We start from the raw sequence: 54145 nt of genomic DNA on the forward strand, positions 1-54145 counted from the left end.
TGTATAAGAGACAGCCCCTTCCGCGTGCATACGCCCGAGGGCAGCGTGCGCGCCCTGGGCACCCGCTTCTCGGTGCGCCGGCTGGGCGAAGCCACCCGCAGCGCGGTGTTCGAGGAGGCGGTGGAGATCCGCCCGGCGGACGGCCCCGCCCTCATCCTCGGCGCCGGCCAGCAGACCACCTTCAAGCGCGACGGCATCGCCTCCCCGCAAGGCGTGGACGCCGCCGCCGCGGCCTGGGAGCAAGGCATGCTGGTCGCCCGCGACATGCGGCTGGCGGATGTGGTCGCCGAACTCGACCGCTATCGCCTCGGCCTGCTGCGCTGTGATCCGGCGATCGCCGGGCTGCGCATCTCCGGCGTGATCTCGCTGCGCGACACCGACGCCGGCCTAGACGCGCTGGCGCACACCCTGCCGCTGCGCATCCAGCGCCACTCCCGCTACTGGGTCGACATCCAGGCCCTGTAAGCCCTGCGCCGGCGCCTCGTCCCGCCGGCGCGGAACATTTGCCGCACAGGTGATCACTTCTGCGCGCTCGCGCGGTATGGCAGGGAAGGCGCCGTGCGCGCCCCCCGCCAGCCAGACGAAGGACGACACCCGAAATGATCCGCCGCCATCCGCTAGACGGTCCCAAGCCGACTCCCTGCCTGCTCGCCGCCCTGCTGCGCGCGGCCTTCGCCGGCAGCCTCGCCCTTGCCGCCGCCCTGCCGGCCGCGGCGCAGTCCGCCAGCGAAACGGCCAGCGTGCGCAACCATGCCATCGGCCCCGGCGCGCTGGGCGACGTGCTGTCGAGCTATGCCGCGGCGGCCGGCGTGCAACTGGTGTTCGACCCCGCCCTGCTGGCCGGCCAGCACAGTAGCGGCCTGCAAGGCAGCCACGGCGTGCGCGAGGGCTTCGAACTGCTGCTGCGCGGCAGCGGCTTCCGCGCGGTGGAAAAGAGCCCCGGCGTGTATGCGCTGGAACCGCGCCCCCAGGGCTCAACGACCGCGCTGCCGGCGGTCACCGTCACCGAGTCGGTGCTGGGCAACCCGGCCATCACCGAGGGCAGCGGCTCCTACACCGCCAGCGGCCCGGCCACCAGCGCCACCGCTCTGGGCCTGAGCCTGCGTGAAACGCCACAGTCCGTCAGCGTGCTGACCCGCCAGCAGATGGACGACCAGGGCCTGATGACGCTGGACGACGCGGTCAAGAACGTCACCGGCCTGGTGATGCAGAAGGGCTACTACGTCGGCGAATCCGGCAACTTCAGCGCCCGCGGCTTCCCCATCGACAGCCTGATGCTGGACGGCCTGCCCACCAGCCTGGGCGCCAACGGCACCTTCAACGCCGACAACGAAGACCTCGCCATCTACGACCGGGTGGAAGTGGTGCGCGGCGCCACCGGCCTGCTCAGCGGCAGCGGCAACCCCTCGGCTTCGATCAACATGGTGCGCAAGCGCCCCACCGCCGAAGCCCAGGGCGCCTTCAGCGCCAGCGTCGGCAGCTGGGACAAATACCGGGTACAGGTGGACGGCAGCAAGGCCCTCAACCAGGCCGGCACCCTGCGCGGCCGCGCGGTGATCACCGCGCAGGACTCCCGCAGCTTCGCAGACAGCGTGCATGATCGTAACCAGCAGTTCTACGGCATCCTCGAAGCCGACCTCACCCCCGCCACCCTGCTGACCGCCGGCGTGCATTACCGCCGGGTAGACAACGACGGCCTCTACTCACGCCTGCCGACCAACACCGACGGCAGCTTCCTCGACCTCAACCGCTCCACCAACCTCGGCAACGACTTCGACAAGTGGGAGCAGACCACCACCACCGTGTTCGCCGAACTGGAGCACCGCTTCGACAACGACTGGAAAGCCAGGCTGGCCGCCACCCGGCGCTGGCAGGAAGTGGACATGATGTTCTCCGGCTTCGCCCGCACCGCCGGCGTGCTGCGCCAGAACACCCAGGCCTACGAGCTGGACAACCGCCAGGACAGCGTGGACGCCCGCCTCAGCGGCGAATACGCCTTGTTCGGCCGCAAGCACGAACTCGTCATCGGCGCCGGCTGGCGGCGGCTGGAGAACCACGGCACCGGCGGCTGGGCAAGCTACAGCTGGACTTCCAGCGCGCCGGCCATAGACCCGGCGAACTGGAGCAACTCCGCCGTGCCCGAGCCCAGCATAGACAGCAGCCTGTGGGCCCAGCAGGTCACCACCCGGCAAAGCGGCCTCTATGCCGCCACCCGCATCAACGTCAGCGACAGCCTCAAGCTCATCGCCGGCTCGCGCCTGAGCTGGTACGAGAGCGAAAACCTGCGCAACGACACCCGCTACCAGGTGATGCGCGAAGTCACCCCCTACGGCGGCGTGGTCTACGACCTGGACGACAAGCACTCCGTCTATGCCAGCTACACCCGCATCTTCCAGCCGCAGAGCGCCTACAACGCCAGCGGCAGCCTGCTGGACCCGATCACCGGCAGCAACTACGAGGCCGGCATCAAGGGCGAGTATTACGGCGGCCGCCTGAACGCCAGCCTGGCCGTGTTCCAGATCGATCAGGAAAACCGCGCCATCTCCGATACCAGCGGCCCCTCGCCCTGCCCCGGCACCACCTCCATCTATTGCTCGCGCGCCTCCGGCAAGGTGGAAAGCAAGGGCGTGGAACTGGAAGTGAGCGGCGAACCGCTGCCCGGCTGGCAGCTGGTGGCGGGCTACACCTATGTGCATGCGGAATACGTGAAGGATGCCGACCCGGCCAACGAAGGCCGCCGCTTCGACACCGCCTACCCCACCCACCAGTTCAAGCTCTCCACCGACTACCGCCTGCCCGGCGAGCTGGACCGCTGGCGCGTCGGCGGCTCGGTGTATGCGCAGAGCGCGATCTACGAAGCCGACACCAGCTACCGCATCGAACAGAAGCGCTACGCCCTGGTCGGCCTGCACGCCGGCTATCGCCTCGACGCCCGCACCAGCCTGCGGCTGAACGTGAACAACCTGTTCGACCGCAAATACTACGAAGGCGTGGGCTGGACCACCGGCGGCAACCAGTACGGCGCGCCGCGCAACTTCATGCTGACGGTGAATTACCAGCTGTAAAGAGGCGGCTTTCCAACGCTCACCGCCGGCCATAGGCTCACTGGACTGCGGGCGACTGGACGCGCGGCTTTCCCCCTCTCCGCTCCCGAGGACGCAGGCGAATAAGCACAGCATCGCTTCGCCCGCCGGAGCGCCCTGGGCCAGCAGGCCGCAGGGCCGGGGCGTGAAGCGAGGGTTGGGGGAGAGAAGGGAGCACGGCGCTCGTTCAACCGCAAGCGCCCTCAAAGGCGCTCCCCCCTCTCCTCACCTTACCCGGCTCCACACCCCAGCCCTGCGGCCACCGCGCCACCACACGCTCCGCCGGGCCAAACAGCGTTTCGCTTCTTCCCCCTGTGCCCCGCGACTGAAGAAGGCACATACCCACTGCGGCAGTGGCTGCTCTTGCAACAAGGAAAGCCCGCAAGCCCACAGCCATCACCCCGCCTTGCGCGGCATGAAACGCCGCTTCACCCACAGGCCGACGTCGTCCACATAGGTAAACACCGCCGGCACCACCAACAGGCTGAGCACGGTGGAGGTGATGAGGCCGCCGATCACCGCGATCGCCATCGGCGAACGGAAGCTAGCGTCGGCGGCGCCGGAGCCGAGGGCGATGGGCATCATGCCGGCGCCCATCGCCAGGGTGGTCATGACGATGGGGCGGGCGCGCTTGCGGCAGGCGTCCAGCAGCGCGTCAAAGCGCGACAGGCCGTGGTCGCGGCGGGCGACGATGGCGTATTCCACCAGCAGGATGGAGTTCTTGGTGGCGATGCCCATGAGCATGATCAGGCCGATCAGCGAGGGCATGGAGAAGCTCTTCTGCGCCAGCAACAGGCCAACGAAGGCGCCGCCCAGCGATAGCGGCAGCGCCGCCAGGATGGTCACCGGGTGCAGGAAGTCCTTGAACAGCAGCACCAGCACCACGTAGATGCACAGCACACCGGTGAGCATCGCCAGGCCGAAGCTGGCGAAGAGCTCGCCCATCACCTCGGCGTCGCCCACCTCCACCACCCGCACGCCCGGCGGCAGGTTGCGCACCGAGGGCAGCTGCGCCACCGCGGCGGTGACGTCGCCCAGCGGCGCGCCGGAGAGCTCGATCTCGAAGTTGATGTTGCGCGAGCGGTCGTAGCGGTCGATCACCGCCGGGCCGCCGGCCACCTCCAGCGTCGCCACCTCGCCCAGCAGCACCGGCCCGCGCGCGCCCGGCACCGCCAGCCGCTCCAGCACCGCGAGGTCCTTGCGCGCGGCGTCGTCTAGCCGCACCAGGATGGGCACCTGGCGCTGGGCGAGGTTGAGCTTGGCCAGCGACACGTCGTAGTCGCCTAGCGTCGCCACCCGCAGCGTTTCGCCGATGGCGTTGCTGGTGACGCCGAGGTCGGCCGCGCGGGCGAAGTCCGGCCGTACCGCGATCTCCGGCCGGATCAGGCTGGCGGTGGAGGCGATGCTGCCAAGGCCGGGGATGGTGCGCAGGTCGCGCTCCACCGCCAGCGCGGCGCTCTGCAGCGCGCGTGGGTCCTCACCGGCCAGCACCAGGATGTACTTCTCGCCGGAGCCGCCGAGGCCGACCTTGCTGCGCACGCCCGGCAGGCTTTCCAGCTCGCCGCGGATGTCATTCTCTATGCCCTGCTTGCGCGGCCGCTCGCCGCGCGGGGTGAGCTGCACGGTGAGGGTGGCCTTGCGCACCTCGGCCGTGCCCTGCGGGGCGAAGGGATCGCCACCGGCGCTGCCGGCACCTATGGTGGTGTAGATGCTCTGCACCTGCGGCAGCGCCGCCACCAACTGGCGGGCGCGCTCGGCCACCGCCTCGGTCTGCCTCAGCGTGCTGCCCGGCGGCAGCTCCAGGTAGATCTGCGTCTGGGAGTTGTCGTCCGGCGGGATGAAGCCGGTGGGCAGCAGTGGCACCAGCATCAGCGAGCCGATGAAGAACAGCGCCGCGCCGATCAGCGTCAGTCCGCGGTGCTTCAGGCAGCTGCGCGCCCAGCCTTCGTAGCGCACCAGCCAGCGCGGCTGGGGATGGTCGGCGGTGGGCCTGAGCAGGTAGGCGGCCATCATCGGCGTCAGCACGCGAGCCACCACCAGTGAGGCGAACACCGCCAGCGCGGCGGTCCAACCGAACTGCTTGAAGAACTTGCCGGCGACGCCGCTCATGAAGGCGGTGGGCAGGAACACCGCGATCAGGGTGAAGGTGGTGGCGATCACCGCCAGGCCGATCTCGTCCGCCGCCTCCATCGCCGCCTGGTAGGGCGATTTGCCCATGCGCAGGTGGCGCACGATGTTCTCGACTTCGACGATGGCGTCGTCCACCAGGATGCCGACCACCAGCGACAGCGCCAGCAGGGTGATGACGTTCACCGAGAAGCCGAACAGGTACATGCCGATGAAGGCGGGAATCACCGACAGCGGCAGCGCCACCGCCGACACCAGGGTGGCGCGCCAGTCGCGCAGGAACAGCCACACCACCACCACCGCCAGCAGCGCGCCCTCGTACAGCAGGTGCATGGAGCCGTCGTATTCCTCCTGCACCGGGGCGACGAAGTTGAAGGCTTCGGTGATCTGGATGTCCGGCCGCGCGGCACGCAATTCCTGCAGCGCCGCCTGCACCGCGGCGCCCACTTCCACCTCGCTCTCGCCGCGGCTGCGGGAAACCTCGAAGCCGACCACCGGCTTGCCGTCCAGCAGCGCCAGCGCGCGGCGCTCGGCCACCGTGTCCTCCACCGTGGCGACGTCAGCCAGGCGGACATGGCGGCCATCGGACAGCGCCAGCTCCAGCCGCGACAGCTCCTCGGCGCCACTCACCGTGCCCAGGGTGCGCATCGGCTGCTCGCCGTCGCCCAGGTCGGCGCGGCCGCCGGCGCTCTCGGTCTGCACCTGGCGCAGCTGGCGCGACACGTCCGCCGCGGTGGCGCCCAGCGCCTGCAGGCGCAGCGCGTCCAGGGTGACGCGGAACTCGCGGGTGACGCCGCCGACGCGGTTCACCGCACCCACGCCGCGCACCGCCAGCAGGCGGCGGGAGACGTCGTTGTCCACATACCAGGACAGCGCCTCGTCATCCATGCGCGGCGAGCTGATGGTGAAGGCCAGCACCGGCTGGGCGGCCAGGTCCACCTTGTTGACGATGGGGTCGCGCAGGTCGCCCGGCAGGTCGGCGCGCACCCGCGCCACCGCCGAACGCACGTCGTCCACCGCTTCCTGCACCGGCTTCTCCAGCCGGAACTCGACGGTGATGACGACGCCGCCGTCCTGCACCTTGGTGTAGATGTGCTTCAGCCCCTGCAGGGTGGCGATGGCGTCCTCGATCTTGCGCGCGACGTCGTTCTCCAGCTGGCCGGGGGTAGCGCCCGGCAGCGAGGCGGTGACGGTGACCGTCGGCAGCTCGATGTCGGGGAAGTTCTGCACCTTCATGCCGTTGAAGGACAGCAGGCCGGCGAAGGTGAGCAGCACGAACAGCATCACCGCCGGAATCGGATTGCGTATGGACCAGGCCGAAACGTTCATGGACGCGGCCTCAGCGTGCGGCGGGCGCGGCGGCGGGCGCCGGCGCCTCCGCCACCCGCACCAGGTCGCCGTCATTGAGGAAGCCAGCGCCGGCCACCGCCACCCGGGCCTCCGCCGGCAGCCCTTCCAGCACCTCCACCCGCTCGCCCACGCGGCGGCCGGTGCGCACCTTGAGCTGGCTCACCCGGCCGTCGCCGCCCACGCGGAAGACGTAGCTGAAGGCCTCGCGCACCACCACCGCCTGCTGCGGCAGCGTCATGCCCTCGCTGGCGCCGAGCTGGAATTCGCCGCGGGCGAACATGCCGGCGCGGGCGCCGCCGGGGCGCGGGATGTCCACATAGATGAGGCCGGAGCGGGACTGGGTATCCACCGTCGGCGCCACCATGCGCACCGTGCCGGCCACCTGCTCGCCGCTGGGCAGGGTCAGCGTCACCCCGGTGCCGGTGGCGACCTTGCCCAGCTCGGCAGAGGTCAGCGCCGCGCGCCACTCCAGCCGGCCGCGGCGGACCATGCGGAACAGCTCGGTGCCCATGGCGTTCACCGCGCCCACGGTGGCGCTGCGGGCGGAGATGACGCCGTCGTCCGGCGCCAGCACCCTGGTGCGCTTCAGCCGCAGCGCCTGGGCCTCCGCCGCCGCCCTGGCCGAGGCCAGCCGGGCCTGGGCGGTGCGCTCTGCGGTGAGGTACTGGGTGATGAGCTGGCGGCTCAGCGCGCCGCTCTCCTGCAAGTCGCGGGCGCGCTGGGCGTTGGCCGCCGCCTCAGCCACCGCCGCCTCGGCTTCGGCCACCGCCGCCTGCGCCTGGGCGAGGTCGATGCGCACTGTTTCCTCGTCGAACACCGCCAGCACCTGGCCGGCCTTGACCACGTCGCCGACGTTGACCCGCACTTCGGTGAGCCGCAGGTCGGCCACGCCGGCGCCTATGCTGGCCTCCTGCCAGGCGGCGATGTCGCCATTGGCGGTCAGGCGCAGCGGCAGCGAGTCGCGCCGGGGCACATCCACCGTCACCGTGAGCGCCGGCCGCTGTGCCGCCGCGTCGGCCTTGTCGGCGGCGCTCGCGGCGGAGGACGGCATCAGGAAGTAGGCCGCCGAGAGGGACACGAAGATGGCGGCGGGGAGCGCGAGGACAGCGAGGCGGGGCAGGTGGCGGTTCATGGGCGGCAGGCGGAGGTCATGCTCCACCGCCTTGCGGCGCGGCGGAGCGGTTCGGGGGGCTGGTGAGGGTCCAGGCCGGCGTCGCGGAACACCGGCAAAACGGCCGCCAGCCTATCACCGCAGCCATGCTGTTCGCACCACATTGGTGAGCAAATGACAGGAAAAGGCGTAACGATGGCGTTCGCCCGCCGCGAGAGCCGCCCTCCTCCGGCGTCGCCGCCGCCTTTTCGCCGCGCACCATCGACCGGCAGGCGAGCCTCGCCGTGGCCTCTTCAGCCTCGCTCCGGACTGGCCCGGCGCCTGGCAAGCCCCGCCCCTGGCCTGGCGGAGGACGCAGCCCGAGTGGCGGCCGGGCGGCCTGCGCCGGCCCTCCGGCTCAGCCCAGATACGGCGCGCTCGCCGGCGCCGGTACCACCTTGCCGAGCAGCGCCTCCAGCTGCTCGCCGAAATCCAGCAGGGTTTCGTCGGCGTAGCGCTGGGCGACGACCTGCACACCGAAGGGCAGGCCCTGCGCGGTGCAGCCCAACGGCAGGGCGAGCGCCGGCTGCTGGGTGAGGTTGAAGGGGTAGGTGTAGGGCGTGAGCGCAAACCAGTTGCCGGTTTCCTGCTCGATGCGCGCCGCCTGCGGATGCACCGCCGGCGCCAGGCAACCCAGCGGTGGCGCCGGCGTGGCGGTGGCCGGCGTCAGCAGGAAATCATGTTCGGCGAACACCCCGGCAAGGCGGTTGGCCGCCAGCCGCAGCCGGCTGCGGGCGCGGGCGAGCGCCTCCGCATCCAGCGCGCCGCCGAGGCGGCAGGTGCGCTGCAGCCGCGGGTCCAGCAGCGCCTGGCGCTCGGCCGGCCAGTCGACGAAGGTCTCGTGCAGCCGCGACGCCCACAGGTTCCAGCCCTCCTCCGCCGTATCCAGCCAGTCCAGCGGCACCTCGACCAGTTCGTGCCCCTGCGCCGCCAGCGTCTCCACCAGGCCGGCGAAGGCGTGGGCGATGTCCTCGTCCAGCATCGCCTGCCCGCCCAGGCGCGCCGCCCAGGCCAGGCGCAGCGGCCGCCGCGGCAGGCCACCGGGCTGGCGCGGGTAGAGCGAAGCGGGGTCGCGCGCATCCGGCCGGGCCAGCACCTGCATCGCCAGCCGGCAATCGGCCACGCTGCGGCTCAGCGGGCCGAGGTGGGCGAACTCGGCGAAAGCGCTCTGCGGCGGATTGGGAATGGCGGAAAACGTCGGCTTCAGCCCGACCAGCCCGCAGTAGGACGCCGGAATGCGCACCGAACCGCCGGCATCGCTGCCCAGCGCCAGCGGCCCCCAGCCCATCGCCACCTGGGCGGCGGCGCCGCAGCTGGAGCCGCCGGCGGTGTGCGCCGGCGCATGAGGGTTGCGGGTGACGCCGCCATGCGGGCTCTCGGACATCACCGCCCAGCCGAACTCGGTGGTGGTGGTCTTGCCGAACAGCACCGCGCCGCCGGCACGCAGCAGCGCCACCGCAGGCGCGTCCGCCGCCGGCAGCGGCTCGTCGGCAGTGGCCAGCGAGCCGCGCCGGGTGGGCCAGCCGGCGACGTTGCTCATGTCCTTGATGGACACCGGCACGCCGTCCAGCGGCCCCAGCGGCCGGCCCGCCTGCCAGCGCGCGGCGGAAGCGGCCGCAGCCGCCAACGCGCCTTCCCGGTCCAGCAGGGTGAAGGCGTTGATGGCCTGGCGGTCGTCGGCGATGGCGGCGAACAGGCTCTCCACCACCGCCACCGGCGACAAGCCGCCGGCGGCGTAGGCGGCCGTCATCTCAGCCGCGCTCCAGGCGTGGAGCGGGAGATCCGTGCGGCTCATGGCTCAGCGCGCCGGCGCGAAGGTTTCGAACTCGACGTTGCCCAGCCCGCCTTCGGCGCCGGCCACCGTCCCCACCTTCTCCAGCCGGCGGATGTAGTGGTTCTGCACCACGTCGCCGGTGGTGGCGTCTATCGTCAGCGGACCGCGCGGGCTCTCGAAGCTGACGCCCTTCAGCGCCGCCATCAGGCTCTCGCCGTCGGCCTTGCCGCCGGTCTTGCGCAGCGCGGCGTAGATGGCGGCCATGCCGTCGTAGGCGGCCACGCCCATGATGGTAGGCGGCTCATGCTTCTCGCCCAGTTCGACGAAGTCCCTGGCGAAACGCTGGTTGAGCTCGGAGCCGTGCAGCGCCGAATAGGGATAAACGCTGACCACGCCCAAGCCATTGTCGCCTATGGCCTTGAGGCTGTTCTCCATGACGATGTCGCCGGTGCCGATGAGCTTGATGCCGGCCTGGTCCAGCCCGCGGGCGCGGAACTCCTTCATGAAGGCCGGCGAGACATCGCCGGCATTGACGAAGCTGAACAGCACGTCCGGCTTCAGGTCCTTCACCTTCTGCAGGTAGGGCGCGAACTCCACCGTGGTCATCGGCACCCGCACATTGCCGATGACCTCGCCGCCGGCCTTCTTGTAGGCGCTCATGAAGGCGGCCTCCACGTCCAGCCCGGGGGCGTAGTCCGCCACCAGCACGTAGGCGCGCTTGTAGCCCTGCTTCACCGCCCATTCGGCGATGGGCGGCACCATGTCCGGATAGGTGAAGGACACCCGCGCCATGTAGGGCGACAGCTTGGTGAGCCCGCCGGCGGCGGCGTTCATGACCACCATAGGCACCTTGGCCTCGGTGGCGACCGGCGCCACCGCCGCCGCATTCGGCGTGAAGCCGAAGCCTGCCAGCACCTGCACCTTGTCGCGCACGACCAGCTCCTGCGCCAGTCGCTTGGCCAGCTCCGGCTTCGGCCCGCCGACGTCGCGATACACCACCTCGATGCGCTTGCCGGCCACGGTGTCGCCATGCTGCTTCTGGTAGGCGCGGATGCCGGTCTGCATCTGGCGGCCGAACTCGGCGAAGCTGCCGGACATCTCGCCGACGAAACCGATCTTGATCACTTCTTCGGCCGCCGCGGCGGACGCCACGGCGAAGACACCGGCAGCCAACAGACCACCGGCCAGCTTTCTGGAAAACGCGTGCATGGAAGCTCCTGCTTGTTGGGGAAGGGAGAAGCCGGCAACCGGCCTCCCGGCCCGCTCCTGCTCCGACAGCGCAGAGACCGCAAGCAGGCCGGGCCCGGCCGCGTTTCTCTGGCGGAAGCGACGGCAGGGCCCGGGCAGTGTAGGTAAACCTTGGCCCGAACATAAAGCGCCCAGGGGAAGGTTTGCATTTTCCGGATAGTGGGAAGGCTGGCTTGCAACAGGCGCCGGGAAAACCGACGTCGGCCAGAGCGATCTCATGGCGCTCTCCCTTCGTGGGAGACGGGCCGGGGAGAAAGGGTGCGGCGGTTGGGCTCGCGCTGAGACGCCCCTTCGGGGGCGCTCGCTCTCCCGGGAGCAAACCAGCGCTGCGGCGCGATGGCCTGCTTGCCAGCAGCCCACCGCCGCAGGAAGCGCCTCAGGCGGCGCGATTTCTCCCGCTGCGCGGCCATACCGCGCCCAGCAGTGCCAGCACCGCCAGGCCCAGCGCAGCCGCGTCACCCCAGCGGGCGTAGGGCGTCAGGCCCTGGTAGCCGCGGACTTCGGCATGTAGCGCGCCCGATTCGAAGGCGGGCAGCCGGGCGCTCACCTCACCATCCGGTTGCACCACCGCGGTCATGCCGGTGTTGGTGGAGCGCAGCATGGGCCGGCCGGTTTCCAGGGCGCGGGCGCGGGCGATCTGCAGGTGCTGCGGCAGCGCAAGCGAGTTGCCGTACCAGGCGAGGTTGGAGATGTTCAGCAGCAGAGTGGCCTCCGGCAGGCTGTCGAGCAGCTCTGCACCGAAGAGGTCTTCGTAGCAGATGTTCACCGCCACCTTCTGCCCGCCCAGGGCCAGCGGCGGCTGATGGGGCGCGCCGCGGGTCTGGTCGGACATCGGAATGTCCGCCAGCTGGTAGAACCAGCCGAACAGCGGCGGCGAGTACTCGCCGAAGGGCACCAGATGGCGCTTGGCGTAGTGCTGCGATGGCGCGCTGCCGAGGCTGACGGCGGCGTTGTAGATGTTGTCATCGGCGTCGCGGGTGAACAGGCCCAGCACCAGGTCGCCGCCGCCTGCCCGGGCATAGTCGGCGAGCAGATCCAGGTAGCCGCGGGGCAGCATGTCCGACAGCAGCGGCAGCGTGGTTTCCGGCAGCACCACCAGCTGCGCCGGGTTGTCCGCCACCATGCGGGCGTTGACCTGCAGCCAGTCCTGCAGCCGCGCCGGCGCCCACTTCAGGTCCTGCTCGATGTTGGTCTGCAGCAGCGCGACCTTCAGCGGTTCGCCCACCGGCTGGGTCCAGCCGATCTGGCGCAGGCCGGCGCCGGCGACGAAGAGCAGCGCCACCACGGCCGCCACACCGACGGCCTGCCGCCGCCGACGCCAGTCCGCCGCCACCGCCAGCGCGGCGACGAAAGCCACCAGAGCGCCAACGCCATACACGCCCAGCACCGGCAGGAAACCGGCCAGCGGCGACGGCGGCACCTGGGTGTAGCCCACCGCCAGCCAGGGGAAGCCGGTGAACAGCACGCCGCGCAGGTATTCGCCCAGCGTCCACAGGCCGGCGAACAGCGTCGCGCGGCGCCACGCGGCACCGCGCTGCAAGCGAACCTGCAAGGCACCGATCAGGCCAGGAAACAGCGCGAGGTAGGCGCAGAACAGGCCGATGGCGAGCGCTGCCAGCGGCGCTGGCATGCCGCCATAGCGGTGCAGCGCAATGAACAGCCAGGACACGCCGGCAGCAAAGGCGCCGAAGCCCCAGGCGAAACCAAGCAGGAAGCCGCTGCGCGCGCGCGGCGCGCCCGCCAGCAAGGCCGCCAGCACGGCGAGGGAGAAGAAGGCCAGCGGCATGGCGCCGAAGGGCGCGTAGGCGAACACGCTGGCGCCGCCCGCGAGCAGCGCGATCAGGAAGCGCATCGCGGGTCAGCTGCCGTCGGCGGCGGAGATCGCGGGGATGCGGTCCACCAGCAGGGTGTGGATGCGGCGGCTGTCGGCGCGCAGCACCTGGATGCGCAGGTCGCCCAGCACCACGCTCTCGCCGCGCTTGGGCAGGTGGCCCAGCTGGCGGATCACCAGGCCGCCTATGGTGTCGGCATCGTCATCGCTGAAGTCGGTGGCGAAGGCGGCATTGAACGCGTCCACCTCGGTGGTGGCCTTGACGCGGTAATGGCCGTACTGGTCGAGGCGGATGGCGTCGCCCACTTCGTCGAAGTCGTACTCGTCCTCGATGTCGCCGACGATCTGCTCCAGCACGTCCTCGATGGTGACCAGGCCGGCGACACCGCCGTACTCGTCCACCACGATGGCCATATGGTTGCGGCTGACGCGGAACTCGCGCAGCAGCACGTTGAGGCGCTTGGATTCGGGCACGAACACCGCCGGCCGCAGCATGCCGCGCAGGTCGAACTCACGGCCGGCGAAGAAGCGCAGCAGATCCTTGGCGAGCAGGATGCCGATGACGTCGTCCTTGTTCTCGCCCACCGCCGGGAAGCGGGAGTGGGCGGTGTCGATGACGAAGTCGGCGATCTTGTCCATCGGGTCTTCGACCCGGATTACATCCATCTGGGCGCGAGGCACCATCACGTCGCGCACCTGCAGGTCCGACATCTCCATCGCGCCCTCGATGATGGAGAGCGCGTCGGCATCGAGCAGGTTGCGCTCGAAGGCGGAGTGCAGCAGCGCAAGCAACTCCTCGCGATCTTCCGGCTCGCGCGAGAGCAGTGCAGAAAAACGTTCTATCAGTGACGGTTGCGGCTTGCCTGAGGGACTGTCCATTAGGGGTGTTGAGGGTAAGGAGTAAGGAGTGAAGCGCATGCAAGTTACATGCTGCCCCACTCCTGACGCCTCACCCGAGGCGTGCGCCGTCAGGCGCGCTCGGCGGCGTAAGGGTCGGCGTAACCCAGGCGCTTCAGGATCTCGCGCTCCAGGTCTTCCATCGTTTCGGCTTCGCGGTCGTTCTCGTGGTCATGGCCCTGCAGGTGCAGCATGCCGTGTACCACCAGGTGGGCGAAGTGGGCATCCACCGTCTTGCCCTGGGCGGCGGCCTCGCGCAGCACCACCGGCACGCACAGCACCAGGTCGCCGAACAGGGGCACGCCGGCCTCGTCCTCTTCACCATAGACGAAGGTGAGGACGTTGGTGGCGTAGTCCTTGCCGCGGAAATCGCGGTTCAGCGTGCGCCCTTCGTCCTCGCCGACCAAGCGGATGGTGACTTCGGCGTCGCGCAGCAGCGCGGCCTGCGCCCAGCGGCGGAACAGGTGCTTCTTCGGCGCAGCGGCCTTGTCGAGGCCGTCCAGCGCTTTCTGAACCGTCAGCGCCAGGGCCGGCGGCGTGGCCTGTTCCGGCAGGGAGAAGGACTCCACCGGCAGCAGGTCGCGGTGCACATCCACCCGCAGCGTCAGCACATTGCAGGCGCTGGCCTGCACGCTGACGACAGGCACCTCCGCCTCGTCGGCGGTCTCGGCCTCGATCTCCAGTTCGCCCCAACCCTGCGGCGGGAAGCCCAGCAGCAGGCGGCGGCCGTCGCCAATCTCGATCTCCAGCCGTTCGGCCTTGATCCGGCTGCGCTTGCCGTCGGCGCCGATGGCGACGATCTTCGGACTCAGCGCCTGTTGTTGCTTAGGCATCTCCACCCTCCTTCTTCTTTCTTTCTTCGTCGGCCCGGGCGTTGCGCGCGGCCTGCAGGTCATAGGCTTCGACGATGCGCGCCACCAGCGGATGGCGCACCACGTCTTCTTTCTGGAATTCGGTGAAGGCGAGGCCGCGGACGCCGGTCAGCACATCCTTGGCTTCGCGCAGGCCGCTGCGCACGCCGCGCGGCAGGTCCACCTGAGTGAGGTCGCCGGTCACCACCGCGCGGGCGCCGAAGCCGATGCGGGTGAGGAACATCTTCATCTGTTCCGGCGTGGTGTTCTGCGCCTCGTCCAGGATGATGAAGGCGTTGTTCAGCGTGCGCCCACGCATGAAGGCGAGCGGCGCGATCTCGATGCTGCCGCGCTCGAACAGCTTGCCCACGCGGTCGAAACCCATCAGGTCGTAGAGCGCGTCGTACAGCGGCCGCAGGTAGGGATCCACCTTCTGTGCCAGGTCGCCCGGCAGGAAGCCCAGCCGCTCGCCCGCCTCCACCGCCGGACGGGTGAGGATGATGCGCTCGACCAGATCGCGCTCGAAGGCGTCCACCGCGCTCGCCACCGCCAGGTAGGTCTTGCCGGTACCGGCGGGGCCGATGCCGAAGGTGATGTCGTGATCCTGGATGTTGCGCAGGTATTCGACCTGGCGCGGCGTGCGCCCGTGCAGCTCGCTGCGGCGGGTGAGCAGCGCCGGCGCCGCCGGCAGCAGCGGCTCGGTACGGTTGGCGATTTCCACCAGGCCGAGCTGGATGTCATCCACCGACAGGTGATTGCCGGCGCGGCCATAGAACTGGCGCAGCGCCTGCGCCGCCAGCTGGCTGCGCGCGGTGTCGCCATGCACCGCGAAGCGCTCGCCGCGGCGGGCGATGGTGACGTCGAAGGCGCTCTCGATCTGACGCAGGTTTTCGTCCAGCGCGCCGCACAGATTGGCCAGGCGGACGTTGTCCACCGGCTCCAGCACGACTTCCAGTTCAGCCGACATCACGACTCCCGAACGACGATCTCGCCGCGCAGGCTGTGCGGCAGCGCGGCGGTGATGCGAACGTCTACGAACTGGTTGATCAACCGCGCCCGGTTGGGCGAGGGCGCGACGAAGTTCACCACCCGGTTGTTGCCGGTGCGGCCGGCCAGCTCATCCGGGTTCTTCTTGGACGGCCCTTCCACCAGGATGCGCTGCACCGTGCCGACCATGGCCTGGCTGATGGCGCTGGCCTGCTCGTCGATGCGCTTCTGCAGCCGCGCCAGCCAGGCCAGCTTGGTTTCCTGCGGTACCGGGTCTTCCAGCTCGGCCGCCGGCGTGCCGGGGCGGGCGCTGTAGACGAAGCTGAAGGAAGAATCGAAGCCGATCTCCTCGATCAGCTTCATCGTCTTCTCGAAGTCTTCCTCGGTTTCGCCGGGGAAGCCGACGATGAAGTCGGAGGACAGCGACAAGTCCGGCCGCGCCGCGCGCAGCTTCTTCACCACCGACTTGAACTCGATCGCGGTGTAGCCGCGCTTCATCGCCGCCAGGATGCGGTCGGAGCCGGACTGCACCGGCAGATGCAGGTGAGAGACCAGCTTGGGCAGGCGGGCGTAAGCCTCGAACATGCGCGGCGTCATCTCGCGCGGATGGGAGGTGGTGTAACGCACCCGCTCGATGCCGGGGATCTCGCACACGCACTCGAGCAGGAAGGCGAAATCGCCGGTTTCCTCGTCGTCGCGGCTCATGGCACCACGCCAGGCGTTCACGTTCTGGCCGAGCAGGGTCACTTCCTTCACGCCCTGGCCGGCGAGGCCGGCGATTTCCGCCAGCACGTCGCCCAGCGGACGGGAAACTTCCTCGCCGCGGGTGTAAGGCACCACGCAGAAGGTGCAGTACTTGGAGCAGCCTTCCATGATGGAGACGAAGGCGCTGGCCCCCTCGACCCGCGCCGGCGGCAGGGCGTCGAACTTCTCGATTTCGGGGAAGGAGATATCCACCTGCGAGCGGCCGCTGCGCCGCCGCGCCTCGATCAGCGCCGGCAGGCGATGCAGGGTCTGCGGCCCGAACACCACGTCCACGTATGGCGCGCGGGCGACGATGGCCTCGCCTTCCTGGCTGGCCACGCAACCGCCGACGCCGATGATCAGCTCCGGCTTCTGCTGCTTCAGCAGCCGGGCGCGGCCAAGGTCGTGGAACACCCGCTCCTGCGCCTTCTCGCGCACCGAGCAGGTGTTGAAGAGGATCACGTCCGCCTCTTCCACGTTGTCCGTCTTGGTGAGGCCTTCGGCCACGCCGAGCACGTCTGCCATCTTGTCGGAGTCGTACTCGTTCATCTGGCACCCGAAGGTGCGGATGTACAGCTTCTTCATGGAATTCGCTTGATCACTGCTTGGGGTCGGCCACCGCGGCCTCTTCCGGGGTGAGCAACCACACCCGGTGGACCTGGCCATTGTTGTCCATCACCGCCCGCACCTTGTACTCGCCATGGATGTGGCTGGGCAGCACGATGAAGTTGCGCGAGTCCCGGATCTGCGCGCCTGGGCTGAGGCGGTAGGCGGTGTCATCCACCGCGACGCTGTCGCCGCCGGCGAAGCTCATCTCCATCTTCTTCGCCGTCGCCGGGAAAGGGCGCAGGGCATAGGCGCAGCCAAGCTGGCCGCCGAAGACGGACAGGATCAGACCAAGGGCGAGGAAGCGGGAGGTGCGCAAGGCGAACCGGCAGGGCCGGGACTTAGGGAAAGATAGTTCGCGATCATCCCCGAAGCCCCTGGCGATGTCAATTCAAAAGCCTTATAAATCAAGCCCTCCGCTCCCGGCGGGGCCGCCATCTACCCAGAAAGTCGCATTCCGCATCGCAATAGCGATATTGACGGCCTCACGGACGCCCGCTATATTCGCGAGCTCGGTTGGTGATGTAGCTCAGACGGTTAGAGCGACGGATTCATAACCCGTAGGTCGGCGGTTCGATTCCGCCCATCACCACCATACGGATTCGGCAGAAGGGCCTGGGCAACCGGGCCCTTTTTGCTTTCCGGCCTACTCTCATTGCGACGAGCGCGGCTGCCGTCACGGCCATTCTTGCCTCCACCGCAATTATCCTTCGACGAAACCTGCGTTTTTCCGCAGCAATACCGGCGCCAGACTGCGCACTCCCCCAACCCGGAGTGCTCCCATGCCCATCGCCCTGCTGGCGCTAACCGTAAGCGCCTTCGCCATTGGCACCACCGAATTCGTCATCGTCGGCCTGATCCCCACCATCGCTGCCGATCTCGCCGTCAGTCTGCCCTCCGCCGGCCTGCTCGTCAGCCTCTATGCACTGGGCGTCGCCATCGGCGCACCGCTGCTTACCGCCCTCACCGGCCATATGCCGCGCAAGCATCTGCTGCTGGCGCTGATGGCCCTGTTCACCGCCGGCAACCTGCTGGCCTGGCATGCGCCGGGCTATGAATCGCTGATCGCCGCCCGGGTGCTCACCGGGCTGGCCCATGGCGTGTTCTTCTCCATCGGCTCCACCATCGCTACCAGCCTGGTGCCGAAGGAACGGGCGGCGAGCGCCATCGCGATCATGTTCACCGGGCTGACGGTGGCGCTGGTCACCGGCGTTCCGCTGGGCACCCTCGTCGGCCAGCACTTCGGCTGGCGCGCCACCTTCCTCGCGGTTTCCGCGCTCGGGGTCGTGGCGTTCTTCGCCAGCCTGCTGTTCGTCCCGCCTCGCATTCCCCACACGCCGCCGGCCTCGCTGCTGCGTCAACTGGAGGTGCTCGCCCAGCCGCGGCTGCTGATGGTGTATGCGAAGACGGCGCTGGGCTATGGCGGCTCCTTCATCGCCTTCACCTTCCTTGCCCCCATCCTGCAGCAGGTGAGCGGCTTCAGCGCCGCTGCGGTCAGCCTGGTGCTGCTGGTCTACGGAGTGTCGGTTGCGGCCGGCAATCTGTGGGGCGGCAAACTGGCGGACCGCCACGGGCCGATACGGGCGCTGCAACTCATCTTCCTGCTGCTCGCCGCAGTGCTGCTGATGCTCACCTTTACCGCGCCGCATCCAGTGCTGGCGCTGCTCACCGTGCTGTTGTGGGGCGCGGTCGCCTTCGGCAACGTGCCGGGGCTGCAGGTGTATGTGGTGCAGCAGGCCGAGCGCCACGCGCCGCATGCGGTGGACGTGGCCTCCGGCCTGAACATCGCCGCCTTCAACCTCGGCATTGCCGGCGGCGCCTGGGCGGGCGGGCTGATCGTGGCGAATGCCGGGCTGATGCACACGCCCTGGGTCGGCGCGCTGGTAGTGCTGCTGGCCTTCGGCCTGACCACCTGGAGCGGCCGGCTGGACCGGCTGGCCGCCTGCGCGACCTGAGACCATCGCGCATGAGGGAAAGACTTGGCGACGCGAGGTGCTTGCGGGCAAGAAAAGGAATGGTAATAATTCTCATTAAATACGCCCCTGCGGCAGCCCCGCTCCGCCAGTCCGGAACCCTAGCGTTTGCCCGTCGCCACTTCCCCCCTCTCCTGCAGCGCCAGCAGCCCGGCCCCCAAAGGCAGCCGCTTGCTGGCGGCCATCGTCCGCCACTACGACGATCTGGTTAACCATGTCCGTCAGCACATCGGTCGCCGCGGCGGCGACCGGGCCGAAGCCCAGGATGTGGTGCACGATGTCTGCGTGGAGTTGATCGAACGGCCGCCCGAGGGCGAGATCCGGGTACCGCTGGCTTTTCTGCGGGAGATTGCCTCCCGCCGCGCCATCGACCGCTATCGCAGCGAAGCCGCCCAACGGCAGTGGCTGGAGCATGCGGCGGAACTGCCGGAGTGTGCCGACCCCTCGCCCTTCGGCCGCGACCCGGCGCTGCTCTTCGCCGGCCGCGAGCGCCTGGCCTGTCTGGCCAGCGCCATCGAGGCGCTGCCGCCGCGCTGCCGCGACGTCTTCGTGATGCACAAGATCCACCAGCTGGAACAGGCCGAAGTAGCCGATCAGCTCGGCATTTCGCTGAAGACGGTGGAGAAGCACCTGCGCCTGGGCATGACAGCCTGCCGCCTTGCCCTGGACGATACAATCGCGGCCTCCTCCACGCCGCCACGTCCCGCGCCCTCGCCCCGCAATGCCCACGCACCGAGCTGACTCCCGCCCACCCTCCGGCGATACGCAAGCCCCCGCCACAGCCCTGGACGAGTTGCTGAGCGATGAGCGGGAAGCGCTGAAGCAGCTCTTTCCGCTGCCCGGCGGCGCCTCACAGGCGCGGAAGAAGCCCAGGCGGAAGGAGCAAGTAGCAGCGGCCATCGGCGGCAGCCTGCTGCTGGCGGTGCTGGCCGTACTCGACCCGCCCTACGCCGAGGAGCGCTTCCAGACCGCCGTCGGCGAGCAACGCACAGTAACGCTGGCGGACGGCAGCCGGATCACGCTGGACACCGCCAGCGCGCTGCGCGTGTCCTGGCATCTGCGCAGCCGCCGCAGCGTGCTGGAGCAAGGCCGCGCCTCCTTCGCCATCGCCCCCATGGTCATCCGCCCCTTCGAGGTGGATGCAGGCCGCTTCAGCGTGCAGGTGGTTGGCACCATTTTCGACGTGGTGCGCAGCCCGGAGCAATCCAGCGTCACCCTGAGCGAGGGCGCCGTCCAGGTGACATCCATCGACGGCGGTACAAGCCGGCTGGCACCTGGCCAGCGCCTGTCCGCCCGCAACGGAAGCGCCGCACAGACGGGCCAGGTGGATCTGGAACGTGAAAGCGCCTGGCGGGAAGGCCGGCTGGTGTTCGACCACACCCCGCTCGGCGAAGCCCTGGCCGAGATCGCCCGCTACCGCAGCCAGCCGGTGCGGCTGCATGGCGAGCACCTAGCTGCCCTGGAGGTTTCCGGCGTGTTCGACACCGCCAATACTGATCAGGCGCTCTCCCTGCTGCCGCGCATCCTGCCCGTGCGGGTAAGCCCGCAGGCCGACGGCAGCGTGGATATCAGCCCGCGCTGAATTTTTTTGCCGGGAGAGGTAGGGTTGGGCGCAACGGCGCTCGACATGGTCCTTGAAGTCCTCACTTTCAAGGAAAACCCGTGGCTCGCTCCTCCTCTCTCCTGCCCCGCGCCGCCCTGCGCCTGTCCACGCTGGCCGCAGGCGTGCTGCTCGCCTGCGCCGCCCACGCGCAAACCGCCTCCGTCCGTTTCGACCAGGCAGCCGAGCCGCTGGACCGCGCCCTGAACGAAGCCGCCCGCCGCGCCGGCGTGCAGGTCTTCTTCGCCTCCAACATCACCGCCGGTCGCCGCGCACCGGCGCTGCGCGGCGACTACACCCCACGCGAAGCGCTGGAACGCCTGCTCGCCGGCAGCGGCCTGCGCCTGCAGGCCCGGGATGAGCGCACCTTCACCGTTGAAAGCGCGCCCAGCGCCAGCAACGGCGCTACCGAACTCGCCACCGTCACGGTGAACGCCAGCGCCGACGCCTCCGCCGCCGGCTTGCCACCCAATTTCGCCGGCAACCAAGTCGCGCGCGGCGGCCGCATCGGCCTGCTGGGCAACCGCGACATCATGGAAACGCCCTTCAACACCACCGCCTACACCGCCGAGCTGATCCAGGACCAGCAGGCGAGAAGCGTTGGCGACGTGCTGCTCAACGATCCCTCGGTCCGCGCAGCCCGGGGCTTCGGCAACTTCCAGGAGCTGTACGTGATCCGCGGCTTCCCCGTTTACTCCGATGACATGATGTACAACGGTCTCTATGGCGTGCTGCCGCGCCAGTACGTGGCCACCGAATTCGTCGAGCGGGTGGAAGTCTTCCGTGGCGCCAACACCTTCCTCAACGGCGCGGCCCCCGGTAACAGCGGCGTCGGCGGCGCGATCAATCTGCTGCCCAAGCGCGCGCCCAACGACCCGCTGACCCAGGTCACCGTCGGTGTCGAAAGCGGCGGCCAGGCTTACGTCTCGACTGACATCGCCCGCCGCTTCGGCCCGGAAAACCGGCTGGGCGTGCGCCTCAACGCCGCCAAGCGCGACGGCGACACAGGCGTGCACAAGGAAAGCCGGGAACTGGATATGTTCTCCATCGGTATCGACTACCGCGGCAACGACTTCCGCCTCTCCGCAGACGTCGGCCACCAGTACCAGCGCCTGGATGATCCCCGCCCCAGCGTCACGCCCAACGGCGGCATTCCCCGCGTGCCTGATGCCGAGGACAACTACGCCCAGCCCTGGACCTACTCTGAAGAACGCCAGACCTTCGGCACCTTCCGCGCCGAGTTCGACCTATCGAGCAGTGTGACTGCCTGGCTGGCCGCCGGCATGCGTGAAGGCCGGGAAGAAAACTCGCTGGCGAACCCCCGGGCCACCGCCAACGGCAATACTACGGCGTCCCGTTTCGATAACGTCCGTAAAGAGATCGCCCACACGGGTGAGTTCGGCATGCGGGGCACCGCAAGAACCGGCGAGGTCTCACACACCTGGGCAGCCTCGGCCTCCCATTTCAGCCTGGATCTCAGCAATGCCTTCGCCTCCGGAGGCTCCTTGCCCAGTGATCTTTACCATCCGGTCGACTCCCCCAAGCCAATCGTCCCCATCACCATGGATATGTCGTCGCCCCGCACCACCGACCGGACCATCACCAGCGGCGTCTCCATTGCCGACACCCTGGGCTTTCTGAACGACTCACTGCTTCTAACTCTGGGCGTCCGCCATCAGACCATCCAGACCAAGGCCTACAGCTCCGCCACTGGAGCCCGCACGAGCACTTTCGAAAAGAGCAAGGTTCTGCCCATGGTCGGCGCGGTGTACAAGCTGAATCCGCAGTTTTCCGCCTATGCAAACTACATCGAAGGCCTGCAGAAAGGACCTCAGGCCGGCACCTCCAGCGCGACACCCGGCCGCCAGCTTCCGCCCTACCGCTCGAAACAAGGTGAAGTGGGTCTGAAGTACGACGGCGGCAAGCTGGGTGGCGCCATATCGCTATTCCAGACGGCTCGCCCCTTCGGCGCAGATAAAGACGGCGAGTTCAAGGAGGCAGGCGAGCAGCTCAACCGAGGCCTGGAACTCACCGCTTATGGCGAGCCGGTCAGCGGCGTGCGGGTGCTCGGCGGTGCCACCTTCATTTACTCGGAGCAGACCAAGACCGACAAGGGTCAGTACGACGGCAAACACGCGGTCGGCGTGCCTGCTACCCAATTGAACCTGGGAGCCGAGTGGGACATTCCTGGTATATCCGGCTTGTCGCTCAACGCCCGCGTCATCCATACCTCGTCCCAGTACGCCAGCGCGGACAACACGCTGAAGATCCCGTCCTGGACACGTTACGACCTCGGCGCCCGCTACCTGACCACCCTGGGCGGCCAGGTGGTCACCTTGCGCGCCCGCGTGGACAACGTCACCAACAAGGCGTACTGGGCCTCCACCGGCGGCTATCCCGGCGCCAACTACCTGGTGCAGGGCGCGCCGCGCACCTTCGTGCTCAGCGCCACTGTCGACTTCTGATGACGGCCGCTGCGATGCGGCGGTGGGGCTGGATCCACAAGTGGTCCAGCCTCATCTGCACGCTTTTCATGTTGTTACTCTGTGTGACCGGCCTGCCGCTGATCTTCTCGCATGAGATCGATCACCTGGCCGGCGACGGCATCCACGCGCCGGAAATGCCGGCTGGCACGCCGCGGGCAAGCCTGGACGCGGTGGCGCAGGCTGCCGTCGCCCACTACCCCGGCCTGGTGCCGCTCTACTTCTTCGCCGAGGAGGACGACCCGAACCAGTGGTACGTCAAGCTCGACACCCGGGTGGATACCGACGAGAGCGCCTCCCGCCTGGTGCTGGTCGATGCCCGTACCGCCGAAGTGCTGGGCGAGCCGCAGTTCGACTCGGGCTTCATGAGCGTGATGTACCGGCTGCATGTGGACATGTACGCCGGCCTGCCGGGCAAGCTCTTCCTCGGCGCCATGGGGCTGCTACTGGTGATCGCCATCGTCTCCGGCGTGGTGCTGTACGCGCCCTTCATGCGCAAGCTGGACTTCGGCACGGTACGGCGCCAGCGCGCCACCCGCACCCGCTGGCTGGACCTGCACAACCTGCTGGGCATCGTCACCGTGGTGTGGGCGCTGGTGGTGGGCTTCACCGGCGTGGTGAACACCTGGGCGGAACTCATCTTCAAAGCCTGGCAGGCCGAGCAAGTGGCTGCGCTGCAAGCGGGTGCGACCCACACCGTGCTGGCGGCGGATGCCGCCGGCGGAGCGGCCGCCGACGGCAGCGTGCAGCGGGCGATGGAGCGTGCATTGCTGGCCGCGCCGGGCATGAAGGTCGGCATGATCGCCTTCCCCGGCACCCTGCGCAGCACGCCCACCCACCACGCGGTACTGCTGAGCGGCGACACTCCGCTCACCGCCCGGCTGACCCAGGCGCTGCTGGTGGATGCTGACAACGGCGAGGTGCTGGAAGCCAGCGGCCGACCCTGGTACGTCACCGTGCTGCAACTCTCCGAGCCGCTGCACTTCGGCGACTATGGCGCGCTGCCACTGAAGGTGCTGTGGGCGGTGCTGGACCTCATCACCATCGTCGTGCTCGGCAGCGGCTTCTACCTGTGGTGGCGCCGCGGCGGCCAGGAGGCGAAGCCATGATGCGCATCTGGGCATGGCCTTCGGTGCTAGCTTTGCTGACGGCCGGCGGGTTGGTTGCGGGGCTGGTGTCGGACGGACTGGGCGACGTCGCCGCCTGGATCGGACTGGGCATTCCGGTCGCCACCGGCCTCTGGTACTCGCTGCGGCGAGGCGACTGAACCGGCGGCGGCTCCCGGCCGGGCTGCCTGAGCCCCAGGCAAGCGGGGCCGGCCAGCCGAACGCCTTCCCTCACCGCTTCCTGCGCCCAGCCGCGAACATCCCGCCGCACAAAAAAAGAGCCCCGCACTGGGCGGGGCGACTCTCTGTTGTGGTTGGGGCTACGCTGGCTTTTCGTGGGCCCGTCTTCAGGCCCGGTGGTCAGAAGCTCAGGCCTCGACCGAAGTGCGGATCAGATGATCGAAGGCGCTCAACGAAGCCTTCGCGCCCTCGCCCATGGCGATGATGATCTGCTTGTACGGCACCGTGGTGCAATCGCCAGCGGCGAACACGCCCGGCACCGAAGTCTGGCCCTTGGCATCGACCACGATCTCGCCGAACTTCGACAGCTCCACCGTGCCCTTCAGGAAATCGGTGTTGGGCAGCAGGCCGATCTGGACGAAGATGCCTTCCAGGTCGATGCGCTTGCTCTCGCCCGACACGCGGTCTTTATAGACCAGGCCGTTCACTTTGTCGGAGCCGGTCACTTCCGTGGTCTGCGCGTTGGTCAGCACGGTGACGTTGGGCAGGCTGAAGAGCTTCTTCTGCAGCACCGCGTCCGCCCGCAGCTTGTCGGCGAACTCGAGCAGGGTCACATGGGCAACCACGCCGGCAAGGTCGATCGCGGCCTCGACGCCGGAGTTGCCGCCGCCCACCACTGCCACGCGCTTGCCCTTGAACAGCGGGCCATCGCAGTGCGGGCAGTAAGCCACGCCCTTGCCGCGGTATTCCTTCTCGCCGGGCACGTTCATCTCGCGCCAGCGCGCACCGGTCGCCAGGATCACCGTCTTCGCCTTCAGCGCGGCGCCGTTCTCCAGCTTCACCTCGGCCAGGTCACCCGGCACGATGGCGGCGACACGCTGCAGGTTCATCACGTCCACTTCGTACTGCTTCACATGCTCTTCCAGGCTGGCGACCAGCTTGGGGCCTTCGGTGTAGTTCACCGAGATGAAGTTCTCGATGCCCAGCGTATCCATCACCTGGCCGCCGAAGCGCTCGGCGACGATGCCGGTGCGGATGCCCTTGCGCGCGGCGTAGATTGCCGCCGCCGCGCCGGCCGGGCCACCGCCGACGACGAGCACATCGAAGGCTTCCTTGGCAGCCATCTTTTCCGCCGCGCGCTTGCTCGCGCCGGTGTCGATCTTGGCGAGGATCTCGCCCAGCTCCATGCGGCCCTGGCCGAAGTGCTCGCCATTAAGGAACACGGTGGGCACCGCCATGATCTGGCGCTGCTCGACCTCGCCCTGGAACAGCGCGCCATCGATCATGGTGTGGCGGATGTTGGGATTGATCACCGCCATGAGGTTCAGCGCCTGCACCACTTCCGGGCAGTTGTGGCAGGACAGCGAGATGTAGGTCTCGAACTCGAACCTGCCTTCGAGGTTGCGGATCTGCTCGATGACGTCGGCCTCGGCCTTGGGCGGGTGGCCACCCACCTGCAGCAGGGCCAGGATCAGCGAGGTGAATTCATGGCCCATGGGCAGGCCGGCGAAGCGCACGCCGAGGTCGCCGCCCTTGCGGTTCAGGGAGAACGAGGGCTTGCGCTGGTCGTCGTCGCGGGACTCGGTCACCGTGATCTTGTCGGAAAGCTCGGCGAGGTCCTTCAACAGGCCCTGCATTTCACGAGACTTGTCGCCAGCGTCCAGCGACGCAACGATCTCGATCGGCTGCGTGACCTTCTCCAGGTAGGCTTTCAGTTGGGTCTTGATGTTGGCGTCCAGCATGATGATTCCATCCGTGATGAATGCAGTACCCGCGGTAGCGGCGTACATAAAGCACAGCCGGCTCGGGGCCGGCTGTTGATTCTGCTTCCCGGGCGGGTAGCCCGGGAGGGCAGCAGCGGCTTAGATCTTGCCGACGAGGTCCAGCGAGGGAGCCAGGGTGGCTTCGCCTTCCTTCCACTTGGCGGGGCAGACTTCGCCCGGGTGAGAAGCCACGTACTGGGCAGCCTTCACCTTGCGCAGCAGTTCCTGGGCGTCGCGGCCGATGCCTTCGGCGGTCACTTCGACAGCCTGGACGATGCCGCTCGGATCGACGATGAAGGTGCCACGGTTGGCCAGGCCCTGGTTCTCGCGCAGCACTTCGAAGTTCTTGGACAGGGTCCACAGCGGGTCGCCGATCAGCGGGTACTGGATCTTGCGGATCGTGTCGGAGGTGTCGTGCCAGGCCTTGTGGGTGAAGTGGGTGTCGGTGGACACGCCGTAGATCTCCACGCCCAGCTTCTGGAATTCAGCGTAGTTGTCAGCCAGGTCGCCCAGCTCGGTCGGGCACACGAAGGTGAAGTCGGCCGGGTAGAAGAAGAACACGGCCCACTTGCCCTTCACATCAGCGTCGGACAGGTCGACGAACTTGCCATTGTGGTAGGCGGTCGCGCTGAAAGGCTTGATTTCGGTGTTGATCAAGGACATCTCGAATCTCCGTTATGTTGATGGAACGACGTGTTGCAGACTTCATGGGATGCAGTTTATGCCCGCGCCACGAATTGCTCTAATTGATTATCAGGATCGTCCTGATTGTTTCCGGTTATCGGCCGGCTCCGGCGAACAGGCCGTGTGACCTATTAGCGTAGTAGACGTTTCAGCAGCAAGCGTGTCCGCGGCGGGGCGCTCGGGGGCGGACATTCCATCCCCGCCCCCGCCTCAGTCGCCGGCCAGATGCCGCCGTACCGAAACTGCCGCGCCCAGCCAGCCCAGCAGCGCTGCGAAAGCCAGGATGGCCACTGCCTCGTGCGGCCCCGGCCCGGCCAGCGCGAACACCGCGCCATAGGTTTCGGCCAGCGCCGTCACCGGCCCCGCCAGCGCCCGCACGCCTAGCCACACCGTACCCAACGCCACCAGGCCGCCAAGCGCGCCCTGGAGAATGCCGAACCAGTAGAAGGGACGGCGGATGAAGGGGTCGGTGGCACCCAGCAGGCGGCTCACCTCGATCTCCGCCCGCTGCGTCAGGATCTGCAGGCGGATGGTGTTGAAGGTGACGATGACCAGCGCGAAGCCCAGCAGCCCGGCCAGCATCAGCACCGCCGATCGGCCCAGCCCCAATAACGCGTGCAGGCGCTTAACCCAGGCGGAGTCCAACTGCACATGCGCCACCTTGGGCCAGCCACGCATCTCGGTCGCCAGCCGCTCGAACACCGCCGGATCTTCGCTGCGCGGCGCGACGATGAAGGCATCCGGCAGCGGATTGGCGGTGAGGCCGCCGAGCACGTCGCCCAGGCCGCTGCGCTCCAGCTGATGCAGGGCGTCGTCACGGGAAACGAAGCGGAAACTGCCTAGCTCCGCATTGCCCTTGAGGCGGCGCTCGACCGCCGCCACGTCGGCCTGACCGGCATCGTTGGCGAGGAAGAGGCTGATCTCCGGCGTGCCGGACACGCCGCGCGCCAGCGTCGCCACATTGTCCAGCAGCAGATAGCCGCCCGCCGGCAGCGACAGCGCAATGCCGACCACCATCGCCGACAGCAGGGTGCCCAGCGGCTGCCCTGCCAGGCGGCGGAAGGCATCGGCGATGGCGCGGGCGTGCAGGTAGAGCCAGTTGCTCACGGCGCGGCCTCCCGCGGCCCGGCAGGCGCGGCGCTGATCGGGAACGGGATGGCGACCATCACGCCCCCTCCGTCAGCAGGCCCTTGGCCAGCACCAGCCGGCGCGGCTTGTTGGCCGCGAACAGATTGGCATCGTGGGTGGAAACCAGCACGGTGACGCCGGCGCTGTTGAAGGACTTGAACAAGGCGGCGATCTCGTCGGCGTAGGCCGGGTCCAGGTGGGCGGTGGGCTCGTCGGCAATCAATATAGAGGGGCGGTTGACGATGGCGCGGGCGATCGCCACCCGCTGCTGCTCGCCGCCGGACAGGCCCAGCGGCATCTCGCGGCCACGCCCGCCGAGGCCGACGCGCTCCAGCGCCGCTGCCACCCGCTTGGCCGCGTCACCAGGCGGATGGCCGGTGATCACCAGCGGCAGCATCACGTTCTCGAACACGCTGCGGTCGGTCAGCAGCTTGCTCTCCTGCAGCATCAGGCCGAGGTTGCGGCGCAGGTAGGGCACCGCGCGGCGCGGCAGGCGGGAGACATCCTGGCCGTTGATCAGCACCGTGCCGGCGGTGGGCCGCTCGATGGCGGGAATCAGCTTCAGCAGCGTGCTCTTGCCGGCGCCGGAGTGGCCGGAGAGCACCACCAGCTCGCCATGGCGGACCTCGAAGCTAACGCCGGCCAGCGCGGTGTAGCCGCCGGGGTATCGCTTGGCGACGTTATCGAAGACGATCATGCGCGGCCGCCAGCTCCCGGCAAAGGTTCGAACAGCGCATCCACGAACTCGCGCGCATGGAAGGGCTGCAGGTCGTCTATGCCTTCGCCCACGCCGATGAAGCGCAAGGGCTTCGGGCACTGGCGGGCGATGGCGGCCAACACCCCGCCCTTGGCGGTGCCATCCAGCTTGGTCACCACCAGGCCGGTGACGCCGATGGCGGCGTCGAAGGCCTTCACCTGCGCCAGCGCGTTCTGGCCGATGTTGGCGTCCAGCACCAGCAGCACCTCATGCGGGCCGTCCGGCGCCGCCTTGGCGATCACCCGGCGGACCTTGGCGATCTCTTCCATCAGGTGGAGCTGGGTCGGCAGGCGCCCGGCAGTATCGGCCAGCACCACGTCGATGCCGCGGGCGCGGGCGGCGTTGATGGCATCGAAAATCACCGCCGCCGCATCGCCGCTTTCCTGCGCGATCACGGTGACCTTGTTGCGCTCGCCCCAGGTCATCAGCTGCTCGCGGGCAGCGGCACGGAAGGTGTCGCCGGCGGCCAGCAGCACGCTCTTGCCCTGGGCCTGGAAATACTTGGCCAGCTTGCCGATGGAGGTGGTTTTGCCGGAGCCGTTCACGCCGGCGATCATGATGATGAAAGGCGTGTGCGGGCTGACGTCCAGTGGCTGCTCCAGCGGCGCGATGATGCCGTGCAGCGCGTCGGCCAGCGCTTCCTGCAACTGGTCGGCGGTTTCCAGGCGGTCGCGCTTCCAGCGGGTGCGCAACTCGTCGAGCAGGAACTCGGTGGCCTCGACACCGCAGTCGGCCATCAGCAGCGTACTCTCCAGCTCTTCGAGCAGGTCTTCGTCGATCTTGCGCCGGCCGAACAGGCTGGCGAGGCCGCCGCCCAGTTGCTGCCGGGTGCGGGCCAGGCCGGCCTTGAGGCGCTCGCCCCAGGACGGACGCGCGGCGGTTTCGAGGATGGGAACCGGAGCCGGCTCCACTGCCGCGGGCGGCTGCGGCTCCACCGCCGGCGGCAGTGTGCCGGCATCGACGGCATCTGCGGGGCGCTCGGCCGGGTCGGCCTGCTGCTCGTCCGCAGCCGGCGTCTTGCCGGACTTCTTGAAGAAACCAAACATGGGCGCTCGGGTCTGAGGGGGTCGTTCGGCGGAAGCCGGATGGCATGGCCGCCAGCCGGCCCGACAGGATCAAATAAGGCTAAGATGCGCTCCCCGCCTAGCCGGCGGATTGACCGCCGCACGGCGCGAAGCGGCGGAAATTCTACCAGATGCAGGACACGCCCATGGTTCGCCCCCCACTCTCCCTCCCCCTGCTCACAGCAGGCCTGGCCGCAGCCTTGCTGCTCGCCGGCCCGGCCCGCGCCAATCCCTTCGAGACGCAGCTGCCCAACGGCATGAAGGTAATCGTCAAGGAAGACCGCCGCGCGCCCTCGGTGGTGCACATGGTCTGGTACCGCAGCGGCGCGATGGATGAGGAGGACGGCATATCCGGCGTCGCCCATGTGCTGGAACACATGATGTTCAAGGGCACCAGGAAGGTGGGCCCGGGCGAATTCAACAAGCGGGTCGCCGCCGTCGGCGGCCAGGACAACGCCTTCACCGGCAAGGACTACACCGCCTACTTCCAGCAGGTTCCGCCCGCCCACCTGGGTGCGATGATGGCGCTGGAGGCCGACCGCATGCGCAACCTGGTGCTGACCGAAGACGAGTTCAAGCGCGAGATCGAGGTGGTGAAGGAGGAGCGCCGCCTGCGCACCGACGACCAGCCGCGCGCCCTGGTCTACGAGCAGCTGATGGCCACCTCCTTCCAGGCCCATCCCTACCGCCGCCCGGTGATCGGCTGGATGACCGACCTGCAGAGCATGACCGTGGCCGACGCCCGCACCTGGTACCAACGTTGGTACGCGCCCAACAACGCCTACCTGGTCGTGGTCGGCGACGTGGATCACGAAGCGGTGTTCCGCGACGCGCGCAAGCACTACGGCACCATCCCCGCCCGCCCGCTGCCGGAGCGGCGCATCTCCGGCGAGCCAGAGCAGCGCGGCCCGCGCGCCACCACGGTCAAGGCGCCGGCCGAACTGCCCTACTTCAGCCTCGCCTGGCATGTGCCCTCGCTGCAGGACCCGGTGAAGGATCGCGAGCCCTACGCGCTGGAAGTGCTCGCCGCCATCCTCGACGGCTACGATGGCGCCCGCCTCAACCGCCGCCTGGTGCGCGACCAGCGTGTCGCCGTCTCCGCCGGCGCCAGCTACGACGGCGGCGGCCGTGGCCCCTCGCTGTTCCGGCTGGACGGCACCCCCGCCCCCGGCAGGACCGAGGCCGAACTGGAAGCCGCGCTGCGGGCAGAACTGCAGCGCATACGCGACGAGGGCGTCAGCGAGGAAGAACTGGCGAGGGTCAAGACCCAGGCCGTCGCCGCCCAGGTTTACAAGCGCGACTCGCTGATGGGACAGGCGGTGGAGATCGGCTACCTGGAATCCTCAGGCCTCTCCTGGCGCGACGAGGAAACCCTGCTGGACGGCCTGCGCCGCGTCACTGCCGACGAGGTGCGCGAAGTCGCCCTCCGCTACTTCGACGATGCCGATCTCACCATCGCCCGGCTGCAACCCCAGCCGGCAGACGCTCCTCGCCCCCGCAGCCCTTTCACGCCCCGGCACTGACATGAAGATCCTTCTCGTTTTCCGCCTCCATGCCGCCCGGGCGCTGGCCGCCGCGCTAGCCACCGCCACGCTGGCCGCCGCGCTGCCGGCCGCGGCTTCGCCCGCCATCCAGCACTGGACCGCGCCGACCGGCGCCCGCGTCTATTTCGTCGAAAGCCATGCACTGCCGCTGATCGACATCCAGATCGACTTTGCCGGCGGCAGCGCCGTCGACCCGGCGGACAAGGCCGGCACCGCCTCGCTGACTCGCGGCCTGCTGGACGCCGGCGCCGGCGAGTTGGACGAACAGGCCATCTCCGACCGCAGCGCCGATCTCGGCATCGCCATCGGCGGCGGCGTGGAGGCCGACCGCAGCAGCCTCAGCCTGCGCACCCTCTCCTCCGCGCGGGAACGTGACGCCGGCGTCGCCCTGGCCGCCGAACTGCTCGCCCGCCCGCGCTTCCCGGCGGAGGTGCTGGAACGCGAGCGGGCCCGCGGCATCGCCGGCCTGAAGGAAGCACTGACGCGGCCCGGCCCCATCGCCGCCAAACAGTTCGCCCAGTCCATCTACGGCAGCCACCCGTACGGCCTCAGCACCAGCCTCGAGTCGCTGGCCGCCATCAGCCGGGCGGATCTGCTCGCCTACCACGGCCGCCACTACGTCGCCCGCAACGCCTCCATCGCCATCGTCGGCGATGTAGACCGCCAGACCGCCGAGCGCATCGCCGTCAGCCTCACCGAAGCGCTGCCCGCCGGCGAACCAGCACCGCCACTGGCCCCGCCGAGCCAGCCGGAGGCCGGCGTGCTGCGCATCCCGAATCCGTCCGCCCAGGCGCACGTGCTGATCGGCCAGCCGGTGCTGTCGCGGGAAGACCCGGACTACTACCCGCTGCTGGTCGGCAACTACGTGCTGGGCGGCGGCGGCTTCGTCTCCCGCCTGACCAGGGAAGTGCGCGAGAAACGCGGCTATGCCTACAGCGTCTCCAGCCACTTCATGCCGCAGCAGGTTGCCGGCCCCTTCCAGATCGGCCTGCAGACCCGTGGCAGCCAGGTGGACGACGCCCTGCAGGTGGTCGACCAGACCCTGGCCGATTTCATCGCCGACGGCCCCACCGCCGCCGAGCTGCGCGCTGCCAAGGACAACATCATCAACGGTTTCGGCCTGCGGCTGGACTCCAACCGCAAGATCCTGGGCTATGTGGCGGTGATCGGCTTCTACCGCCTGCCGCTGGACTGGCTGGACAGCTATCCGCGCCATGTGGCGGAGGTGAGCGCGGAACAGATCCGCGATGCCTACCGCCGTCGGCTGGAGCCAATGCACCGGGTGGCGGTCATCGTCGGTGGCGACGGCGACCGTCAGGCCACTCCGCCGGCGGATTCGCAAGCCACTCCGGCGGCCAGCGACACTACCCCAGGCGGCCTGCGGTGAGCCGCGTCCGCATCGTCGGTGGCGCCTGGCGCTCCCGCCTGATCGACGTCGCCCACGTTACCGGCCTGCGCCCCACACCCGACCGGGTGCGCGAGACGCTATTCAACTGGCTGGGCCAGGAACTGGAGGGCCTGCACTGCCTGGACCTCTTCGCCGGCAGCGGCATCCTCGGCTTCGAATCCGCCTCCCGCGGGGCAGCCAGCGTCGTCATGGTGGAGCGCGATCCCAAGGCGCACGCGGCACTGACGGCCAACGCCAAGGCCCTGCACGCCGGACGGGTGGAGATCGTCCGCGGCGATGCGGTAAGATTCCTCCAGTCCGCCTCGCGAAAGTTCGATGTGGTGTTCCTCGACCCCCCCTACAAGCAGGGCTGGCTCGAGCGCGTGGAGCCGCTGCTGGAGCGGGTTCTGCAACCGGACGGCTGGCTCTACGCAGAAGCGGAAGCCCCGGTGACTCGCCTGGCAGGGTGGCAAACGATCAAGCAGGGCCACGCCGGACAGGTTCACTTCCATCTCTTGCAGGGGAACCAGGAATGAAGGAAGGGGTGGCGGTCTATCCCGGTACGTTCGACCCGTTCACGCGCGGCCACGAGGACCTCGTCCGGCGCTCCGCGCTGCTGTTCGACCGGGTCATCGTGGCAGTGGCCGAAAGTGCCGGGAAGAATCCGATCTTCACGCTTGCCGAGCGAGTGGAGATCGCCAGGGAAGTGCTTACGCCCTTCCCGAATGTGCAGGTGCTCGGCTTCAATAGCTTGCTGATGGACTTCCTCCGGTCCCAGAATGCGCGCCTGATACTGCGCGGCCTGCGCGCGGTATCCGATTTCGAATACGAATTCCAGATGGCGGGAATGAACCGCAAGCTGTTTCCGGACGTCGAAACCGTATTCCTCACGCCGTCGGAGGAGCACATGTTCATCTCGGCGACCATGGTGCGGGAAATTGCCCGGCTAGGCGGCGACGTCAGCAAGTTCGTGCAGCCGGCCGTACTGGCCCGGCTGCAACAGAAAGTGAGTTCTAAGCGATAGGAAGGAAGCGACAAACATGTCTCTGATGATTACCGACGAGTGCATCAACTGCGACGTCTGCGAACCGGAGTGCCCCAACGGGGCCATCTCCCAAGGCGACGAGATCTACCAGATCGATGCCAACAAGTGCACCGAATGCGTAGGCCACTTCGATGAGCCACAGTGCCAGCAGGTGTGCCCGGTCGACTGTATTCCCCTGAACCCGGACCACGTCGAGTCCAAGGAACAGCTGATGGAGAAGTACGTCAAGCTGACCGGCGTTCAGGCCTGAGTCCGGACGAGCGCTTCACCGGAAAGACAACGGGGCGAGCCAATGGCTCGCCCCGTTGTCTTTTGCCCCCGCCCCTGGCCTCAGGCAGTCTGTCAGGCAGCCTGTATGACCTCGCCCGCCTGCGCCGCCACCGTGGGACAGGCCAACCCCAGCGCCCGGCGTATGGCTTCGTCCAGGCCGGCCAGTTCGCTCACCAACCCGAGCAGCGCGAGTTCCTGCTGCTGCAGTTCTTCCACCCGCTCCTCCAGCGTATCGGTGGCCTGATGGATACGCTTCACGCTCTCCAGCCGGCGCTTGAGCTGGATCTGGTATTCCCTCACCTGGGTTTCGAGGGGCGACATCACCGCCCGCAGCCACTGTTCGACGTCGCGGTTGGCAATCTCGAAGGTGCGGCGCGCCTGCAGCGCCACTGTTTCGAAGAACTTCTGCGTCAACGTGTGCTTCTCGGTGGTAACCAGGATGAGTGCCGTGTTGATCTGCCGGTTGAAGGCCTTCTCCAGCCGATCCAACTCGCGCTCGTAGCGCAGAGTGGAGAAGGGCTCCGGCGGGTGGAGGGTCAGCCCATGCTCGACGCTGAAGCGCTTGTACATCGCGTCCAGCATGCTGGTGATCTCGGAAATCTCGGTGGTGGAACGGCGCAGATTGCCCCTCAGGTGGCTGAAGAAGCCCTCCATCGCCTCCTTCAGCCCGCGGGTGAAGCTCGCCTCCAGCATCGCCTCCCGGGTGCGACGGGTCTCGTCGCGCAAGGCATCCATGCCGAGATTCGCGAGCAGGTTGTTAGTGAGGTTGGAGAATACCGACCGCACCGCGTAGTACTTCTGCAGGCCCTGCTCGAACTCGTCCTTCTCCGCGCGTATCTTGCGCATCATGTACTCGATGACGCTCTGGTTCTTGCCGCGCAGGTCGGTCAGTTCCTGCAGTTGCTCGCGCAGCCCGGCCAGGCGCGCTTCCAGCAGGCCACGGGTCTGGCGCACCAGTTCGTCGGTCTCGCCCAGGGTGCTTTCGCCGACGATTTCCTGCCGCGTCGGCAGCAGGTCATCCGCCAGCGCCCGCTCCAGCGCCGGCAGGCGGCTGCGGGCTAGCAGTCCGGCGTCGCCATTCACCCGGGCGACCAGGCCCTTCTGCGCGGACACCGGGAATACCCGGTCCTCGCCCACGCCCAGCGTCGAGGCCACGCTCTCCACCTGGCGGGAGATCTCCGCCTCGATCTGCGCCTCTTCCCGCAGCCCGTCCCACAGGCCATCGATCTTGTTGAGCACGACGAGCCGGCCCTTCTTCCGCTCCTGCCCGCCCTGCACATACTCCCGCCACACCGCCAGATCGCTCTGCGTAACGCCGGTGTCCGCTGCCAGGATGAACAGCACCGCATGCGCATTCGGCAGCATGGACAGGGTCAGCTCCGGCTCTGCACCGATGGCGTTCAGACCCGGCGTGTCCAGCACCACCAGCCCCTGCTCCAGCAGCGGGTGCGGAAACTGGATCACCGCATGGCGCCAGCTGGGAATCTCCACCAGGCCGTCCGCCTCCGGCGCCAGCCCCTGCTCGCCGGCGGGGTCGATGTCGAAGCCCAGTCGGCGCGCCTCTTCCGCCGGCACCCGCAGCGTCTCGCCGACACGGGCCAGCGCCGCCTGCAGCTCGGCGGCGGAATCGGCCTTCAGCGGCGTCACCACCCATTCCTCCGGGAAACGCTTCAGCTCGCCGACCGGCGTCTGCAGCGCCCGGCTGGCGATGGGCAGCAGGCGCAGCTCCGGCGTTGCGCCGGCGGACCACTGCAGCTCCGTGGGACACATGGTGGTGCGGCCTGCGCTGGAAGGCAGGATGCGATCGCCATAGTCGGAGAAGAAGATGGCGTTGATCAGCTCCGACTTGCCGCGAGAGAACTCGGCGATGAAGGCAACCGACAACTTGTCGTCCCGCAGGCGCTCCAGCACGTACTGCAGGCGCAGATCGGCCTGGGCATCGCCGACCTCGTTGCGCGAAAGCCAGGCGCGCAGCCTGCCGACTTCGTCCGCCACAGCGCCGCGCCACCGCCCATAGGCGGAGAACTCTTCCATCAGCTTGCCGTTTTGCTCGACCATGTGACTTACGCCCGCGCAGGAAAAACACCGACAGCATAGCGCCCTTCGTGACCGCCAGCCATGCCCGCGCCGGCGCTGGAATCAGCGCCGTTGGCAGGCCGGGCAGAAGTAGGTGGCGCGCTGCCCGCTCACCACCCGACTGATCTCACCGCCGCAGACCCGGCACGCCTGCCCATCCCGGCCATAGGCGAAGTACTGCTGCTGGAAGTAGCCCGGCTGGCCGTCGCCGCCGACGAAGTCACGCAGGGTGCTGCCGCCGGCCGCGATCGCAGCCTGCAGCGTCTCCTTTACCGCCTCCGCCAGCCGCTCGCAACGCGACAGACCGATGCGACCCGCCTGCTCCAGCGGGTGGATGCGGGCGCGGAAGAGGCTCTCCGAGGCGTAGATGTTGCCGACGCCCACTACCTTGTGACCGTCCATCAGCACATGCTTGATCGGCGCCCGCAGGCCGCGGCTCACCTGGTACAGCCAGGCGCCGTTGAAGGCCTCGTCCAGCGGCTCCGGCCCCAGCCGCGCCAGCAGCGGATGGGCTGCCGCCTCGCCCGGCTGCCACACCACCATGCCGAACCGGCGAGGGTCGCGCAGTCGCAGCGCGCGCTCGCCGAACACCAGGTCCACATGGTCATGCACGCCCGCCGGCTCCCCGGCCTCCACCACCCGCAGGCTGCCGGACATGCCCAGATGCACGATCAGCGAGCCATGGTCGAAAGCGAACAGCAGATACTTCGCACGCCGGGACACCGACAGCAGGCGGCGGCCACCAAGCAGCGCCGCCAGATCCGCCGGCACCGGCTGGCGCAGGCGCGGGTTGCGCACCAGCACCGCGGTCAGCAAGCGGCCTTCCACATGGGGCTCCACACCGCGGCGGGTGGTTTCGACTTCGGGCAATTCGGGCATGGCGAAAACGCTCTCTCCAGGGGCGGCGCGGGCGGACGCGATGCGGGGAACCCATCGCTTGCCGGCACACGGCCAAAGTGCCTAACATGAGGCGAACCGAATTCTAGAACAGCCCTCAAATCGACCACAGCGCCGGCGCGCTTCCTTCCGGGCCTTCCCGGACTCTTTCGCCGCACTGCCCCCGCCACCGGAGTCCGCCGGACCGCCTACATGACCTCCAAGACCTTCCCGCTTTCCCGCCGTCTGCGCCGCCTGGGCGCCGCCATCGCCCTCAGCCTGCCGCTGGGCGCCCTCGCCGCCGCAGACGAGACTGCTCCTGCTCCCAGCACATTGCCCACGCAGGAACTCACCGCTGGCGTGCTGTACAACTTCCTGCTGGCGGAAATCGCCGGCGCCCGCGGCCAGATCGGCCTGTCCACCCAGCTCTACCTCGAGCTCGCCCAGCATACGCACGACCCGCGCATCGCCCGCCGCGCCACCGAGATTGCGCTGTTCTCGCGCAACCTCGCCGCCGCCTCCCGCGCCGCCAAGCTGTGGGCGGAGTCCGACCCCGGCTCGGAAGAAGCCCGGCGGGTGCTCGCCGGCGTCGTCTCCAGCAGCGAAGGCCGCGTCGAGGACGTCCAGATCCAGCTCGCCCGCGTGCTCGCCCAGTCGCCGGATGCTCTCCCACAGAATCTGATGGGGCTCAACCGCGCACTGTCCCGCATGGAGAATAAGGAAACCGTGCGCAGCATGGTCCTGCGCCTCACCGAGCCTTACCTCGATCATCCGGAAGCCCATTTCGCCCGCGCCCAGGCCAGCATCGTCGCCGAAGACCCGATGAGCGCCCTGGCCGCCATCGACACCGCCCTGCAGCTGCGGCCCGACTGGGAGCCTGCCGTGATCTTCAAGGCCCAGCTGATGCAGCAGGCTGGCGCCGAGCGCGACGCCTCCGCCCTGCTGGCCAGCCAACTGGCCCGCCACCCGGAAAGCAACAACCTGCGCCTGGCCCACGCCCGCCTGCTGGTTTCCCTGCGTGACTTCGAGAACGCCCGCGCCGAGTTCAACAAGCTCCTGGAGGCTGCCCCGAACGACCCTGAACTGTTGTTCGCCGTCGGCCTGCTGTCCTTCCAGCTGGAAGACAACGACAACGCCGCCAGCCTGTTCGAGCGCGCCCTGGCCGCCAACCATCCGGACCCGGACGCCATCCGCCTGCACCTCGGCCAGATCGCCGAGCGCCGCAAGGACACCGAAGGCGCGCTGAAGTGGTACCGCGCCATCCCCGAACCCAGTCGGCAGTATGGCGACGCCCAGATCCGCATCGCCATCGCCCTCGCCAATGGCGGCCGGCTGGCCGAAGCCCGCGCCCACCTGCAGAACCAGCCGGGTGATGCCGAGGTCAAGCGCCGCTACCTGCTGGCCGAAGCCCAGCTGCTGCGCGACGCCGGACAGCCCCAGCAGGCTTTCGACCTGCTGGAGGCCGCCCTGCTCAAGGCCCCGGACGACACCGACCTGCTCTATGAATCCGCCATGCTGGCCGAGCGCCTGGACCGGGTGGACGCGATGGAGACCCGCCTGCGCAAGCTGATCGCGCTGGAGCCGGAGCACGCCCACGCCTACAACGCGCTGGGCTACTCGCTGGCCGACCGCGGCCTGCGCCTGGAAGAGGCCGAACAGTTGATCGCCCGCGCAGTGGAGCTCGCGCCGCAGGACCCCTTCATCCTCGACAGCCTGGGCTGGGTGCGCTTCCGCCGCGGCGACAACAGCGGCGCCATCGCCGTGCTGGAACAGGCCTACGGCCTGCGCTCCGACCCTGAGATCGCCGCTCACCTCGGCGAAGTGCTGTGGTCGCTGAACCGCCAGGCCGACGCCAACCGGGTGTTCGACGAAGCCCTGGCCGCGCATCCGGACAACACCGTGCTGCGCGACACCGTACAGCGTCTGCGCAAGCCATGAAGTGTCCGCATCGCCTCCTGCTCGCCGCCACCGCGGTGAGCTTGCTGCTGGGCGCCTGCACTCCGCTGTCATCCCAGATCCGCCAGACCAGCGCGGCCCAGCAACGCCAGCTCGCCAGCACTTTCGAACTCGAAGGACGGCTCTCCGCCAGCGACGCCGAGCGCGCCGCCAGCGGCCGCCTGGAATGGCTGCACTCCCCAACGCGGGACAGCTGGACGCTGCTCAACCCCCTGGGCCAGATCGCCGCGCAACTGGAGCAGGGCGTCAACGGCGCCGAGCTGGTGACCGCCGACGGTCGCCGCTACCACGCCCGCAGCGCTGACAGTCTGCTGCCGGAACTGCTGGGTGTGGAAGTTCCCGTCGCTCGCCTCGCCCAATGGGTGCAAGCCGCCCCGCGGCGCGAAGCGGACATCCGCGAAACCGACGGCGGCGGCCGCCCTACCCTGGTCATCGACGCCGGCTGGCGCATCGCCTACCTCGAATACGCCGGCACCGGCGCCGACGCGCCCCCCCGCCTCATGGACATCAGCCGCGGCGACACCCGCCTGCGGCTCTTCATCGACCGATGGACGCCCACACCCTGAACCCCGCGAGCCCCCCGCTGCGCCTGACCGGCTGCCTCGCCCCCGCCAAGCTCAACCTGTTCCTGCACGTCGTCGGCCGCCGCGCCGATGGCTACCACCTGCTGCAGACCGCCTTCCGCATGCTGGACTGGGGCGACACGCTGGACTTCGCGCTGCGGACCGACGGACTCATACGCCGCAGCAACGATCTGGAAGGCGTTCCCGCGGAACAGGACCTGGTCATCCGCGCGGCCCGTCGGCTGCAGGAAGCCACTGGCTGCAGGCTAGGCGCGGACATCACGGTGCACAAGGTGCTGCCCATGGGCGGCGGCCTGGGCGGCGGCAGCTCCGACGCGGCCACCACCCTGCTCGCCCTCAACCAGCTATGGAACACCCGGCTGAGCCGGCAGGCGCTGCAGGACATCGGCCTCGCGCTGGGGGCGGACGTACCCTTCTTCGTCTATGGTCGCGACGCCTTTGCCGAAGGTGTAGGCGAACATTTCCAGCCTCTCCAGCTGGCGCCGGCTTGCTACGTTGTCATCTTCCCCGGAGTACATATTTCGACCGTCGACATTTTCTCGTCGAAAGAGTTGACACGGAATACCGACCCCATCAAAATAGCGGACTTCGCAGCGAGCTCTACCCGAAATGATTTGCAGCCTGTGGCCTGCAGCCATTACCCGGAAGTAGAACGAGCGATCGAATGGCTGGAGCAGTTTTCTCCGGCCCGGATGACAGGCTCAGGCGCTTGTGTTTTCGCCGAAGTGGCCTCGGAAGATGAAGCGAAACGCATCGTCTCCGAATGCCCGGCTTCCTGGAAAGCATGGCAAGCCAAAAGTCTGGCAAAACATCCGTTGTACGAAAGCGCGGCATAGAACGCGAACGTGTCGATCGAGCGAAAGAGTTTCTTGGGGAGTCGCCAAGTCGGTTAAGGCACCGGATTTTGATTCCGGCATTCGAGGGTTCGAATCCTTCCTCCCCAGCCAATATACGACGGGCAGGCCACGAGCCTGCCCGAGTCGTTTTTGACGGTTTCATTCTATCGGCATCGGAGATTCGGTCATGCCCTACGGCAGCCTGATGGTCTTCACCGGCAACGCCAACCCCAAGCTTGCGGCGGATGTTGTGCGAAGACTGGGCATTTCCCTCGGATCGGCTACGGTGGGCCGTTTCTCCGACGGTGAAGTCAATATCGAACTGCTGGAAAACGTCCGCGGCAAGGACGTCTTCATCCTGCAGCCGACCTGCGCTCCGACCAACGAGAACCTGGTCGAACTGCTGGTCCTGGTCGATGCGCTCAAGCGCGCTTCCGCCGGCCGCATCACCGCCGCCATCCCCTACTTCGGCTATGCCCGCCAGGACCGCCGGCCGCGTTCGGCCCGCGTGCCCATCACCGCCAAGGTCGTCGCCAACATGCTGCAGGCCGTGGGCGTGCAGCGGGTGCTGACCATGGACCTGCATGCCGACCAGATCCAGGGCTTCTTCGACATCCCGGTCGACAACGTCTATGCGGCCCCGGTGCTGCTGGCCGACCTCGACAAGCAGAAGTACGACGGCCTGATGGTGGTTTCGCCCGACGTCGGCGGCGTGGTGCGTGCCCGCGCCTTCGCCAAGCGGCTGGAATGCGACCTCGCCATCATCGACAAGCGCCGCCCCAAGGCCAACGTGTCCGAGGTCATGAACATCATCGGTGAGGTCGAAGGCCGCACCTGCGTGATCATGGACGACATCGTCGATACCGCCGGCACGCTGTGCAAGGCCGCCAGCGCGCTGAAGGCCAACGGCGCCAAGCGCGTGCTGTCCTACTGCACCCACGCGGTGCTGTCCGGCGCCGCGGTGGCCCGCATCAACGAATCCGAGCTGGACGAGCTGGTGGTGACCGACACCATCCCGCTGCGCGACGACGCCAAGGCCTCGCCACGCATCCGCCAGGTTTCGGTGGCCTCGCTGCTGGCCGACACCATGCTGCGGATCAGCAACGAGGAATCGGTGTCCTCGCTGTTCAGCGAATAAGTTTCAACCGCGGCCTGGCCGCGGTTTTTCCATCTCCGCCTGGTCGCGGGCGGGGAACCTTCAACCCAGGAGTTTCAAATGACCATCGAATTCAAGGCCACCAAGCGTGAAGCGCAGGGATCGAGTGCGAGCCGCCGCCTGCGTCGCGCCGGCCAGCTGCCGGGCATCATCTACGGCGGCGGCAAGGACGCCCTGGCGATCAACCTCGACCACAACGACCTGTACCACCTGCTGAAGAAGGAAGCCTTCCATGCTTCCATCCTCACCGTGGACGTCGAGGGCGCCAAGGAAACCGTCGTGCTGCGTGACACCCAGTGGCACGCCTACAAGCAGCAAGTCATGCACCTGGACTTCCAGCGTGTGGACGCCTCCCAGAAGCTGCACCTGAAGGTGCCGCTGCACTTCGTCAATGCCGAAGTCAGCCCCGCCGTGAAGCTGGGCAGCGCCATCATCGCCCACGTCATCACCGAACTGGACGTGAAGTGCCTGCCGTCCGAGCTGCCGGAATTCATCGAAGTCGACCTGGCTGCGCTGGAAGTCGGCCAGTCTGTGCACGTTTCCCAGCTGAAGCTGCCGGCCGGCGTCGAACTCGCCCACCACGGCGAAGGCGATCCGGTGGTGGCCAGCGCCCAGCAGGCCAAGGGTGCTGCCGCGGCTGAAGAAGGCGAAGCGGCCTAAGGCCCCCGCCTGCCCGGACCCACGCTGGAGGCCGACATCCGATGACCGCAGCGCCTGCGCGCCCCCCGCGTCTCGTGGTCGGCCTCGGCAATCCGGGCACCGAATATTCCGAAACCCGGCACAACGCCGGGTTTTGGCTTTGTGAGCGCCTGGCCGACGAGCTCGGCGTGCGCTTCAGCCACGAGCCCCGTTTCCACGGCCTGGTGGCCAACGCCCGCGACGCCGGCGTCTGGCTGCTGATGCCGCAGACCTACATGAACCGCTCGGGCCAGGCGGTGGGCGCGCTGGCGCGCTTCTACCGCATCGAACCAGCGGAGATCCTCGTCGTGCACGACGAGTTGGACATCCCGCCCGGCCAGCTGCGCCTCAAGTTCGGCGGCGGCGCCGGCGGCCACAACGGACTCAAGGACATCACCGCCCACTGCGCGACGCCGGACTACTGGCGGCTGCGCATCGGCATCGGCCACCCCGGCGACCGCAACGAAGTGGTGAACTTCGTGCTCAAGCCACCGCGCCGCGAAGAGCGCGCCGAGATCGACAGCGCGATAGACCGCGCCCTGCTCGGCTGGCCGCAGATCGCCCGCGGCGAATGGAACGCAGCCACCACCCGTCTCAACACCCGGCCCGCGCCACCCAAGGCTCCGAAACCACCGAAGGAGCCGCCGCAAGGCGCGACCCAAACCAAGGACGAATCCACGCCATGAGCCTGAAATGCGGCATCGTCGGCCTGCCCAACGTCGGCAAGTCCACCCTGTTCAATGCGCTGACCAAGGCGGGCATTGAAGCGGCCAACTATCCCTTCTGCACCATCGAGCCCAACGTCGGCATCGTCGAGGTGCCGGATGCACGCCTCGCCCAGCTGTCCGAAATCGTCAAGCCGCAGAAGATCCAGCCGGCCATCGTCGAGTTCGTGGACATCGCCGGCCTGGTTGCCGGCGCCTCCAAGGGCGAAGGCCTGGGCAACCAGTTCCTCGCCAACATCCGTGAGACCGATGCCATCGTCCACGTCGTGCGCTGCTTCGCCGACGACAACGTGGTGCACGTTTCCGGCAGCGTCGATCCCATCCGCGACATCGAAGTCATCGACACCGAACTCGCGCTGGCCGACCTCGCCACGGTGGACAAGGCCCTCAACCGTTACAAGCGCCCCGCCGCCGCCGGCGACAAGGAAGCCAAGGCCATGGTCGCGGTGCTGGAGAAGTGCCTCGCCCAGCTGAACGAAGCCAAGCCGGTGCGCGCCCTCGACCTGGCGAAGGAAGAAACCGCGCTGCTGAAGCAGTTCTGCCTGATCACCCAGAAACCGGTGCTGTACGCCGCCAACGTCGCCGAAGACGGTTTCGATAACAACCCTCACCTGGACGCAGTGCGCGCCCACGCTGCCCAGGAGGGCGCCGAGGTGGTGGCGCTGTGCGCCGCCATCGAGGCTGAGATCGCCGACCTGGACGACGCGGACAAGAAGGATTTCCTGGAGTCCATGGGTCTGGAAGAGCCTGGCCTGGACCGCCTGATCCGCGCCGGCTACAAGCTGCTTGGCCTGCAGACCTACTTCACCGCCGGGGTGAAGGAAGTGCGCGCCTGGACCATCCACATCGGCGACACCGCGCCGCAGGCGGCCGGCGTCATCCACACAGATTTCGAGCGCGGCTTCATCCGCGCCCAGACCATCGCCTTCGAAGACTTCATCGCCCACAAGGGCGAGGCCGGCGCCAAGGAAGCAGGCAAGATGCGGGCGGAAGGCAAGGAATACGTGGTGAAGGACGGCGACGTCCTCAACTTCCTGTTCAACGTCTGAGCCCCCAAGGCCCCGCGCGCGCGTCGACCTGCGCCGGGGGAGCCTCGCGAATCCGAAGCAACCGCGCCTGCGCGCGGTTTCTTCGTTTACGGCGCAGCCATGCCGAAGAACCGGGCTCCCGCCCCGGCCGGCAGACCCTGGCCTGGGCATGGCCGCCTTTCCAGCGAGTGCGGCCTGCCTAGATCGCCGCTGGCAGGCACCAGGGCAGCAGGCGGACGATGTTGCGGGCATCGTCCAGCCCACGGTGATACCTGCCTTCCAACGACAGGTCCGCCAGTTGCAGCGCCTTTGCCAGGCCCACTTCCTTGATGCCGCGGGCATTGGCGAAACTGCGCTTGAGGTTGATGTGTTCGAGGCCGGCCAAGGGATCGTCCACACCGTGGCGCGCGCAGTCCCGGCCGAACTGGGTGAAGTCATAGCGCCCCCAACTACCCCACCAGCGCTGGCCGCCGGGATGCAGGCCGGCGAACTCCGCCAGGGCTGCCGCCGCTTCCGGGAAACGGAGCGCGGTGGCGACATCCTCCTGGCGGATGCCGGTGAGGCCGGTGCAGAAGGCGGTGAGCCGCGGGTTCAGCACCGGCTGCACAAAGGTCTGGAAGCACTCGTGCAGGCTGCCATTGGGTGAAGCCCACACCGCGCCGATCTCGATGATCTCCATGTCGCCAGGCGGCATGGCCTCGCCTTCGTCACAGGTTGCCTCAAGGTCGATCACCAGGATCATCACGCTCTCCGTCATGCAAAGGGGGGCTCCGACGGACTTCCACATCCACGCCCGCCGCCCCTGCGCTCCTGTAATTGCGGCATGCACGCTCCGCCTCCGGCGGAACGATTTACCTGGATTTCGCCCCCGGGAGCCGCGGTTTCCCAGGCACGACGATTGCACAGACGCAGCGACCCCCATGTTCCAGACGCACCTATGGATAGGCTGACGACGACCTTGAATCCAGCGCCCGCCCTTGCCGCCTTCGAGGCGGCAGAGATCCTCGCCCATGGCAGTGAAGGTGTCATCGCATGCGACAAGGCGCAGCGAGTGCACTACCTCAACCCGGTCGCCGAACGAGCGCTGGGGCGCCCGCGCGAGGCGCTGCTGAACCGGCCCCTGCTGGAGATCTTTCCCAGCCTCAAATCCCACCTGGCCTCACTGCCCGGCATGCAGCCGGGAGATCAGGCCCTGGAACTGGAGCAACAAGATGCCGTCAGCGGCCGCAGCTTCCATCACAGCCTGCACCCCACTTCGGACGGCGGGCTGGTGATGTTGTTCCGCGACGTCACCGAGCCACGGGGAATGGCGGACGCGCTCAGTCGCTCGGAAGAGAAGTACCGCGACCTCTTCAACGCCATCGACGAAGGCTTCTGCGTAATCGAAGTGCTGGTGGACGAGAACGGAACGGGCATCGACTACCGCTTTCTCGAGGTGAATCCCAGCTTCGAGCGCCAGACCGGGCTGATCGACGCGGTAGGCAAATGCATGCGGGAGATGGTGCCGACCCATGAAGAACACTGGTTCTCCATCTATGCGCATGTCGCCGCCACGGGTGAATCGACGCGCTTCGAAAACCGTGCCCAGGGTCTGAACCGCTGGTACGACGTCTACGCCTTCCGCGTCGGCAAGCCGGAGGACAGGCATGTCGCCATCCTGTTCAACGACATCAGCCAGCGCAAGGCGGCGGAAGAGGAGCGCCAGGAGGCCGACAAGCGCAAGGATGAGTTCCTCGCCATCCTCGCGCACGAGCTGCGCAACCCGCTGGCACCGCTGCGCAACGGCCTGGAGATCCTGAAGCTGGCTGGCAGCACCGGCGACGGCGAGCTGCTGAACCGCGCCTGCACGATGATGGAGCGCCAGGTGAGCCACATGGTGTCGCTGGTGGATGACCTGCTCGACGCCAACCGCATCAGCCGCGGCCTCATCACCATCAGCCGCAAGCGGGTGGACGTCGCGGACATCATCCGCCACTCGGTGGAGTCCGCCGAGCACGTCATCCGCCAGCATGAGCACGAGCTGACGGTGCAACTGCCCTCGCGCGAGGTGTACGTCGAGGCAGACGCGGTGCGCCTCACCCAGGCGGTCACCAACCTGCTGGTCAACGCCGCCAAGTACACCGAGCCGGGCGGGCGCATCGCGCTGGCGGTGAAGCGGGACGACGCGGCGGTGCGCATCGCCATCACCGACAACGGCGCCGGCATTCCGCCGCATATGCTAAACCGCATCTTCGACCTTTTCGCCCAGGTGGAGGTGGCGCCCCACCAGCCCTCGCGGGGGCTGGGCATCGGCCTCACCATCGTCAAGCAGCTGGTGGAGATGCACGGCGGCAGCGTCACCGCCCAGAGCGAGGGGGTGGGCAAGGGCAGCCGCTTCACCATCACCTTGCCGCTGTCAGTCGAGCGCCACGCCGCGGGCGACGAGACGATGGACCAGGAGCCCCGTGCCCGCGGGCACCGCCGGGTGCTGGTGGCGGACGACAACCGGGACGCAGCCGAGAGCCTGGCGACCATGTTCGAGCTGCTGGGCCACCGGGTGGCAATCGCCTACGACGGCGAGCAGGCGGTGACCGAGGCGGAGCGCCTGCAGCCGGAGGTGGTGCTGCTGGACCTGGGCATGCCACGACTGGACGGCCTGGGCGCCGCCCGCCGCATCCGCGAATTCCCGTGGGCGAAGAACGCGGTGTTGATCGCCACCACCGGCTGGGGCCAGGAACAGGACAGGCTGGCCTCGCGCGGCGCCGGTTTCGATCACCACCTGGTGAAGCCGGTGGCGATGAGCGAGTTGGAGAAGATCATCGCCGAAATGCCGCCGCCCGAGGCGGCTTGAGCCACCGCGCTCAGCGCCCGGAGGGGCGCTCTGCGAAGGTCCACAAGGCGTTGCCGGCGTAGTGCCAGAACAGCAGCAGCGCCGTCACCAGGATCTGTGCCAGCAGGTAATGCAGCGCCAGCACATGGGTGAGCAGGCTCATCAGCAGCCCGTTCCACACCAGCCCCAGCCCGGCGACCGCCAGGAAGCGCGGCAAGGCCTCGCGGTGGGCGCGGCCGGAGCGGAACACGATGGCGCGGTTCAGGCTGTAATTGATCAAGGCGCCGACCAGGAAGCCGGCCACCGATCCGGCCACCGGATCGCCGCCCAGGCCTTCCACCATGCCGATCAGCGTCAGGTAATGGCCGGCGGTGCCCACCGCGCCCACCGCGGCGAAACGGATCAGCCGGGCCAGCAGCGGCGAACCCCTCATGCCGGTCCGGCGCTCATCGCGGAATGCGCTCGTCGTCTGCCAAGCCGCGGCGGTCGCGCAGCACGCCGAGCTCCACGCCGTCGCGCACCACTTCACCGACGATGCGGCCCTGCATCGCGGTGTGACAATCCATGTGGGTGGGCGAGATGAAGAAATCCGCCGCGCGCCAGTCGGTGGTCACCTGGAAACGCGCATCCAGCCAGGCCGCCGCCTGCAGCGGCTCGGCGCATACCGCCACCAGGTAAGGCCGGGTCTGCCCCCCCTCGCGGCTCACCCGGGTGCGCAGATCGGCCACCAGCTCCTTCACCGTCGCCGCCCAGTAATCCTGCTCCCAGCGCTCCTGGGTACCGTGCAGGCCGCCGGCGAGGCTGTTGTAGGCCACGTACTCGTACGGATGCAGGCGGGCGAGGTTGATGGCGTGGCCCAGCGCCAGCACCGCGCAGGCGCCCAGGGCCAGCAGCCGGCCGCGCGGCCAAGGCTGTGCCCAGCGCCAGGCAGCCGCCAGGCCGGCACCGCCCAGTACCGCCAGCGGTGGCAACAGGAAGGTGAAGTGGCGGATGCCGTTGTACAGCGGTGGCGCCGCCAGCAGGGTGTAGGCCAGCGGAAAGCCAGCGGCCAGCACCACCGGCAGCCAGCGCAGCGCCGCCCGGCGGGCCTCGGCGGAGCTCAGCAGGAGCGGCAGCGCGCGCACACCGGCCAGCGCCGCCAGCCCGATGCCGATCAGGAACAGCTCCGGCAGGCGCACCAGCAGGTAGTGGGCGAGGTAGGTGCCGGGCACGTCGCCGTTCTTCATTACCTCACCGTCCAGGATGGTGGTGAGCTGGAAGGAGAAGTGGGAGAAGGTGGTCATCGCGGTGTAGAGGTTCTCCGGCGCCATCACCGACCACGGCCAGCACAGCGCCATCAGCGCGAAGGCCAGCAGCACCGCCGGCCACAGCCCCCGCACGGCGCGCAGCAGCAGGCCGCCGCGGCTGCGCAGGTCGGCCGCGCCCATCCAGGCCCAGGTCATCAGGCTGACACCGAGGTAGAACACCGCGAACACCGCTCCCACCCGCAGGCCGAAGGCACAGCCCAGGGCGAAGCCCAGTCCCAGCACATCGCGCAGCGCCGGCCGCGGCAGGCTCTCCAGCACCCGCACGGTGAAGTACAGCGACCACACCATGGTGGCGGCGAATGGCACATCCTTGGTGTGGGTGAACATTGCGCCGGTCCAGGCGCCGGTAGCCAGCAGCACCACCAGCGCCCCCAGCCCGGCCCACTCGCCCGCCAGCCTGCGCGCCAGCAGCCAGGCGCCCAACGCGCCGCCGATGCCGAACCCGGCCGAAAGCAGGTGGCGCAGATCCCATATGTTCATGGCCGGGAACAGGCGCTCCAGGCCGGCGGCGATCAGGTCGAACAAACCGCCGTAGAGGTAGAGGTTCTTGTAGGCGAAGGCGCTGTGGTCTTCGAAACCGGAGGTGTAGAAATCCAGCAGCAGGCGGCCATACACATGCTGCACTTCCTCGTCGTTGCTGATGCCGTAGTGGCGGAAGGCCAGCAGCGCGAACAGGCCGGCGCCGGCCAGCAGGCCCACCGCCAGCCGCAATGCCCAGGCGGGCGACAGCGCGAATGCGTGCCCCGCCGGCGCCAGGCTGCCGGCGGTCGCTTCCCCGCTGCGGCTCACCGGCGCGGCTCCTCGAAGCCCAGGCGCTCGGCCACCAGGTAGAGCGGGCGCGCCTTTACCTCGGTGAAGATGCGGCCAACGTACTCCCCCAGCACCCCGAGGCTGATGAGCTGGATGCCGGACATGAACAGCACCGCCACCATGATGGAGGCGTAGCCCGGCACATCCACACCCCAGATCATCGTGCGCAGCACCAGCCAGCCGCCGTAGGCGCCGGACAGCGCCGCCATGCCCAGGCCGATCAGCGACCACACCCGCAGCGGCAGCGTGCTGAAGGCGGAAAGACCGTCCAACGCGTAGCGGCCCAGCCGCCACATGGACCAGGCCGAGGCGCCGGCGGCGCGCTCCGCCGGGTCGAAATCCACCTGCTCATGGCGGAAGCCCACCCAGCTGGTGATGCCCTTCATGAAGCGGGTGCGCTCCGGCAGGCTGTTGATGGCATCCACCACCGTGCGGTCGAACAGGCGATAGTCGCCGCCGCCTTCGGTCAGCGCTACTTCGGAGACGCGGCGGAACAGGCCGTAGAAGGCCTGCGACAGCTTGCGCCGCAGCCAGGGGTCGGTATCCCGCGAGCGCCGCACCGCGGTCACCATGCGCGCGCCCTTGTGCCAGCGCTCCAGCATCTCCGGGATCAACTCCGGCGGATGCTGCAGGTCGCCGTCCATCAGCACGATCACGTCGCCGGTGGCCGCCCGCAGGCCTGCGGCCATGGCCGCCTCCTTGCCGAAGTTGCGGGCGAAGCGGATGGCCTTGATGGTCGGGTCGCGCAGGCACAGCGCGGCAACCTCGGCGAAGGTGGTGTCGCGGCTGCCGTCATCCACGAACACGATCTCCCGGCGCGCCAGCGGCAGCGCATCCAGTACCCCGCACAGGCGCTCGTGCAGCAGGTTCAGCGAGCCGCTCTCGTTGTAGAGCGGCACCACCACGGACATCGCCGGCACGGCGGGCTGGGTGGGTGTGGCGGCTGCGGCCAGGGTTTGATGGAGATCGGGACGGGACACGATGGCGGTCTCACGAAACTCCTCCACAAGGGAGGCATGCAGGCGTAAACGAGGCACACTGGCGGCGCGTTGACTGCCGACCGGTTTCCAGTTATTGCCATGCGTGAATTACTTCCTGCCCGCCCCATCATCGTCTGCGCCGACGACTACGGCCTCGCTCCCGGCGTCAGCGCAGCCATCGCCGGATTGATCGCCGCCGGGCGGCTTTCCGCCACCAGCTGCATGAGCGGCTTGCCCGACTGGCGACGCGCCGCCGGCGAGCTGCGCGCGGTGGTGGCGGCCACCCCGGCCGACATCGGCCTGCACCTCACCCTGACCGATCACGCCCCGCTCGCGGGCGACCTGCATGGGCTGGCGGCGGGCGGCCGCCTGCCGCCGCTGAAGCGCCTGCTCGCCCACACCCTCGCCCGCCGTCTGCCAGCCGCGGTGGTGGCGGACGAAGTGCGCGCCCAGCTGGATGCCTTCGAAGATGCCTGGGGCGCGCCGCCGGATTATGTGGACGGCCATCAGCACGTTCACCTGCTGCCGGGCGTGCGCGACGCGCTGGTGGCGGAGCTGCGGCGGCGCTATCCCGCCGGCCGGGTGTGGGTGCGCAACTGCGTGGAGGCGCCGGGCCGCAGCCTGAGGCGCGGCATCGCCACCGGCAAGGCGCTGTTCATCTCCGCCTTGGGACGCGGCCTGCGCCAGCAGGCGCGCGCCGCCGGCCTGCCGATGAACGAGGGCTTCTCCGGCCTGCACGACTTCAGCGCCGCGCCGCCCTTCGGCGAGCGCATGCGCCGCTTCCTCGCCGACACCGGCCCGCGGCCGCTGGTGCATGTGCACCCCGGCCGGGTGGATGCGGCGCTGATTGCCTGCGATCCGCTGACCACGCCGCGGGAGGCGGAGCTGGCCTATCTGGCGAGCGGGGAATTCGTCGCCGATCTGGCCGCGGCCGGGCTGTATCCGGCGCGTTTCAGCGCGTTTGGCCGCGAGGCCTGAGGCTGCCCAGGGCCGGAGCTGGCGCGGCGCTCCAGCAGAGGAAACCCTTCACCCTGAGCAAAGGGACTTGCGCGAAGCCGGTGGCGGCAAGCCGTGGAGACCACGGCTCGCCACGTGATTGCCGCCTTTCGATAGCGGTGTTGTCGCTTGCCCGGCCACGGGTCGGCGATACCGCCGCCCCTGTTCAAGCCGCGTAGCGCAGATCCGACTGGTCGCGTCGTGCCCGCCGCGGGCGGAACACCCCGACCACCAGCGCGATCAGGCAGCCGATGGAGAACAGCGGGTCGATCAGGTAATCCCACAGGTTGGGCGAATCGAACACGCCCAGGCGCCAGCTCACCAGCGCCACCCCCAGCGCCAGCGGCAGCAGGCGGGCGCCCAGCAAGGCCGCCACCAGCGCCAGCCCGCCGGCGGCCAGCGGCAGCACCGCGCCGCCGTAGCCCCAGGCGTAGGGGTCGGTCGCGCCCACACCCAGCGCCGGCGGGTAGAACAGCAGGCCGGTGACCGCCGCCAGCACGGCAATGACCCGTGCCTCGCCGGCGCGGAACACGCAGCTGCAGCCGGTGCGCGCCAGCAGCAGGCCAGCCAGCACCAGCGTGGTGGTGGGAGCCGGCTCGGCGAACAGGCCGCGCAGCACCGCGATCGGCGAGGACCCGCCCAGCGGCACATTCAGCAGCCCCGCCCACGCGGCCAGGGCGATCAACGCCAGCAGCGGCCGGCCGCGCAGGCCGGGCACGCACAGGGAAAGGGCCAGCGCCCAGGCCAGCACATCATGGATAGCGGTCACAGCCTTTCCTCCAGCCAGGCCCGGTTGAAGCGGATATGGCGCACGAAACTGCGGTTCCAGGTGTAGACGAGGTGGTAGTCGCCGTTGCGGGCCTGGATCAGGTAGGGATAGTCGTACTGCCAGCTGCAGTTGCCACCGTCGCGGCAGAGGTTGCGCTCGGCGACCTCTGCCACCGCCTCCGCCGCAGGGCCGGGGCCCAGCGCCGGCAGGTCGCCCGCCAGCCGGCTGCGGAAGCTGGCGACGTCCAGCGGCTTGCCGGCGCTGTCGCTGCGATCCTCGAAGCGGTGGATGGCGCGCCAGTGGCGACCCTCGTCCTCACTCACGAGCAAGGACAGGCGCAAGCGCTCATCCTCGGTATCGTTGGCCACCGCCAGCATGCGGCCATCCTCCATCCGCAGCGCGGCCAGCGCCGAGTTGGGGTTGGGCAGGTCGGTCGCCTCCACGCCGGACCAGCTGCGGCCAGCGTCCTTGGTCTCGATGCGCCAGGCGCGATACAGCGACTCCTCCGCGCCGTAGCGCAGCAGCGCCACCGCGCGCTGTTCGTCCTGCACCAGCATCACCGGCTGCAGCGAGCGGCGGCCGTGGTCCATGCGCACCTTCTGCTTCACCTCGCCACTGGGCGACAGCAGCAGCAGCTCGGCGAACTTGCCGCCCATCTCGTGATAGACCGGCAGGCCGATGTCGCCGTTGGCGTAGAACACCGGGTAAGCCTTCACCAGCGTGCTGAGGTTGAAGAAGGGCGAGGTCACCAGCCGCTGCGCCGGCAGCCAGCTGGCGCCCTTGTCGGTGGAGCGCATCAGGTTGAGGTGGCTGGTGGCCCAGCCGCCCATGCTGACGCTGACGTACACCAGCCACAGCTCGCCGCCGGGGGTGGTGAAGGTCACCGGATTGCCGACCTTGCGCACGAAGTAGCCCAGATCCGCCGAAGTGCTCTCCGGCGAGGCGACGATGTGCTGCTCGCCCCAAGCGCCGCTGGCGGGATCGAAGCGGGCGCCGTAGATCTTCACCTCCTCGCCGCCTTCGCGCTCACCGCCGAACCAGGTGGCGTAGAGCCGGCCGTCGGCGAGTTCCGTCACCGAGGCGGCATGCACCCGCGGCGGCGAGACCGCGCTGGCGATGGCGCTGGCGAACAGCGGCTGTGCCGCGCCCGCGCCATCGGCGGCAGCGGCCCCGGCCGGTGGAACCAGGCCCGCGGGCACCGGCGCATGCAGGCCGGGCCAGGCGGCCCACAGGGAAACACCGGCGATCAGCGCGCAGGCGCCGGCACGCAGGGCAAGACTCATCTGGCCTCCACACGAAGCAGGTAATGGAATTGCAGCCCCTGCTCACGCGTAAGCGGGCTGAGGAAACGGGAATTCAATCGCGTCACCCGGAAATCCGGGGTCACCGCCAGCGCCTCGGTCTTCAGCCCGGCGGCTTCCAGCGCGTCCAGGCCGGACTCGCCGGTATAGACGATGGTGGCGCCGGGGCGGGCAGCCACTTCATCGACCGACAGCGCCGGCGTCAACCGGGCGGTGTAGAAATCGAAACTGTTGGCGCGGGCCTCGCCTTCCAGGTAGACCACCTCGTCCGCCGCCACGCCCAGCCGCTCCAGTTGCGCCGCCAGCATGTTGCCAGCCTGGTAGCGCAGCAGCTGCGGGTAGAAATTGAAGTTGAGCAGCACATTGAAAGCCACCGCCGCGGTCAGCGAGCACAGCAGCAGCCGCACCGAACCCTGGCTGCGGAGTACCAGCACCGCGCCGGCAAGCACGGCGAAGGCCGCCAGCGCCGGTGCCAGCATCCCGCTCACCGGGAAGGCCCAGCCGTTCAGCGCCAGCGCCAGCACCGCCAGCAGCAGCACCACCACCAGCTGCGCCGCCCAGGCCGCCCGCCCGGCGCGCTCAACCGGCCGCGCAGCCAGCCAGGCGCCCAGCATCACCGAGAACAGCGGCAGCAGGATGTTGAGGTAGTGCGGCAGCTTGAAGCGCGACAGGGAAATGATGGTGAAGATCACCAGCAGTGTGCCCAGCGTCAGCATTTCCACGCCGGGCCTGGGCTGGCGCAGCGCGCCCGCGGCCGCCCGTAGATGCGCCCACACCGCCGCCAGCGCCAGCAGCGACCACGGCAGGAAGGCCCACAGGAAGGTATGGACGAAGAACAGCTTGTCGTCCGCCCCGGCGTTGCCGAAGCGCTCGCCGGCCAGACGTTCGAAGTTCTGCGACCACAGGATGAACTTCACCCCGCCGGCGCCGAACTGGTGGTAGTAGGCGTACAGCACCGGCGCGGCGAACAGCAGGAAGCAGGGCAGCAGCGCCAGCCAGCGCCAGTCGAACAAGCGCGCCCAGTCGCGCCGCCAGGCGAGGTGCAGGAACACCGCGATGCAGGGCATGGCCACGCCTATCATGCCCTTGGTGGAGAAGCCCAGCGCCAGCCCCAGCCCCCCCAGCAGCAGGTTGCGCCAGCGCCCGGCGGCGGCGAATTCGGCCAGTTGCCAGATGGAGAAGATGATGGCGCCGGTGAGGATGGCGTCCATGCGCACATCGTTGTTGGCGAGGATGAAGGCCAGCGCGCTCGCCAGCACCAGCCCGGCCAGCCGCCCGGCCTCGGCCGAATACAGCAGCCGCGCCAGGCGCACGGTGGAATAAATGGCCAGCAGCGAGAACAGCAGCGAGGGCAGCTTGTAGGCGAAGGTGGTGATGCCGAACAGCTTGAACGACAACGCCGCCAGCCAGAACAGCAGATGCGGCTTGTCCAGGTAGTCGCGCCCCTGGGTCACCAGGCTCAGCCAGTCGCCGCTGAGGTACATGTTCAACGCGATGCCTGCATGGTGGCCGGAATCGTTGTTCATCAGGGGAACCGCGAGGCCGCCGGCATAGGCGAGCGCGAGCAGTAGGTAGCAGGCGAGGGTGGTCCGGGAGTCGATCCGCACGGCAGGGAGGGGGCTGGAT

General features: G+C 68.7%; 46 protein-coding genes and 2 tRNA genes. 24 read left to right on the top strand and 24 right to left on the bottom strand.

Going from position 1 to position 54145, the window contains the following annotated elements:
* Window positions 1-465: FecR domain-containing protein (locus tag GRF61_RS09600; protein WP_211165859.1), on the top strand; the 465-nt coding region annotated here is incomplete at its 5' end.
* 134 nt (window positions 466-599) lie between these two features.
* Window positions 600-3065, top strand: coding sequence for a TonB-dependent siderophore receptor (locus GRF61_RS09605; protein ID WP_169150441.1), 2466 nt, complete (start codon window positions 600-602; stop codon window positions 3063-3065).
* Window positions 3066-3479: 414 nt separating this feature from the next.
* Here the strand turns inward: GRF61_RS09605 and GRF61_RS09610 are convergent, their stop codons facing one another.
* From GRF61_RS09610 to GRF61_RS09655, 10 genes are all read right to left on the bottom strand, one after another.
* A complete protein-coding gene (locus GRF61_RS09610; protein ID WP_169150442.1) occupies window positions 3480-6539 on the bottom strand; it encodes an efflux RND transporter permease subunit in 3060 nt (1019 codons plus the stop codon).
* A 10-nt stretch (window positions 6540-6549) separates the two neighbouring features.
* Window positions 6550-7692, bottom strand: coding sequence for an efflux RND transporter periplasmic adaptor subunit (locus tag GRF61_RS09615; protein ID WP_169150443.1), 1143 nt, complete (start codon window positions 7690-7692; stop codon window positions 6550-6552).
* Window positions 7693-8068: 376 nt separating this feature from the next.
* On the bottom strand, window positions 8069-9460 hold the full coding sequence (locus GRF61_RS09620) for an amidase family protein (protein WP_211165860.1): 1392 nt from the start codon (window positions 9458-9460) through the stop codon (window positions 8069-8071).
* A 48-nt stretch (window positions 9461-9508) separates the two neighbouring features.
* Complete coding sequence (locus GRF61_RS09625) at window positions 9509-10693, bottom strand: ABC transporter substrate-binding protein (protein ID WP_169150445.1); 1185 nt, start codon at window positions 10691-10693, stop codon at window positions 9509-9511.
* Between the two features lie 415 nt (window positions 10694-11108).
* Window positions 11109-12584, bottom strand: a complete 1476-nt coding sequence (lnt, locus tag GRF61_RS09630; protein WP_169150446.1) for an apolipoprotein N-acyltransferase — start codon at window positions 12582-12584, stop codon at window positions 11109-11111.
* 6 nt (window positions 12585-12590) lie between these two features.
* Window positions 12591-13442 carry a transporter associated domain-containing protein gene (locus tag GRF61_RS09635; RefSeq protein WP_169150447.1) on the bottom strand — a complete coding sequence of 284 codons (852 nt, stop codon included), beginning with the start codon at window positions 13440-13442 and terminating at the stop codon, window positions 12591-12593.
* An 89-nt stretch (window positions 13443-13531) separates the two neighbouring features.
* Window positions 13532-14293, bottom strand: a complete 762-nt coding sequence (gene ybeY, locus GRF61_RS09640; protein WP_248281176.1) for an rRNA maturation RNase YbeY — start codon at window positions 14291-14293, stop codon at window positions 13532-13534.
* A complete protein-coding gene (locus tag GRF61_RS09645) occupies window positions 14286-15278 on the bottom strand; it encodes a PhoH family protein (RefSeq protein WP_169150450.1) in 993 nt (330 codons plus the stop codon). Before GRF61_RS09645 ends, ybeY begins: the two co-directional genes overlap by 8 nt.
* Window positions 15278-16627 (bottom strand): tRNA (N6-isopentenyl adenosine(37)-C2)-methylthiotransferase MiaB, encoded by a 1350-nt coding sequence (gene miaB / locus GRF61_RS09650; RefSeq protein WP_169150452.1) that lies wholly within the window; start codon window positions 16625-16627, stop codon window positions 15278-15280. Before miaB ends, GRF61_RS09645 begins: the two co-directional genes overlap by 1 nt.
* Before the next feature lie 13 nt (window positions 16628-16640).
* Window positions 16641-16967 (bottom strand): hypothetical protein, encoded by a 327-nt coding sequence (locus tag GRF61_RS09655; protein ID WP_248281177.1) that lies wholly within the window; start codon window positions 16965-16967, stop codon window positions 16641-16643.
* Window positions 16968-17166: 199 nt separating this feature from the next.
* On the opposite strand from GRF61_RS09655, the gene GRF61_RS09660 reads away from it, so the two are divergent.
* The 7 genes from GRF61_RS09660 (at window position 17167) to GRF61_RS09690 (ending at window position 23971) form a co-directional block, all read left to right on the top strand.
* Window positions 17167-17243, top strand: a tRNA-Met gene (locus GRF61_RS09660).
* Between the two features lie 187 nt (window positions 17244-17430).
* Complete coding sequence (locus GRF61_RS09665; RefSeq protein WP_169150453.1) at window positions 17431-18603, top strand: MFS transporter; 1173 nt, start codon at window positions 17431-17433, stop codon at window positions 18601-18603.
* Between the two features lie 126 nt (window positions 18604-18729).
* Window positions 18730-19362 (top strand): RNA polymerase sigma factor, encoded by a 633-nt coding sequence (locus GRF61_RS09670; protein WP_211165861.1) that lies wholly within the window; start codon window positions 18730-18732, stop codon window positions 19360-19362.
* Window positions 19343-20203 carry a FecR domain-containing protein gene (locus GRF61_RS09675; protein ID WP_169150454.1) on the top strand — a complete coding sequence of 287 codons (861 nt, stop codon included), beginning with the start codon at window positions 19343-19345 and terminating at the stop codon, window positions 20201-20203. Before GRF61_RS09670 ends, GRF61_RS09675 begins: the two co-directional genes overlap by 20 nt.
* A gap of 80 nt (window positions 20204-20283) precedes the next feature.
* On the top strand, window positions 20284-22686 hold the full coding sequence (locus GRF61_RS09680) for a TonB-dependent receptor (RefSeq protein ID WP_211165862.1): 2403 nt from the start codon (window positions 20284-20286) through the stop codon (window positions 22684-22686).
* A 14-nt stretch (window positions 22687-22700) separates the two neighbouring features.
* Window positions 22701-23813 (top strand): PepSY-associated TM helix domain-containing protein, encoded by a 1113-nt coding sequence (locus GRF61_RS09685; protein ID WP_282447170.1) that lies wholly within the window; start codon window positions 22701-22703, stop codon window positions 23811-23813.
* Window positions 23810-23971, top strand: a complete 162-nt coding sequence (locus GRF61_RS09690) for a hypothetical protein (RefSeq protein WP_169150456.1) — start codon at window positions 23810-23812, stop codon at window positions 23969-23971. The genes GRF61_RS09685 and GRF61_RS09690 overlap by 4 nt, the downstream gene beginning before the upstream one ends.
* A gap of 207 nt (window positions 23972-24178) precedes the next feature.
* Here GRF61_RS09690 and ahpF read toward each other — a convergent pair whose 3' ends face one another.
* The 5 genes from ahpF to ftsY form a co-directional block, all read right to left on the bottom strand.
* Window positions 24179-25732, bottom strand: coding sequence for an alkyl hydroperoxide reductase subunit F (ahpF, locus tag GRF61_RS09695; RefSeq protein WP_169150457.1), 1554 nt, complete (start codon window positions 25730-25732; stop codon window positions 24179-24181).
* 120 nt (window positions 25733-25852) lie between these two features.
* On the bottom strand, window positions 25853-26416 hold the full coding sequence (gene ahpC, locus GRF61_RS09700; RefSeq protein ID WP_169150458.1) for an alkyl hydroperoxide reductase subunit C: 564 nt from the start codon (window positions 26414-26416) through the stop codon (window positions 25853-25855).
* 231 nt (window positions 26417-26647) lie between these two features.
* Complete coding sequence (gene ftsX, locus GRF61_RS09705; RefSeq protein WP_169150459.1) at window positions 26648-27544, bottom strand: permease-like cell division protein FtsX; 897 nt, start codon at window positions 27542-27544, stop codon at window positions 26648-26650.
* A 58-nt stretch (window positions 27545-27602) separates the two neighbouring features.
* Window positions 27603-28262, bottom strand: coding sequence for an ATP-binding cassette domain-containing protein (locus tag GRF61_RS09710; protein WP_169150460.1), 660 nt, complete (start codon window positions 28260-28262; stop codon window positions 27603-27605).
* A complete protein-coding gene (ftsY, locus tag GRF61_RS09715) occupies window positions 28259-29368 on the bottom strand; it encodes a signal recognition particle-docking protein FtsY (protein WP_169150461.1) in 1110 nt (369 codons plus the stop codon). The genes GRF61_RS09710 and ftsY overlap by 4 nt, the downstream gene beginning before the upstream one ends.
* Window positions 29369-29532: 164 nt before the next feature.
* On the opposite strand from ftsY, the gene GRF61_RS09720 reads away from it, so the two are divergent.
* Genes GRF61_RS09720 through GRF61_RS09740 form a run of 5 tightly spaced genes read left to right on the top strand, consistent with a single transcriptional unit; the run spans window position 29533 to window position 33612 of the window.
* Window positions 29533-30909 (top strand): pitrilysin family protein, encoded by a 1377-nt coding sequence (locus GRF61_RS09720; RefSeq protein ID WP_248281179.1) that lies wholly within the window; start codon window positions 29533-29535, stop codon window positions 30907-30909.
* Between the two features lies 1 nt (window position 30910).
* Window positions 30911-32317 carry a pitrilysin family protein gene (locus GRF61_RS09725; RefSeq protein WP_169150463.1) on the top strand — a complete coding sequence of 469 codons (1407 nt, stop codon included), beginning with the start codon at window positions 30911-30913 and terminating at the stop codon, window positions 32315-32317.
* A complete protein-coding gene (gene rsmD / locus GRF61_RS09730; RefSeq protein ID WP_169150464.1) occupies window positions 32314-32853 on the top strand; it encodes a 16S rRNA (guanine(966)-N(2))-methyltransferase RsmD in 540 nt (179 codons plus the stop codon). Before GRF61_RS09725 ends, rsmD begins: the two co-directional genes overlap by 4 nt.
* Complete coding sequence (gene coaD, locus GRF61_RS09735; protein WP_133589425.1) at window positions 32850-33341, top strand: pantetheine-phosphate adenylyltransferase; 492 nt, start codon at window positions 32850-32852, stop codon at window positions 33339-33341. Before rsmD ends, coaD begins: the two co-directional genes overlap by 4 nt.
* A gap of 16 nt (window positions 33342-33357) precedes the next feature.
* The gene (locus tag GRF61_RS09740; RefSeq protein WP_169150465.1) at window positions 33358-33612 is read left to right on the top strand and encodes a YfhL family 4Fe-4S dicluster ferredoxin; all 255 of its coding nucleotides are present in this window, start codon (window positions 33358-33360) and stop codon (window positions 33610-33612) included.
* A 92-nt stretch (window positions 33613-33704) separates the two neighbouring features.
* On the opposite strand, the gene GRF61_RS09745 is transcribed toward GRF61_RS09740, so the two are convergent.
* Both GRF61_RS09745 and mutM read right to left on the bottom strand, forming a co-directional pair.
* A complete protein-coding gene (locus GRF61_RS09745; protein WP_169150466.1) occupies window positions 33705-35690 on the bottom strand; it encodes a dynamin family protein in 1986 nt (661 codons plus the stop codon).
* Between the two features lie 81 nt (window positions 35691-35771).
* Window positions 35772-36587, bottom strand: coding sequence for a bifunctional DNA-formamidopyrimidine glycosylase/DNA-(apurinic or apyrimidinic site) lyase (mutM, locus tag GRF61_RS09750; protein WP_169150467.1), 816 nt, complete (start codon window positions 36585-36587; stop codon window positions 35772-35774).
* A 210-nt stretch (window positions 36588-36797) separates the two neighbouring features.
* Between mutM and GRF61_RS09755 the strand changes: the two genes are divergently transcribed.
* From GRF61_RS09755 to ychF, 8 genes are all read left to right on the top strand, one after another.
* Window positions 36798-38522, top strand: coding sequence for a tetratricopeptide repeat protein (locus GRF61_RS09755; RefSeq protein ID WP_169150468.1), 1725 nt, complete (start codon window positions 36798-36800; stop codon window positions 38520-38522).
* A complete protein-coding gene (gene lolB, locus GRF61_RS09760; RefSeq protein ID WP_169150469.1) occupies window positions 38519-39106 on the top strand; it encodes a lipoprotein insertase outer membrane protein LolB in 588 nt (195 codons plus the stop codon). The genes GRF61_RS09755 and lolB overlap by 4 nt, the downstream gene beginning before the upstream one ends.
* Window positions 39088-39960, top strand: a complete 873-nt coding sequence (ispE, locus tag GRF61_RS09765; RefSeq protein WP_169150470.1) for a 4-(cytidine 5'-diphospho)-2-C-methyl-D-erythritol kinase — start codon at window positions 39088-39090, stop codon at window positions 39958-39960. Before lolB ends, ispE begins: the two co-directional genes overlap by 19 nt.
* Before the next feature lie 34 nt (window positions 39961-39994).
* A tRNA-Gln gene (locus GRF61_RS09770) sits at window positions 39995-40071 on the top strand.
* Between the two features lie 76 nt (window positions 40072-40147).
* The gene (locus GRF61_RS09775) at window positions 40148-41098 is read left to right on the top strand and encodes a ribose-phosphate pyrophosphokinase (RefSeq protein WP_133589411.1); all 951 of its coding nucleotides are present in this window, start codon (window positions 40148-40150) and stop codon (window positions 41096-41098) included.
* Window positions 41099-41176: 78 nt separating this feature from the next.
* Window positions 41177-41776 carry a 50S ribosomal protein L25/general stress protein Ctc gene (locus GRF61_RS09780; protein WP_169150471.1) on the top strand — a complete coding sequence of 200 codons (600 nt, stop codon included), beginning with the start codon at window positions 41177-41179 and terminating at the stop codon, window positions 41774-41776.
* 41 nt (window positions 41777-41817) lie between these two features.
* Window positions 41818-42480 carry an aminoacyl-tRNA hydrolase gene (gene pth, locus GRF61_RS09785; RefSeq protein WP_169150472.1) on the top strand — a complete coding sequence of 221 codons (663 nt, stop codon included), beginning with the start codon at window positions 41818-41820 and terminating at the stop codon, window positions 42478-42480.
* Window positions 42477-43568, top strand: coding sequence for a redox-regulated ATPase YchF (gene ychF, locus GRF61_RS09790; RefSeq protein ID WP_169150473.1), 1092 nt, complete (start codon window positions 42477-42479; stop codon window positions 43566-43568). The genes pth and ychF overlap by 4 nt, the downstream gene beginning before the upstream one ends.
* Before the next feature lie 178 nt (window positions 43569-43746).
* On the opposite strand, the gene GRF61_RS09795 is transcribed toward ychF, so the two are convergent.
* Complete coding sequence (locus GRF61_RS09795; RefSeq protein WP_248281180.1) at window positions 43747-44304, bottom strand: 3'-5' exonuclease; 558 nt, start codon at window positions 44302-44304, stop codon at window positions 43747-43749.
* A gap of 180 nt (window positions 44305-44484) precedes the next feature.
* On the opposite strand from GRF61_RS09795, the gene GRF61_RS09800 reads away from it, so the two are divergent.
* Window positions 44485-46377 carry an ATP-binding protein gene (locus GRF61_RS09800; RefSeq protein WP_169150474.1) on the top strand — a complete coding sequence of 631 codons (1893 nt, stop codon included), beginning with the start codon at window positions 44485-44487 and terminating at the stop codon, window positions 46375-46377.
* Between the two features lie 10 nt (window positions 46378-46387).
* Here the strand turns inward: GRF61_RS09800 and GRF61_RS09805 are convergent, their stop codons facing one another.
* Genes GRF61_RS09805 through GRF61_RS09815 form a run of 3 tightly spaced genes read right to left on the bottom strand, consistent with a single transcriptional unit; the run spans window position 46388 to window position 49453 of the window.
* Window positions 46388-46789 (bottom strand): GtrA family protein, encoded by a 402-nt coding sequence (locus GRF61_RS09805; protein WP_169150475.1) that lies wholly within the window; start codon window positions 46787-46789, stop codon window positions 46388-46390.
* A gap of 13 nt (window positions 46790-46802) precedes the next feature.
* Entirely contained in the window at window positions 46803-48452 is a 1650-nt protein-coding gene (locus GRF61_RS09810) for a glycosyltransferase family 39 protein (protein ID WP_348982376.1), read from the bottom strand.
* Window positions 48449-49453, bottom strand: coding sequence for a glycosyltransferase family 2 protein (locus GRF61_RS09815; RefSeq protein WP_348982377.1), 1005 nt, complete (start codon window positions 49451-49453; stop codon window positions 48449-48451). The genes GRF61_RS09810 and GRF61_RS09815 overlap by 4 nt, the downstream gene beginning before the upstream one ends.
* A gap of 99 nt (window positions 49454-49552) precedes the next feature.
* Here GRF61_RS09815 and GRF61_RS09820 point away from each other — a divergent pair, with 99 nt between their 5' ends.
* Window positions 49553-50431: a ChbG/HpnK family deacetylase gene (locus GRF61_RS09820; protein WP_169150476.1), complete on the top strand. Its 879-nt coding sequence runs from the start codon at window positions 49553-49555 to the stop codon at window positions 50429-50431.
* A gap of 184 nt (window positions 50432-50615) precedes the next feature.
* Here the strand turns inward: GRF61_RS09820 and GRF61_RS09825 are convergent, their stop codons facing one another.
* From GRF61_RS09825 to GRF61_RS09835, 3 genes are all read right to left on the bottom strand, one after another.
* On the bottom strand, window positions 50616-51218 hold the full coding sequence (locus GRF61_RS09825; RefSeq protein WP_169150477.1) for a hypothetical protein: 603 nt from the start codon (window positions 51216-51218) through the stop codon (window positions 50616-50618).
* Entirely contained in the window at window positions 51215-52501 is a 1287-nt protein-coding gene (locus tag GRF61_RS09830) for a sialidase family protein (RefSeq protein WP_169150478.1), read from the bottom strand. Before GRF61_RS09830 ends, GRF61_RS09825 begins: the two co-directional genes overlap by 4 nt.
* Window positions 52498-54145, bottom strand: a 1648-nt coding sequence (locus GRF61_RS09835) for a glycosyltransferase family 39 protein (protein WP_169150479.1), incomplete at its 5' end; no start/stop codon positions are given. The genes GRF61_RS09835 and GRF61_RS09830, both read right to left, overlap by 4 nt.

The sequence above is a fragment of the Azoarcus sp. TTM-91 genome, from assembly GCF_012911025.1.
In the GTDB taxonomy this organism is placed as follows: domain Bacteria; phylum Pseudomonadota; class Gammaproteobacteria; order Burkholderiales; family Rhodocyclaceae; genus Azoarcus.

What these genes read in the sequence shown, in the direction of transcription:
- GRF61_RS09605 (WP_169150441.1), top strand. Translation starts at nt 600, where the DNA reads ATGATCCGCCGCCATCCGCTAGACGGTCCCAAGCCGACTCCCTGCCTG.
- GRF61_RS09610 (WP_169150442.1), bottom strand. Translation starts at nt 6,539, where the DNA reads ATGAACGTTTCGGCCTGGTCCATACGCAATCCGATTCCGGCGGTGATG.
- GRF61_RS09615 (WP_169150443.1), bottom strand. Translation starts at nt 7,692, where the DNA reads ATGAACCGCCACCTGCCCCGCCTCGCTGTCCTCGCGCTCCCCGCCGCC.
- GRF61_RS09620 (WP_211165860.1), bottom strand. Translation starts at nt 9,460, where the DNA reads ATGACGGCCGCCTACGCCGCCGGCGGCTTGTCGCCGGTGGCGGTGGTG.
- GRF61_RS09625 (WP_169150445.1), bottom strand. Translation starts at nt 10,693, where the DNA reads ATGCACGCGTTTTCCAGAAAGCTGGCCGGTGGTCTGTTGGCTGCCGGT.
- lnt (WP_169150446.1), bottom strand. Translation starts at nt 12,584, where the DNA reads ATGCGCTTCCTGATCGCGCTGCTCGCGGGCGGCGCCAGCGTGTTCGCC.
- GRF61_RS09635 (WP_169150447.1), bottom strand. Translation starts at nt 13,442, where the DNA reads ATGGACAGTCCCTCAGGCAAGCCGCAACCGTCACTGATAGAACGTTTT.
- ybeY (WP_248281176.1), bottom strand. Translation starts at nt 14,293, where the DNA reads ATGCCTAAGCAACAACAGGCGCTGAGTCCGAAGATCGTCGCCATCGGC.
- GRF61_RS09645 (WP_169150450.1), bottom strand. Translation starts at nt 15,278, where the DNA reads ATGTCGGCTGAACTGGAAGTCGTGCTGGAGCCGGTGGACAACGTCCGC.
- miaB (WP_169150452.1), bottom strand. Translation starts at nt 16,627, where the DNA reads ATGAAGAAGCTGTACATCCGCACCTTCGGGTGCCAGATGAACGAGTAC.
- GRF61_RS09665 (WP_169150453.1), top strand. Translation starts at nt 17,431, where the DNA reads ATGCCCATCGCCCTGCTGGCGCTAACCGTAAGCGCCTTCGCCATTGGC.
- GRF61_RS09675 (WP_169150454.1), top strand. Translation starts at nt 19,343, where the DNA reads ATGCCCACGCACCGAGCTGACTCCCGCCCACCCTCCGGCGATACGCAA.
- GRF61_RS09685 (WP_282447170.1), top strand. Translation starts at nt 22,701, where the DNA reads ATGCGGCGGTGGGGCTGGATCCACAAGTGGTCCAGCCTCATCTGCACG.
- GRF61_RS09690 (WP_169150456.1), top strand. Translation starts at nt 23,810, where the DNA reads ATGATGCGCATCTGGGCATGGCCTTCGGTGCTAGCTTTGCTGACGGCC.
- ahpF (WP_169150457.1), bottom strand. Translation starts at nt 25,732, where the DNA reads ATGCTGGACGCCAACATCAAGACCCAACTGAAAGCCTACCTGGAGAAG.
- ahpC (WP_169150458.1), bottom strand. Translation starts at nt 26,416, where the DNA reads ATGTCCTTGATCAACACCGAAATCAAGCCTTTCAGCGCGACCGCCTAC.
- GRF61_RS09710 (WP_169150460.1), bottom strand. Translation starts at nt 28,262, where the DNA reads ATGATCGTCTTCGATAACGTCGCCAAGCGATACCCCGGCGGCTACACC.
- ftsY (WP_169150461.1), bottom strand. Translation starts at nt 29,368, where the DNA reads ATGTTTGGTTTCTTCAAGAAGTCCGGCAAGACGCCGGCTGCGGACGAG.
- GRF61_RS09720 (WP_248281179.1), top strand. Translation starts at nt 29,533, where the DNA reads ATGGTTCGCCCCCCACTCTCCCTCCCCCTGCTCACAGCAGGCCTGGCC.
- GRF61_RS09725 (WP_169150463.1), top strand. Translation starts at nt 30,911, where the DNA reads ATGAAGATCCTTCTCGTTTTCCGCCTCCATGCCGCCCGGGCGCTGGCC.
- coaD (WP_133589425.1), top strand. Translation starts at nt 32,850, where the DNA reads ATGAAGGAAGGGGTGGCGGTCTATCCCGGTACGTTCGACCCGTTCACG.
- GRF61_RS09740 (WP_169150465.1), top strand. Translation starts at nt 33,358, where the DNA reads ATGTCTCTGATGATTACCGACGAGTGCATCAACTGCGACGTCTGCGAA.
- GRF61_RS09745 (WP_169150466.1), bottom strand. Translation starts at nt 35,690, where the DNA reads ATGGTCGAGCAAAACGGCAAGCTGATGGAAGAGTTCTCCGCCTATGGG.
- mutM (WP_169150467.1), bottom strand. Translation starts at nt 36,587, where the DNA reads ATGCCCGAATTGCCCGAAGTCGAAACCACCCGCCGCGGTGTGGAGCCC.
- GRF61_RS09755 (WP_169150468.1), top strand. Translation starts at nt 36,798, where the DNA reads ATGACCTCCAAGACCTTCCCGCTTTCCCGCCGTCTGCGCCGCCTGGGC.
- lolB (WP_169150469.1), top strand. Translation starts at nt 38,519, where the DNA reads ATGAAGTGTCCGCATCGCCTCCTGCTCGCCGCCACCGCGGTGAGCTTG.
- ispE (WP_169150470.1), top strand. Translation starts at nt 39,088, where the DNA reads ATGGACGCCCACACCCTGAACCCCGCGAGCCCCCCGCTGCGCCTGACC.
- GRF61_RS09775 (WP_133589411.1), top strand. Translation starts at nt 40,148, where the DNA reads ATGCCCTACGGCAGCCTGATGGTCTTCACCGGCAACGCCAACCCCAAG.
- GRF61_RS09780 (WP_169150471.1), top strand. Translation starts at nt 41,177, where the DNA reads ATGACCATCGAATTCAAGGCCACCAAGCGTGAAGCGCAGGGATCGAGT.
- pth (WP_169150472.1), top strand. Translation starts at nt 41,818, where the DNA reads ATGACCGCAGCGCCTGCGCGCCCCCCGCGTCTCGTGGTCGGCCTCGGC.
- ychF (WP_169150473.1), top strand. Translation starts at nt 42,477, where the DNA reads ATGAGCCTGAAATGCGGCATCGTCGGCCTGCCCAACGTCGGCAAGTCC.
- GRF61_RS09795 (WP_248281180.1), bottom strand. Translation starts at nt 44,304, where the DNA reads ATGACGGAGAGCGTGATGATCCTGGTGATCGACCTTGAGGCAACCTGT.
- GRF61_RS09800 (WP_169150474.1), top strand. Translation starts at nt 44,485, where the DNA reads ATGGATAGGCTGACGACGACCTTGAATCCAGCGCCCGCCCTTGCCGCC.
- GRF61_RS09805 (WP_169150475.1), bottom strand. Translation starts at nt 46,789, where the DNA reads ATGAGGGGTTCGCCGCTGCTGGCCCGGCTGATCCGTTTCGCCGCGGTG.
- GRF61_RS09820 (WP_169150476.1), top strand. Translation starts at nt 49,553, where the DNA reads ATGCGTGAATTACTTCCTGCCCGCCCCATCATCGTCTGCGCCGACGAC.
- GRF61_RS09830 (WP_169150478.1), bottom strand. Translation starts at nt 52,501, where the DNA reads ATGAGTCTTGCCCTGCGTGCCGGCGCCTGCGCGCTGATCGCCGGTGTT.